This is a genomic window from Acinetobacter marinus, assembly GCF_900096915.1.
Taxonomy (GTDB): Bacteria; Pseudomonadota; Gammaproteobacteria; order Pseudomonadales; family Moraxellaceae; genus Acinetobacter; species Acinetobacter marinus.
This window is the reverse complement of the sequence record NZ_FMYK01000001.1, coordinates 115,344-173,014: the sequence shown is the minus strand read 5'-3', so window position 1 is coordinate 173,014 and position 57,671 is coordinate 115,344. Positions and strand designations below refer to the sequence as shown.

Below are 57,671 nucleotides of genomic sequence, written 5' to 3'. Positions count from 1 at the left end.
CCATTGCTGTGTGGTCACATCAAAACTGCGTAGCATCAATTGCTGACGAGCCAAATCTTGAATGGCAAATAGCACTTGCATCTGTCCTTGTTGATTTTTTCCAGTACGATAATCAATGCGCCCGAACTGCCCCGCCATTTTGCTGATGACTTTACCATCATGATTTAAAATCTGTACGCCGTCAGTTTTGCTACTGAGCATCAGATGCGCATCCGTCCACTGTGGAATATCCAATAACACCGCATCTTCTGCTTTAAAATCGCCTGTATCAATTTCTGCAAATATCACATCGTTCGCAGTATTCGACTGATCCATCTCATTCAAATCAATATATTGAACATCATGATCTTGAACATCGCTATCGTTCGGAACAGTTGCTTGATTGGTCGCCATCGGCTTATTTATCACGTGCGCTTGTTGACAGGCGGTTAAGCCAACAATACATAGACTCAATAGACTGAGTTTAAACGGTAAAAAATTCATAATTCACTCAAAAATGGGAATCGCACAGCCCAAGCACATTTCTTAATTTAGTGCTTGGACTGGCTTTAAAAAAACGAATTCACTGATCGAAATGTTTAAAAATCAAACTGTGTAAAAACCTAAATGTGTAAAACTTAAACATTAAAAGTGACTATAGGTAAGTCCTAGCTTATAACTCGGTGCATATTCTTCGTACTGTGCATTCTTGAGCTTTGCGCCTTGATAGGTGTAATACACTTCATTGCCAAGATTTTGTGCATCGAATTTGAGCTGTAAATTCTTGGTCAAATTGACGTGAGTGCTGAGATCAATGAAGGTTTGCTCATCGGCATAAATATCATTTTCAAGCACATCAATATCACCGAGTTCCAGCAGATATTTCGACTTGTAATTCGCTGAAACACGTACACCAAAACGGTCATTTTCCCAGCCGAGCATGGCATTACCGACGACATTGGATTGATTTGGCAAGCGAATATCACGGCTCAAAGATTCACCATCTTTCATACTGTCAATGGTCGCTTCTGACTTACTCAGTGTGGTATTGAATCCGATCAAGAAACCATTGTTAAACTTCTGCGAATAGGCAAGCTCCATACCGTAAAGTTTTGCACTGTCGCCATTTTTATAAGTAATCGCCTCATCGAAATCTGCCCAAAGTCCTGTGCCTGCAAGATCGGTGCTATAGATAAAGTTATCAATATCTTTGTAGAATGCGCTAAAGCTAATCACACTGGCTTCACCAAGATATTTTTCCACACCAATATCGAAGTTTGAGGATTCCAGTGGATCAAGCTCTGGATTGCCAAACTCGGCAGACTCATCGTCAATGTACAGTCCCGGTGCGCTTTGCCCAAAGGTTGGACGCACCACGCTATTAGTCCATGCCGCACGTAGATAGGCATCATCAGCAAGGCGGTAACGTGCATGCAGACTTGGTAGCCAATGGTCATAATCATGCTGGTATTTGTTCGATGTCACCGTATCGCCATCGACAGTAAAACCTTTGGCTTCGAACTCGGTATTCTCATAACGCAGACCTGCGATCACTTTTAAATGATCAAAATCGACGGTATTCATCAGATACGCAGCTTGAATGTCTTCATTGGATTCAAAGTCATTGACCGTTGACGCATCTAGCACCACATAGTCATCATCATTTAAGCCATTGATTTTATTTTTGATCGCAGTGGCGTTGATGAGTGAACCAAACTTTGCCAAGCTATAAGAACTATTCCCACTAAAATCATTACTTGCACTGGCTAAGTCCTCATACTCCCATTCATTGCTGTCATTTTTCTTTTCGCGTTGACTGATTTTCCCACCAAATTTAAAGACTGCTGCATAGTTGCCGAGCATGTAATCTTTGAGGAAATCTAGTTTGGCATTGAACTCTTGATCTGTGGTTTTCGATAGCTCCCAAGTGACAGAATCTAACGTATAGTTCGATGTATCATAAGCATCTTGATCTGCGCTAATGGTTGGTTTTTTACCCGAGCTGTAACCGACATTACTGAAATCACCAACGAATTTTGCCCCTGAAATCCCACCCGGATTTTCTTCTGAGGCTTCGCTATAGCCCAGTTGCCCATCGACTGTCCATGTGCCAAAACCTTGTTCACCGCCCAAGACGAAGGATTTAATTTCTTGGGTTTCGACCCGACTTTTCAACGAACGGGTCAATTCCGCATCACTGCTCTCACCTGCTTCGATAGCATCGGCAAATTCAGCACTGAACTCTTGACGTTGCTCAGTATCTTTAAAACGACTATATAAGGTGCGCAGATAATATTCACCCGTTGGATTCGGTCGATAGTCTAAGTTTAGCCCCGCACCGATCCGCTCACGCTCGATGTCGTATTGGCGCATTGCGGTTTCTTCCAGCGTATCACCATCCCATGCACCGCCCGTTTCGACATTATCTGAGCCAAATTTACGATTTTGATAACTGAGCGCCAAAGCCGCACCAAAGTTGTCCTCACCCTCGCCAATGCTAAAACGGTCACTGATCGCACCTGAGACTTTCGGGCTATATTCTTCACGTAAATCATCGTAGCTGCCTTCGACTGTCCCTGTGTAGAACAAGCCTTTGTGGTCAAATGCTGACAGACTTTCTACTTGTACCGTACCACCAAGTGAATTGGCATCCATATCAGGTGTTAAGGTTTTTACCACCGCCAAAGACTGCACCAATTCGGTCGGTAGAACATCTAATGCCACGCCACGGCGGTCGCTTTCAGGTGCTGGCACCAGCGTCCCGTTAATGGTCACTGCATTCATATCTGCGCCTAAACCACGCACAGTGACAAAACGCCCTTCGCCTTGATCTCGCTCGGTGGATACCCCTGGGATACGCTGTAATGCTTCAGCGGCATTATCATCGGGAAGCTGACCAATGGCGTCGGCATGCACCACACTACTGATCGAATCAGAACGCTTTTGCTCCTGCAATGCTTGATCCATACTGGCAGCTTGACCCACCACTTTGACATATTCCACCGCATTGGCTTGGACACTGTTTTGTGTATTGCTGTTGGTACTATCGACCGCCGTATCGACATCATTGACATCGGCATGCGCCAAGCTAATCACAGACATGGCAATGACTAAACTTGAGATTTGAAAGCGCAAGGACGTTTTCTTGCGCATTGGTTGGTTTGCTGATTTTGGAAAATTCATTGTGCTTCGCCCCATAAAATTAACCATAAAAATGAAAAGTCACGAACTTGATTTGGATGACTGCACAATAAAATCTAAATATGAATCTTCTGTGACAGCAATTTCTTATTTGATTGATTTATTGAGATTTTTAGAAGGATTATTGATGTTTTGAGCTAATTTGACTTTGGCACTGATGCGCCATCAAGCCCAGCATTGCTAGGCAAAATGCCTGTTCAGCATCTATTTCGATGTATCCAACAACTTCGCTGATCCATCAAAAACAGCACATACGGCGCATTTTTAAAATAATGCTTGAGCTGATATGACTGTCACATTGCCATCAAGTTGTCATCAAATTTTGTTTTTCTAGTTATTCAATTCATCGGACATGTCACTGACAAACATCACACTTCACACCATGTGTCGTTGAATGTGCAACACATGCATGTCATTTTTTTATTTTTAAATGCGGTAGTTATTGAGCATGAAGCGACTTCGACAACATCCATTTTCGATCATCATCGGCGTACTGATGCTGTGCTGTGTGCTCAGCATCGCCTTATTTTTACAGTTTGGTGATGTCAAAGCATTTCAAACATGGAAATGGATCGATATTTTAGGCGAAGGCGGAGCGGCTGCGTTTGCGCTGTTATGGCTAGTGCTGGTGCTGAAAAGTCGTATTCATGGGCAAGTCACCACACTTTTTGTCTATGGGCTGTGTTTTACTTTTTTTCATCTGTGGATGGATGTGTTGGATGAATTTATTAAGATTCCAGCGCAGATTCAATGGGATACGTGGCTTGAGTCAGTACCATTTCCGATAGGTTTAACTTTGCTGACTTTGGCGGTGTATTTTTGGCATCAAGAACAGCTTGCCATCAACAAGCAAATGCAAAAGCGAGAACGTATTTTCCGTGATCATCGTCTATTCGATGCGCTGACGCCACTTGCCGATGCCAATTATTTTAAATCTGAGCTCAATCATATGATTGAAAAAAATCCATCAGATACACACAGTGTAATTTTATTGGATATGGTTAATTTTAATCAGATTAATCAAGACTATGGCTATGATGAAGGCTCGCAAATATTGCAGCATATCTCGCAATTGATCAGTTTGAATCTACGCCAGACGGATTTGCTGTGTCGTTATGCGGGTGATCGCTTTACGATTTTGATGTGCAATACTGACCATCAGCAGGCACAAGCCATGTGCATCGCTTTGGAAAAACTGATTAGCCATAGTCAATATTTCCACCGTCAGTCCAACCAACTGATTCCGTTACACGCTCGCACGACTTACTGTGAAGTGATCGATCGCTCGGCACAAACTGTACTCAAACGCCTCAACCAACAATTAATTCATCTCAAATCGACAGAACTTGCTTCTAAGCAACGTCGACCAGTTGCTCAGCCCAATCCATTTGCAACAACATCGGAGGCGACGCAATGAGCAAGTTTCAGCATGCTTTCGAGTGTGACTATCGCTATATTCCAGCGCATCATCAGCTGTCGATCTTGATGGACATTTGTCACAGTCATGACATCTCACACGATTTGGTATTGCGTGGTAGTGGGATTTTTCTTGAGGATATTTTATCTGCAAAAAAACGAATCTCTGTCGAGCAAATACGACAGGTGTTAAAGAATATCAGTACATTTTCCAATCAACATGATATTCATTTTTTATTCGGTCAGCGCACGTTGATTACGCCATTTCACGAGGCACAGCATAGCTTGCTCTATGCCAATAGCATTGCAGAAGCGCTACAGCGTTATGTCACATTTTCTAGCCTGCTCTGCCCTTGGCTGACCCCTCAATTATTTGAAAGTCAGCAACATCTCTACCTATATTGGCTCGATGAAAATAACCCTGACAGTCAACATCTGATCGAAAGTGCCATGTCGGCAATCCAAGCGCTGACTCGACAGCTCTATGGGCAAAAACTACCGTGGCACTATGAATTTCATGGCGAAGAACCCGAGTATATCGAACAATATTGGGTGCATCTTGGGGATCATGTCGAGTTTAATCGCCCAATGAATATGATGATTTTGGATCGTCAATATCTGTATACGCCGCTACCGAATGCCTCAAGTATCTTGGCGCAAACCAGCCACAAACAGGCGCTAAGCCATTTTGAAATGATGGGCATCGAACAGTCATTTTTAACGTTGCTGTATCACTATTTGATGCAAAACATTCAACATAATATTCAGCTTGAACATACAGCAGAATACTTTGCAATGAGTCCTGCAACATTGAAACGTAAATTGAAAAAGCACCATACCCATTTTCAAGCACAAGTTGATCAATGTCGTCTACATACTGCGATCAAGCTATATCGGATTTATGGTTATAAGACCGAACAAGTGTCTGAATATCTACAAATCAATGATGCCAACAATTTTAGGCGTGCATTTAAGCGCTGGTCTGGGATCTCACCACAAGCCATTTAAGGCATAAATAAGACAAGACGTACTCTATTCGTTTATTCTGACGCCGCTGCGGGTGCCCAGATTGGCCATGCACCTTTGACCCCTTGGCAAATATTTTGACCACCGTTCAACGCATCAAAAGAAGGATAATTGATTTTTGGCATGTCTTGACGGAACGTTGCTTGACCCTGCTGAGATTGACAGCTCAAGGCTTGATCATTGGCTTTATCCAGCAGGCGCTGTGCCGCCAAGAACTTTTCTCGAGAATGACGCCAACCCAATTCGCATTGCTCTGCGGCTGCCCAGACCAACATCACTTCGGCTTGGGCAACTTGCGATTGGGCACAACTAAACCCTGTTTGATATTTTAACCATTCCGCATTGCTCCAGAGATCACGGCGCATTACTTCTGAGCCTTTAGGCACTGTCGTGGTTAGACTCAGCTGATCGGCTTGACCCTGCTCTAACGCACTGATGATACGCTCTGCTTCCGCCAATGCCGTTTTACGCATGGTTTTCTTTGGCGCACGTTCACTGCCCTCATGTGCAGCATAACTGAGCCATGTGGCTGCTTTTTTTGCATGATAATACTGCACAGCGTCTTTATCCGCATAAAATGGCAATAAGTGTGCTTGCAGTGCAGCAACGTCTTTATCTTTCGGATTGGCAATATAGGTTGACTCATCAATCGGTGGCAGTGATGGGCTTGGTGTGCGTTCCTTTTCAGCGGTGATGTCAGCTGCAGATGATGTAACTGCGTTTTCTACACTGACTGGACTTGTGTTAAGCATAGGCTCAGTTGCAGTGTTCGTGACATTCTCTGCAGTAACCATATTATTTTCAACAGCGACGACATCATTTTCAACAGCGAACACGACGGTCGAATGTAAGCCAACCACAGCAAACGACATTGCTGCGATCAGTGCTGAGTATTGAACGCCCTGCTTCATTATTGCCGACTTTTTCAAATTTTTCGTCATTGCTTGTTTATTCACAGCTTTTTGATTCATCGCTGGTTTATTCATCACTATGGCTCCATCGACGCATTGACTGTAGCATTTTTGCGTTTAAATAGATTTTCATCAAACTTGAAGCGCATGCGCAAATATGGTCCTTGCACCGTGGTATCGCTATCGACTAGATCTTCATCTTCGTAACCAGAGAAGTTATAACCACCTGATACCCAAAGATTTGCCGCAACCAAATAGCCAACCTCACCACCAATCAATAAGCGTTTGCCGTCGCTGACATCAGACCATAATAATCCACTGTGTACACCCGCATCCCAACGCTCATTAATGTCATACATGGCACGACCACTGAGCATGTGCGTGATGCCATCAGACTGCAATCCAGAATAGGTGGTGTCAACTTTTTTCAGCGCATATTGTCCAGATAGCGTCAGCGCACGTGTCGGATGATAATTGATATGATTGGATAAGATATAGACGTGTTTCAAATAGGTATTGTCTAAGTCAGTCTCGTTCTTATCATAACGATATTCAATCTTGCTCAGCGCATCAAAGCGATTGGTCGCTGTATCACGATATGCCAAGCCAAGCTGGAAACGATTGACAAAACGATTGCCACTATTTTCACTTTGATTATCAATAAAGCTCAATACGTTTTTGGCAAGCAAGGTCACATCATCAGAGTATTTATACGCCACACCGAGATTATTCAAAATGGTGTCAGACTGCTCCGCCCAACGTGCTTCAATACGCCCAACTGCTTTCCAATTTTCAGGCGCCAAATATTCAACCCCTAAGCTGGCTGCGGTATTATCTGCACTTTGATCATTTTTACCTGAAACAGCTTTGACTTGCTCAAAGCCAGCATTGACATAAAAGCCTTTTTCAAGTTCCCAACGGTTACGCAAACCAATCGCTGCTTCTGCCTCACGTGCGCTGATGCCATCACGAACACGATATTCACTGAACGCCGTGGCATCATTGTTATAGCGACTTTCCAAACCAAATACAGTCACGTTACGGCGCTGAGTATCATTGAGCTCATACAATCCACTAATACTCGATACCAACTCATGACGACCATAAGCGCGCAGTTTTGAATTGATTTGATAATTTGCACCAACAGCAAACACCTTACGATCCGATTCTTCGATGTCTTGTTCGTACTCGACAAAAGCGTTAGAACCTTCCCAAGGCAATTGACTGGTCAGTTTGGCACGAACTGTGGTGCCACTATATGGCGTGATTTGATCGGTGTTTTCAGTGGCAGCATCTTCGGTTTCATCATAATAACGCAAGCCGAGTTCGATCGATAGAATCTTGTTAATCGCACGTTGTACACTCGCTGACACACCTTGGTTTACGCCATTATCCAAATCTTCAGTACGGACAAACTCGATATTAAACAAACCGATTTTATCGACATTCATACGGGCCTTGATGCCACTTTCACTGCGTCCAGATGAAACTGGTGATGAAGTATTGTAGAAGCCTTCATCGGCACGGTTGTGATAAGCTCTAAAGTCCATGTTTTTATAAGCATAATCCAGCTCGATACGATAGGCATCGCCTGTGATTTCACCTGTTTCTGATGGATCAACATTGATTTGTGTCAATTGGTTCAGGTCGCTGACATTGACATCTGAGCGTGCATATTCAGCAACCAACTTACCTGTTTTGGCAAAGTTAATCACGGTGTTGGCACTGCTGAGTTTTTCTTTATTCAGTGGGTTGTCACTTTGTACGTGCGAAGCGCCGACTTTGACACGATCGGTGATTTTATACGATCCAGACACACCGCCAACGATATACTCGTCACCACCTTGATCGGATTCAACCGTGATTCGCAAATACACTGGGTTGAGATTGGCATCGACACTCGATACTGGCTCTTTAAGATAGATACTGTTGGTAAATGTATCCACTTCATAGTCGGTAAAGCGAGTTAGCGTTTCTGAGGAAATAATTAAGCCTGGATTGTTACGATCACGAATGATGATTTCGACTTTTTCGCTATTTTCCAGCATATCATCGACATCAACATTACCCAGACTATATGGCCCAGAAATCCCCAGTGCTCGTTGTTCAGTCACGACTTGTTCGGTGTTGGTTTCCGCTGCAAAGGCAGTGACTTTATATTTGTCGCCTTCAACCACGCCACGCACACCTGTCAATGAACGGCTATATTGCCCAAGTGATAAGCCTTCATCATTGTCGGTGCGGGTCACATAGTCGCCGTACATGATATGCGAACGCCCTTTATCGACACGAATATAGAGTTTGCTGGTCGACTGTGCATCAAAGCCTTTCGCTGCAGAATCGCCGTACACTGGATAATATTCATCGGGACGAATGTCACGGAACAGGCGTTGGTTTTTATCCTTGTCTGAATCATACGCCAAAGTCAGCAAATATTCGCCTTTGACTTTGCCTTTGAGGAACATGGCTGCACGACCCGTGACTTTGCTCTTGCCATTATTCGAGTCGGCAATTTCATTCAGTTCTTCTTCAAAACCATCATTCGAATCGACTTTGTTTAACTCGCTCGGATCAAAATCTTTAAAAGAAATCGCACCTTCGATAATCCCCGTTGCGATGATCGGACGAAGATTCGGCAAGAAGCGTACAGGGGTACTGCTATGGAAAATACCACTTTCCACAGACAAAATGCCTTCGCCCGCTTCATTTGGCGATTGAATCGGTACGATTAACGTACCACCTTCAACAAAGACTTGAATGCCCGGTTCTTTTTTATCCAAATCTTCCAGTTCAACCGTACCAATATTGGATTGGATGGTGAGCGGTGTACGACTCGACACCACCGTGCCAAAACGATCGACAATTTTTAATTCGACATTTAAGCGGTCAACACCATTGGCTTGTGGCGCTTGCGCTGAAGCATTCAGGACGATTTTGTCTAATTGATCTGGGGCGATGACTTCGATTTTATCCGACTCACGGACATTACCCATCATATCGAGCTGGCGTGCTTCGATGGTATTTTTACCCGGCTTTAATTCCACCCCGATAAAGTCCAGACCAGACACTTGGAAGTCAGGCAAAACGGCACGTTTACCAATGCGTTTTTCAGGCACTTGTTCGCCGTTGACCCAAAGCTGTTGATTGGTGCCCGCAGTCCCTTTCATCTGCACGGTAGCTTGCGGATAAGGCAACACTTGACCATCACGTAAGTTTAAGATTTGTAGTTTATTGTCTGTGGCATTTTCCAGCGCTTTTTCCAAATTGATGGTCATGTCAGCTTTTTTCGGCTCAAACTGCACCGCTTTCATGTCTGAAAGTTGCTCTTTGGAATAATCCACTGCGCAGTTGGCACTAATGCCTTGCGCAGAAATACAGCCACTGGCAGGTTGTCCACGCACATCAGATACGCTGTAATCCAGTGGATCAATGGTCAAATCGGTGCGTAAGATTTGTTCAAGTTTACTGTTGTTGGCTTCGATGCTTTCTTTACGTTTTAGAATTTGATTGATCAATGATTCAGAGCAAGTGCCGTCTGCACCACTTGAAATGGCAAAATCAGCCCGATGCAATTCGCCACGCTTTAAATCAACAAAACGGCTATTCGGATCACCTGCTTGACGGTTACTAATCAGTAGCAACTCTGCCTCTGCTGGCAAAGTGATGCGATCGACTTTGAGCACGTGCGTTTTGGCAGAAATCCCGTAAAAGTCGTATTTGCCTTCGCTATCGGTGACCGCATAGCTACCATCTTCAAGATAAACACGCACCCCAGGCACACCGATTTCACCAACATCCTGTACACCGTTACGATTACAATCGGTGAAAATTTTCCCGAGAATAAACCCATCAGAAATCATCGGGCCTGGATTGACATCGACTTTTGCAGAGGCTTCATTGGATTCAAGACCTGATGCATCTTTGGCACGAACACGGTTAATCCCGTCACCATTTAAGGCATTCGGTCCGATATAGACACGGTACTGGACTTTTACTTCTTCATTGGCATTCAGTGTACCCAAGCCCAGCGTCAAGTAAGGGCCTTTACCACCTAATGGATCATCGACCTTAGTGCCATCGACACGCATCGAACCTTGCACGTAGATAAAGCCACGTGGCAATGTGTCTTTGATCGACACATCTGTGGCATCTGTTGTGCCTCGGTTGGCAACGGTGACGGTATATTCTTCGAACTCACCAACTTCTGCATCGTTGTCGGTCGCTACTTTTTTGACAAATAAGTTGGAGCGACTTTCTTCTGAAAGTGGATCAATTGGAATATCAATATTCAGTGCCGCTTCACCTTGTCCAAGGTTAAACTGACCTGCATAAGACCATGATGTATTGACGATTTTATCTGATGAGAAGCTTGGATAAACTGTCTTATCACTGACGAATTGATACTTGGTATTGCCCGCAATGGTACTGGTATCAACACTGATGCTATACGTGCCTGCGCTGACATATGGATAATAAAACTCACCGTCAGCATTGGTCACTTGGGTCGCAGCGATAGAAATCAGTGCGCCTGTTTGTGGATCAATACGAAATGCCACATTATCACCAATCGGCTGACCCGACTGATCAAGCAATGTGACCGTCGCACCCGCTACAGGCAGCCCCGTTTTGGCATCAAATACTGTGCCGACGTTGTCCATCAAGACTTGTGTATTGACATCATCAAAACTTTGCGTGGATTGATTATTGGCATCCAAGCAATCGGTCAGGTTAATCGCAACTTCATCACGCTTAACCGTTTGTAATACATCATCAAAGTTGATCGCTGTACTGGTGCGTAAAGTCGCCAACTGATAACGGAACACACCTGAGTTGACATCGGTCTCAGTCGCAATCACATCTTCTAAATCGCCAGTCTTGCTAGATTGCACACGAATTTTGACACGATCTACACTGTAACGATCGGCATTACACATTGCACTACGAGATTCGATATATAGCGGACGCTCTGTACTACCTGTACCGATGACAGTATTAAAATCACTGGTTTTATTATAGATTTTAGCGCGACCTGTGACCGCAGTGGAGACTGTATTAGATGGTTCAACTTTATTGCCACCTGTGGTCGCATAAGAGACATTAAAGGTATTATTGACTGTGGTTTGTGCAATATTGCTGTTCATGGTGACCACGAAATCAACTTGTTCAGTCGTGTTGGCAGCAATATTTGGAAAACCCATCACCAATTGATCAATAGTACTAAGATCAGTTGGCGCAGTGGTGCTAAAGCTATTATTCCCTGTTTTATACAATACTTTTGCTTGGGTATTTAATGCACGAGCAGATTTGAATGTGGTATTGGCAGGAATGTCATCGACCAATAATACCATTTTTTGGTTTTGCCCATCGATCATCACCTCAATTGGCTGTGCTGCACGGGCACTTTTATTACTGACTTGTAAGGTATAGTCCAAGTCATAATCGGTGGAATTGTCAGGATCAAAAGATTGTTGCTGTACCGCTTTGGTCGCCACAAGCTGAGGAATCATGACAAACGCACTATCTACCGCCTCGTCAGTTACATCAAGATCTTCGAGTACAACCGCTTTAATCGGTAAATCGAGCTTTTGCCCATCACTTAATGATGAACTTGCTGTAGCAACCACCCACAGATTGATACTTTCACCAACATTCAGTGAAATGTTCTGGGTAAATTCTTGATCGCTAGAGTCAAATTGACCATCGTTATTTGAATCAATATAAATTTTTACATTGCTTAAACCCGTGGTATCAATGGTATTTAATGCAATGGTGGCACGTGTATTACTGTTATTGGTTAACGTGTTTGACCAAATCACCAACTGATTCGGTTCAATTTCTTGCGCAATTGGCGTGGTTAAATTAATCGCATACAGTGCAGAAACAGAAATTTCCACAGTATTTGATAAGGTCTTTTTCTCTGTACCATCTGGCAAAGTATAGTTTGCATAGGCAATATTTTGAATCGCCGTCCCCGCAGCAGGCACATCGGCATGACCATATTGCACCAACAACATCGACAGTGTTAGTGAAGACAACATAAACGTCGCTTTAGTGCAGGCATTCATTTTTGTCATATTCAGCACAGTGCTAACCTTATGAAACGTTGATAAATATTGGGTGAAAATGGGTGCCTAGCGCCAATTTAAGCGTAAGCACCCACACTACTCGGCTAAAATTAGCCGAATAGTTGGCTCTACTGAGGATTAGTTATTTACTTTCACCACAAACTCAAGCACTGCATTGGTATTTGGCGCCAATGGTGTTTGTGTTGCGGTAACTTGCCCTGTCCCGTTATTTGTAGGCTGTGTACCAATAGTCGCATTAGTCACGACTGGTGACTGACCTGAAATCACTTGGAACGTGGTGTAGGCAGGTGTGGTATCACTAATCACCACATTGGTTACTGCCACATTACCTTCGTTGGTTGCTGTGATGCGATATTTCACACACTCACCTGGTTTTGCAGAAATGTTATTGATGGTAAATCCAGTTGTTTCCGTACCATCACAGTTTGCATCCAGTACTTGCTGTTTAACCAGACGAACTTGACCATCAGTGACCGTGGTTACATCGGTATTTGCCAACGGACTTAATGCATCACCACCAATTGTAGTCGGTGAAATTGTAAGCACTGCTGTGCTTTGCGTACCATAAGTTGCATTGGCTGGTGCCTCAACCTTAACGATTAAGCGTACTGACTGACCTTGTTCAAGACCAAGAGTTGTATTGCCATCTGGATTATATTGACTAATAAGCGCAGCTAAATCATTACCTGTTACAAGCTCATTTTCATCTGCTACACCATCACCATCAAGGTCGACATAGACTGAAGTCGGCCAATCTGTTTGGTTATTCGTTAAGCTAAATGGCAGTTCGCCTGCTGCATTACCTTCAACAATGTTACCGTTGTTAGTTAGGGTGTGGGTATAGGTTACCGAACCACCAGGTGCCACATTACCTGTATTATCTGCTTGCAGCGCAAGGCTACGATTTTCATCAACTGTTAACTGATCGTTCATCGTGTCCGACAAACCAGTTGTAGGTGAAGTCACGGTGAATGTGACATCTTGTGGTGTCGTTGTCGCAGGCGCATTTGCTGGTGGTGTAACGACTGCAACTAGGTTAACACTACCACCCGCTGGGATACTACCTGTATTGGTAATTGCCGAACCTGTTGGATTTTTATTGCTATCAGCAACATAGTATTCAACAGTCCAGCCAGAAGGTAGATTGTTATTACTTAAGTTAAAGTTATCAGGGCTAGAACCATTGTTATCAATAGTCAATGGGAAGTTATGTGACTGACCTGGTTCTACAGTCGCTTCATCAACAACAGTTGCCGTATCTTTACCTGAACCAACACTACCAGTCTCGTCTGTACCATCACCATTGTGTAAGTCGACCGTTGCCGCTGTGATATTATCGATCACAAGTACCAAGGTGTCATTCGCAGATGCATCTGGATTGTTGACTGGATCAATTGTCAAAATGGTATTGGTAGTATCAGCACCAGTCTCACTTTCGTTCGATGGTAAGGTCACTTTAGTCACGATCTGAACTTGCTCACCTGCAGCTACAGGACCAGTATCCACGATACCATCACCATTGGTATCAGTTAATGGTGTCACGCCATCCGCTTTGAACAATTGAACAATGCTACCCGCAGGTAAATCATCTTTATTCACTGTGACGTTATAAACTTCTTCAGCATTACCTGTATTGTGAATAACGATCGCATCTGGACCAGTTCCAGTAGCGCCAGTGTCATTACCAAAGATTACTGGTGTACCTTGGGTGCCAACTTTAACGATTTGGTTATCTTTAGCGACATCACCAGAAACTATTCCATTATCATCATAGCTGTCCGCAATATTTTCGTTGATTGATCCAGTATAGGTCTTGGTGCGTTCAACAACAGTTTCATTTGACTCTGTTGGTGTTACAGGTTTTGTATTGCTAGGATCAGCATCGTTATCATCATAGATCGTTGCACTGTTGGTAATCTTTTCAGAGTTTGCCGCCTTTGCAGTGACTTTGAACTTAATTGTTCCTGTGGTGTTGACAGGTACATTAGCAAGAACAATAGTGATTTTACCATTTGAGTCAACGACATAATCAATACCTGTAGCCGGCTCTACATCATCCTCATCTGTAAGCGCAGTCGCAGAACCGCTCCATACACCAGAATCTTCAACATAGTCGACTTTGCTTAAATCTAAAGCATCTTCAATTACTACGTTATCAGCAGCAGCATTACCCGTATTACGATAAGTTAAGGTATAGGTAATTTCGCCATTATCAGACACAGAAGATACGCTAGCTGCTTTTTGGATTTGCATCACAGCGCCACTGATGACATTAACTGTATCGGTATCAGTTTCAATATCACTAGTATCATATTTACTAGTTGCTGTTAAGGTATATTGTGCGCTTGTCTTTGGTGTCGCATTAACAGGTACTGTAGAGACTACAACCAAGCCGACTGACTCTCCAGCATTCAATGTGACAGTTGTAACTGGCGTATTGTTGTCAGCAACACCATCTTGGTTGGCATCGATATAGACTCGTAGATTATTTAAGTCGAAAGTACCTTCATCTAAATTCTCAAGTGTTAGAGTATAGCTATCTGTACCGTTCCCTGTATTAGTCAAAGTATGCGATAACGTCACTTGACCATTTGGGTTTGCAGTCGTTGTACGATCATCAACCAAAGTAAAACTAGACACTTGGAGTACTGTTGTCTTTACTTCATTCGATGTCACTTGTTTGTTCGTACCCGTTGCATCGGTATATGTTGCAGATGCAATGTTACTAATATTTGTTCCTGCAGCTGGAGCAGCGGCTTGTGCAGCTGTTACAAACGCAGAACCGCCTGCCACAATTGCAATCGACGCTGCAAGCTGTGTTAAGCGAGGTAGTTTGATTTGAGACATATTTTCCTTCCTCTAAAAAGCATTTCTCAATTTTTTAGTTATTAACAGCTGTACTATTAATACGGGTTTGTGCAGACACAGCGATTGACTTACCCGCAGGTAACTCCGCAATCGTCCAGCGTAATGCACGGTAATCAGCCAACGGTACGTTTACCGTCTGATTACCAACTTTTTTCTTCAGTGGCATCGGCGCAAAATTCACACCATCAGTGCTTGCTAGCGCTTTACTTGGCGCTGATTTTGCTAAAAACTGTGTCTCAGCAGGAATCGGTAATGTTGCCACCAAATTCTTAATTGCACCTGCAGTGTTATTGGTATATACCGCACGATACTCGACCACTTGCTCAGGTTTTACTTCAGAGACCAATTTTTCAGTCACTTTGCCTTCAGCATTTTGTGCAATCAAATAGGTGTTCAGTTGCACAGATACAGGTTCTTTAGCAGCATCTGAGTTTGCAGAAGCTGATTGTAACGATGTTACGAATAACGATGTAATAGCTACACTTCGTAACAGTTGATTTACATTCACCATTACCTTTCCTCACAGACAATAACAATCAAAAAACAGACGCTGATAATATACAACACTTTGGATACATAAATGCAACACCCATCACAATTTATTTATCAAAAAGTAAACTTTTTTGTAACTTATCATCCTAAAAAAGGAAAACTTAACAGTTCAATTAAGTTATTCTTATTTTTGCACCTATTTATACATTAGAATTACTAAAATTTTATTAAATATTAGATATATATTACGCACTCAATTATCTCAACATGATATTTTTACACACAAAAAACCGAGCAAAATTGCTCGGTTCTGTGTTTAAGTCATTAATATGCTTTTAAACGATTTAATCATCCATATGTTTGATAATCGCTTGTCCAAATTCTGAACAGCGTAGCAATGTTGCGTCTGTCATCAATCGCTCAAAATCATAGGTCACCGTCTTGGCGGCAATTGCACCTGAAATGCCTTTGATGATCAAATCTGCAGCTTCGATCCATTCCATATCACGCAGCATCATTTCTGCTGAGAGGATAATCGAGCCTGGATTGACCTTATCTTGCCCTGCATATTTTGGTGCGGTGCCGTGAGTGGCTTCATACACGGCAATCGCACCGCCGATATTGGCACCAGGCGCAATGCCAATCCCACCGACTTCCGCAGCTAGCGCATCAGAGATATAGTCGCCATTGAGATTAAGCGTGGCGATCACAGAATAATCCGCAGGACGCATTAAAATTTGTTGTAAGAACGCATCGGCGATCACATCTTTGATGATAATGTCTTTACCTGTTTTGGGATTTTTGATTTTTACCCAAGGACCGCCATCAAGTAGTTCACCACCAAAACGCTCCATGGCAAGCTCATAGCCCCATTGTTTAAATGCGCCTTCGGTATATTTCATGATGTTGCCTTTGTGGACTAAGGTCACCGATGGCTTATCATTGTCGATGGCAAACTGGATTGCCTTACGCACCAAGCGCTGTGTGCCTTCTTTAGATACAGGTTTGATACCAATACCACAACCTTCTTCAAAACGAATCTTGGTCACACCCATTTCTTCTTTGAGAAATTTAATCACCTTCTTGGCTTCTTCTGAATCCGCCTGCCACTCGATCCCCGCATAAATATCTTCTGAGTTTTCACGGAAAATCACCATATCGGTCAACTCTGGACGTTGCACAGGCGACGGTACACCCTCAAACCAGCGTACTGGACGCACGCAAACATACAGATCGAGCTCTTGACGCAGTGCTACATTCAATGAACGAATACCACCGCCAACTGGCGTGGTTAAAGGCCCTTTAATCGACACGATAAATTCACGTAATGCGTCAAAGGTTTCTTCTGGTAAATAACTGCCATAAATTTTATCGGCTTTTTCACCGCAATACACTTCCATCCACTCGATCGAACGCTTGCCACCGTAGGCTTTCAGCACTGCAGCATCGACTACGGTTTTCATTACGGGGGTAATATCGACACCAATCCCATCACCTTCAATAAATGGAATAATCGGACGGTTGGGGACATTCATGGACAGATCTGCGTTTACAGTGATTTTGTCGCCATCAGTCGGTACCACGATCTTTTGATAAGCCATTATTCAAATGCTCCTTTTTCTCTCTGGCGGTTGAGCCAAGCTGTCTTGCATGACATGCTTCATTTTCTTAGACTTTACTAGCCTAAAGTATGTAAAATAGATTTGTGATTTATCTCATAAATAGCAATATTTCTCAGTATGATAATCGCATCATTTCCACTCGCTTGATAACACTCAGTAGAATTTTATGGTGAAAATTGTTGCTTTAAATAAGCCATTTAACGTGCATTCACAATTTCGTTCAGAAGATCAACAGATCACTTTATCTGAATTTATTGCCGATCCGAATTTAAGGATTGCTGGCAGATTAGATCGTGACTCAGAAGGTTTGATCTTGCTCACTGACGATGGACAGCTCAATCAACAGATTACCCATCCAAAGCACAAGCAATATAAAAGTTATGTGGTGCAAGTCGAAGGTGAAATTTCTGATCAAGCCATAGCGCAATTACAACAAGGCATTCATCTCAAAGATGGTCTGACTTTGCCAGCCAAAGCGAGCAAAATTGAGCAACCCGCTTGGCTTTGGCAACGTGACCCACCGATTCGGCATCGTGCCAATATCCCAACATCGTGGCTAGAAATTCAAATTTGTGAAGGTCGCAATCGCCAAGTACGCCGTATGACAGCGGCTGTAGGATTCCCGACATTGCGTTTGATTCGCACGCAAATCGGTTCGGTAAACTTGATTGATTTAGGCTTAGGTTTGGGTGAATCCACCACACTTGAAGCCTTATTTTATGATGAGTTTCGCCATCTCTTGCAAAAAAGCAAGACCATGAAAAATGCTTATGAGAAAAATCCATCGGCACGCACAGCGAAAACATCATCTAAACATTCACGTGCAAAAACAACTAGCGCCAAAACAACTGATTCTAAAACGAAACATCAGCCCAACAAAAAAGGCAATCCCTCTGCGGGACGTCGTGGTGTTGATGAAGGTCGGCAGGAACGCCATGCCAATCGTCGTGGCAAAAATGATACTGGACAAAGCCCGTCAACCGAACGTACTGGTTCACGCAAACCCGACAAAGCACAAAAACCTTCGAAAAAAACAGCATGATGATTTCCTTAGATCAGATTCTTGCATTACGTCGTCAAGTGCGCAAACAGCGACGTCAGCTGAGTTTTCACCAACAACTGTTTGCTGAACGTGCTGTGATCCAGCGTTTGCTTCGGCTAGCAGAAATCCAGCATGCCCAGAAAATTGGACTGTATTTGAGTGATTTTGGTGAGATTTCGACGCAAAAGTTGATCTATGCCTTGCGTAAACGTCAGAAAAAAATCTATATCCCGATGATTTGTAATATGAATCAACAGCTTGTTTGGACAGAGTTGACATTACATCATTTACGATCACAGCGCTTGGCACGGCATCGTCTCGGTATGCAACAGATCATGGCGAGTCGGGCGAAAGACATCTCCATGCTGGATGTGGTGATCATGCCATTGGTATTATTTGATGGTCTAGGTCATCGTGCAGGTATGGGCGGTGGTTTTTATGATCGGACGCTTTCAAGACATCCGCATCGCCCTATTCGTCTTGGTTTAGCCCATGATTTTCAGCAAGTGGATGGCATTTTAGCCACACAAGCGTGGGATCAAAGTCTTGATTTGGTTTGTACGCCAACGACCCTGTTTCGATTTTAAATGGTCTCACACCGATTAATCATAGAGCTTATAGGTGCCCGCAAAGCGTTTGCAGTTGTCTTGATCTGACGTTAGTTTCAAGATGGAAAATTGTCGTTCAATCTTATACTGACAACGACTATCCAAATCGGTAATTTCCTGCAAAGCATCGGCAGTGGTATAAGAGCGCAAATGCGCATAACGTGTTGCGTCTTGATTATTCGGATTGCGGTATTGGGTAGCTTCGATTTTAATGCGATTACGATCCAACTGCTGCAGTTGTAACATGGTACTTTGCGGATCGACCTGCCCATCAATATAACGCACAAAATGCTGGGTTAAACTCTGATTCATACTGGTCAGATAGACCAAATCTGCAATGCGTTGATCATATTGCTGAGCCACACAGGATTTATTTTTGCATTTGTTTACAAAGCCTTCCCATTGCTGTTGTGACAAGGTCAGTAATTTGAGCGGTGCATTGGACATGAGCTGTGCTTGCAGATATTGCGCCTTCATCTCGTCATTTTTTTGCTGCAGCGATTCATTGTGACAGACGTATTTACGCAATAGTTTCGATTCAGATTTTGCGGGCGACTTTGCACTACAATCAGGCAATTGTGAAACCGTATTGGCATGTGCAGGCGTCACTAGGCTCATCGCAGACCATGCGACCACACCATACAAAGTGTGTGCCAATAAACCATGTGAAGCAATGTGCTGAGATTTCATAGATGATGTTTCAAATTTCTGGATTGAACGATAATATTTCAAAATGACTGTGATGAATGGATACAGATTAATCCGCAACACCTGCATTATACGTTCAAAAATGAAGTTCAACAAAATGGCGAAAGAAAACAGCCAGATGATCAATGTAATATAGTCAAACTATACGTGGCAAACCCTTTTGCAGACAAGCATTAATTTTAACAAATTTGCAAACCGATTATGTCAAGCACAGCACGCAACGGGTTAAACTCATACAGGTCGTCAAAACTTACAGAAAACAATATCGTAAAAAAGGAATTCATCATGAAACTGTATTGTCATCCGCAATCTCGCAGCAATACGATTTTACCGTTACTCAAAGAACTCGATATCGAAGATCAAGTCGAGTTGATCGAGCTTGAATACGGCACAACGATGCGAAGTACTGAATATCTTGCGCTGAATCCTTTAGGTAAAGTGCCTTGTCTAGTCGATGATGACGCAGTAATTAGCGAAACACCTGCGATTTTTGCCTATCTCGCTGATAAATATGCCGAAAAGGGCTTTGCGCCTGCTCTACATGATCCGAAACGTGGCGAATATTATAAGTGGTTATTCTTCGGGCATGGGCCTGTGACTGAGTTTATGAATATCAAGGCGTTGAATATTCCACCTGAAACACTTGCCAAACAACGTGGCAGTATTAGCTTTGGTGATGAAGAAGCAATGATGAATTTCTTGCGTCAAGGACTGAGTCACGCCAAGCCATATTTATTGGGTGAGCAAATCACTGTGGCGGATTTATACCTTGCCTATTGGTTGGCTTTTGGCATTAGCTTTAAGATTATCCCCTATGATGACGCCTTTAAGCCATTCCTCAATACGATTAAACAACGGGATGCGGTAAAAGATGTGTCTTGGTTTCAAGCCATTTAAATGCTTTAATAAATACATCGTAGACAGTTGAAAAAATAGAGCATTTTATGATTCGTATCGGTCAAGGCTTAGACGTGCATGCTTTTGAAGCAGGCGATTTTGTGACCCTTGCAGGCGTAAAAATTCCACACACCCACGGCTTAAAAGCCCATTCTGATGGTGATGTGATTTTACATGCTTTGTCCGATGCTTTGCTTGGTGCGCTGGCACTGGGGGATATTGGTCAGCACTTTCCCGATACCGATCCTGAGTTTAAAGGCGCAGACAGTCGTGTGCTCCTGCGCCATGTCTATACCTTGATTCAAGATCGTGGCTATGAACTGCAAAATGCGGATATTACCGTAGCGTGTGAACGTCCTAAACTTGCGCCGCACAATCTCGCCATGCGTCAACATATTGCTGATGATCTGGATGTTGAATTGACGCAAGTCAGTGTGAAAGCCACCACTACGGAAAAGCTCGGCTTCACAGGTCGCCAAGAAGGTATTTTTGCTTCAGCGGTGGTGCTTTTGTCAAAGAAAGAGGGTTAAAGCGCATTAATCTGTGATTGATACGGTTGAAATTCGACAGCTTGAATCGTTAAAAATCAGTTCAAGTCTTTGTTTTTATATTTGATTTTTCCTTATTACAAAAAAACTGATGCTTTTACATTGTTTTTATAAAGGATATCAATAAAAGAAATTGGTACTTTTGACTTTTTTTCCTTAGAATAGGCGCAATTTTTAAGATTTGAGCAAAAGGTAGCTGTCGCCATGACCTTCGTTGTCACTGAAAACTGTATTAAATGTAAATATCAAGACTGCGTTGAAGTATGTCCTGTTGATTGCTTTTACGAAGGTCCAAACTTCTTGGTCATCAATCCTGATGAGTGCATCGACTGTGCGCTATGTGAGCCTGAATGCCCTGCCAATGCGATTTTCTCAGAGGATGAATTGCCTGAAGGTCAAGAGCAGTTTATTGAAATTAATGCAGAGCTTTCTGAAAAATGGGCGGACAACAATATCACGCAAATCGGTGATCAACCTGAAGACCGTGAAGAATGGAATGGCAAGCCTGATAAGTTGCAATACCTAGAGCGTTAAGCATCTATATTTTCTAAGTTTTTGTTAAAACACAGAAATTTAGAGAATAACGAATCAATGCAAAGAGCTGACAAGATGTCGGCTTTTTTGTACTTGTCACCAATCCTCTACAAATTATTGCAAAGTCGTTTTTGTTGTCATTCCCGACAAATGTTAGAATATAACATATGAATGTCCAAAAAAATCTCTACATGCGTCGTACTTCGCAATGCTTCCTCCTGCTCGCATCGCTCCCGTTTATTTTATCGGGTTGTACCACCACGCAACAAACCACAACCTACAAATTGCCCAAGCCCCAAGCTCGGCAAGTGATTCTCAATCCACAGCAAGCGCCCAATACGCCATCACGTCGTATTTGGGTGCAACAGCCACCTGCGGACTATGTGGTGTGGTTAAATCAGTATGGCAATAAGCAACGTGTTCAGCAATACGAGCAATATCTAAAAAATAATCGGGTCAATACTGCTGTACCGACCTATCAATTGCTCAAAAGTGCCCGAGATTGGCAGAAGTGTGGTCGTACTTCACCTTATGCTGTGCCAAGTCCTGAGCTGTGGGGCAATGCCATTCCGACCTTAAAGATTATTCAATATTTAGTCGATACCAATGTGCTTCGTGATTTTGAAGTCACCTCTGTCTATCGAGATTATTCATTGAATATCTGTGCTGGAGGTGCAGCTGGTTCTAAGCATGTTTATAATTCGGCAATTGATTTTCGACTTGGTCCTGAATATGGCACCAGTCCACAAGATATGATTCTGATTGAAGATACCAAAATCAAGCTGTGTAATTTCTGGATGCAACATGGACAAAGCCTGAATATGGGACTTGGTGTTTATGCTTCGGGGCAGATTCATATTGATACGCAAGGCTATCGCACATGGGGGCCAGATCACACCCATGCGACGTCGATTTGTCAGTACTAGTCCTCATTAATACGTTACGTTTTCTATTAAGTGTTTAGTAAAAATTAAATGTTGTATAGAACATAGTATTGATTAATCTTAGATGGATATTAAAAACCCCGAAGCTGCGAGCAACTTCGGGGTTTTTTATCTTTATTCAGAACAACTTTTTTGATCAGAACTAAATCAAGTTAGTCGCCTTGATAACCTTTTAACTTCAAGCGTGCCGCATGCAATAATGGCTCTGTATAGCCAGATGGTTGCTCTGCGCCTTTGAAGATCAAGTCAGATGCTGCTTGGAACGCAATCCCGTCAAAGTTTGGCCCCATAGGCGTATATAGCGGATCATTGGCATTTTGCTCATCAACGATCTTCGCCATGCGCTTCAATACTTCTTCCACTTGCGCTTGGCTTACCACACCGTGACGCAACCAGTTAGCAACGTGTTGAGATGAAATACGCAATGTTGCACGATCTTCCATCAAGCCAACATTGTTGATGTCAGGTACTTTTGAGCAACCTACACCCAAGTCAACCCAACGTACTACATAACCCAAAATCCCTTGACAGTTATTTTCAAGTTCGTTGTTGATCTCATCCGCAGACCAGTTGGTGTCTGGTGCAAATGGTGGTGTCAATAGATCGTCTAAAGACAACATTTGTTCAGTTTTCAATTGATCTTGACGTGCTTTGACGTTGATTTGATGATAATGCATCGCATGAAGTGCAGCACCAGTCGGTGAAGGCACCCATGCACAGCTTGCACCTGCATTTGGATGTGCAGTTTTGGTTGCCAACATGTCTTTCATGCTGTCAGGTTTTGGCCACATGCCTTTCCCGATTTGTGCTTTACCTTGCAGACCAGTCGCTAGACCAATTGCGACGTTACGGTTTTCGTAAGCAGCATTCCATTTCTGGGTTTTCACAGCTTCTTTACGCACCACTGGTGCTGCTTCCATCGAGGTATGGATTTCATCACCTGTACGATCCATAAAGCCTGTGTTAATGAAAATGGTACGATCTTTTGCTTCGGCGATACAGTTTTTCAAGTTCACAGAAGTACGACGTTCTTCGTCCATGATGCCGACTTTCAAACATTTAGCAGGTAGACCAAGTGCTTGCTCAACACGACCGAACAATTCAACAGTGAAAGCAACTTCTTCTGGACCATGCATTTTCGGTTTTACGATATACATTGAACCTTTACGAGAGTTCTTGAGTTCGTTTTGACCTTTGATGTCCGCAACGGTAAGCAACGGCGTAATCAATGCATCCATGATACCTTCATAGATTTCCTGACTATCCACCAAGATCGCAGGATTGGTCATCAAGTGACCGACGTTACGAAGCAACATCAATGAACGACCGTGAAGCGTGGTTTCGCCGCCGATCAAGTTTTTGCAAGTACGATCTTTGTTCAACGTACGGGTAATGACTTGATCACCTTTGGCAATCGATTCTTGAAGCGTACCACGCATCAAACCTAACCAGTTGCGATAGCCTTCAACTTTCTCTTCTGCATCAACCGCAGCAACCGAATCTTCCAAATCTTGGATGGTGGTAATCGCCGCTTCCATAACCAGATCTTTTACGCCTGCCGAGTCGGCTTGACCGATTGGGCTAGACGCATCAATCTCGATAATCACGTGCAGACCATTGTTGAGCAGTACGATTTCTGTCGGTGCAGATGCTTCGCCATTGAAACCAACGAATTGCGCTTCATTTTTCAACGTGGTAGTTGAACCGTCTTTCAGCGTAACAACAAGCGCATTCGATTCCACAGCATATTTGCTCACGTCATCGTGTGAACCTTGTGCTAATGGGAATGTTTCATTTAAGAAATTTTTGGCAAATGCGATGACTTTGGCACCACGAGCAGGATTGTAGCCTTTACCTTTTTCTGCGCCACCTTCATCAGAGATCACGTCGAAGCCGTACAATGCATCGTACAATGAACCCCAACGTGCATTGGCAGCGTTCAAGCTGTAACGTGCATTACGTACAGGTACAACCAACTGCGCACCAGCAAGCAATGCGATTTCTTCATCGACATTCTCAGTAGTGATTTGGAAATCTTCAACTTCTGGTAGTAAATAACCGATTTCAGTTAAAAATGCTTTATAGGCTTCTAGCTCAAATGTGTTGTTGCGATGCCATTCGTCAATTTGCTTTTGCAAAGCATCACGTTTTTCTAATAGTGCTTTGTTTTTTGGGCTCAGGTCGACAACAACTTGTTCAAAGTTTTTCCAGTAAGTCGCACTATCGACGCCACTACCTGGGAGTGCTTCATTTTCAATAAAATCGTAAAGTTCTTTGGCAATCGCAAGTTTGCCTTGTTGAATACGTTCAGTCATTGTACTTCCTAACTTTGGCTATTTTGAATTCATCATAAATTCAATTAACGTCTAGTATACTGATGAAAATTCATCTGCATACCTCTATTACCCTGTAAAATAATAAACATGTTTTAAGAAAATAATAGTCTTTTCTCAAAACCGAAACGCTTCAATACAAAATAATAAATACGTTGCCAGCAAGGTGGACAAAACTAAGCGCTGTAGACATTTCAGCCATGCATTGCGTTATCCGCTTGATGATTTATACAGAAACGTACTGCTAGATCAATTCACGCTGTGTGGCATTGGTACTTTCATTCAAGCGATGTTCGGTGTTGAGATAATCCTCAGACTGCATTTCGAGCAATCGTGAGCGTGTCCGTTCGATCTCAAATGCCAGTTTTTCACCTTTATAGAGCTGGATAATCGAATCTTCCGAGGTCAGGATCAATTTGACTCGGCGGTCATAAAACTCATCGACCAAATAGATAAAACGCCGTGTGCCATCTGCCAAATGATCATTCAGGTGCGGTACATGACTGACCAGCACGGTGTTATAAGTATTGGCGATTTCGATAAAATCCGATGGGCTACGTGGCTTTAAACACAGCTCAGAAAAATCACACCACAACACATCTTCGGTGTGGATGCGCGTCACCACCACCCGATTATTCACCAAAATCGGCTCTTGAGATTTCACCTGATTGGTGGTCAGACTGTTAAATCGTTCCTCAATCCACGCCTCATGTTCACGATTTAATGGATATTTAAACAGTTGAGATTGTTTCAGTACACGCAGACGATAATCCACACCTGAGTCGACATTGAGCACCGCACAATGCTTTTTAACGAGCTCAATGGTCGGCAAGAAACGATCGCGATGGATGCCGTTTTTATACAATCCGTCTGGCGCAATATTTGACGTTGCTACCAAGGTCACGCCACGACTAAATAATTTTTGGAATAAATCACCCAAAATCATCGCATCAGTGACATTCGATACAAAAAATTCATCGAAGCAGATCACCACCGCATCACGATAAATCTGATCCGCCACGGTATCAAGGGGATTGCGTTGACCCGAAAGTTTATTCAGCTCATGGTGAACATGCTGCATAAAATGATGAAAATGCATGCGCAACTTACGACGAAACGGCACAGCATCATAAAACTGATCCATCAACCACGTCTTGCCACGCCCTACACCGCCCCACATATACACGCCATTCGGTGAACTTTGACGGCGAAAGCGTCCAAAAGCACGCTTGGACGACTTGTAACGCTGAATCAGCTCCTGCCAAACACGTTCTAGATTTTCCACTGCTTTCGCCTGCTCGACATCTGGGCTGAACTGTCCAGAATCTAAAGCATTTTGGTATCGGGTTGCAGGTGAAAGCACTTCGGCAGCTTGGAACGTATTCATAGGAGATTAGATATTTATACAACTGTGAAAAAATAGTATAACAGACGAGGACAAATTAACATCCAACTTTAGTGAAAACTGAATCTTAGCGTATTCACTCCCGCTCAAATGGACAGTGAACCACGCAGATTCAATTCGTCAAAACACTCAATTGATACAACTGGACGAATACAACTTAGAAATCTTAAGCAGTCGCCGCCAATTTCTTTTTGATTTCATCTTCAACGATCGAGATTTCAAGATCACTGAATCGACGAATTTCACCTTCAGCATGCTTCTCTAACATCCCACCGATGAGTGGTACTTTGACTTTAACGATCCAATTCAGTTTAAAATTGACTTGATTGGCATCGCCAGTGACCGTGCGTGAACTGGTGGCTTGCAGTGGTAAATTCGCACCAAGTTCGACCGTTGAAGTCAGTTGATCAACATTGGTCACATCACTACGTTTCAGACGAAAAGCATCTTTGAGTAATTTTTTGGCGATATCAGGAATATTCACATCCAAGTTATATTCACGGCGCAAGGTGTAAATATCGCCATTGAGATTGGATTCGAGAATTTCGAGATTATCCCCAGGAATACGACGACACACTGCTTCATGCAGATCGGTATCTTTGATTAATTGTTTAAATTGCTCAAGTGAAACGCCTGAGATGCTTGCATCAACGGTAAACTGATGTGCCATAAAGAATATCCGTGCTATGGTTTTTATTGGAACGCTTATTTAACTGGAATTCGTGCATTTTGTAAAATAGATTCTACACCGAGGGCAAAACAATGATCGCTTAACCTTTCGATAAGGTGCGTAGCGCTCTTTTGACTATATACTGTGTTGCTTTTTTCACATGTTTAGGATTCGATTGCGCTTGCTGTAACCACTGATCACATAAAGTCTGTACAAACTCAGGTTTGGTCTTACTGGCATCATTCAGCCAATTTGCCACGCTATCTTGTACATATTTTTCTGGATCTTGAGATAGTGGCTCGAGTAATGACAATGCCATTTCAGGATTTTCTTTTAACTCTTCAATATGCGCACACCATACACCACGAGGACGAGTAGCTTCTGTGGCAAAACGACGAACAAAGGCATTTTCACTCTGCACCCAACGTTGTAAAATCTCAATGCTTTGCTCAAGCTGTAAAATAATATACGGACGCATCGCCATCCAAGCAACTTCACGCACGCCAAAATGTGAATCTTGCGCAAAGGGCTGAATTGCCTGAAATCGCTCAATCAAAGTCATTTCAGGATCCAGCACTACCGCATAACACGCCCAACAACGTACCATATCCGATGGGTGAGTACTGATTTTCGATAATAATTTTGCTGAATTTGCAGATAAACTAAGCTGATAGAGCAAGCTACCGATACAGGCATTACGACTATTTACGGTTGGCTTTTTCAGGCTTTCAATCTGTTTCTGCATATTGGAGAAATGTGCAGATAAACCCAGTTCAGCCAAAAGACTTTTTAGCAATTCAATTTGATCAACAGCCAACCATTCCACCAAATTCGCCGATTCGATTTCGCCACGATTGAGCTGTTCTAAAATGCTTTGTGGAATATCTTTGGTGCTTCGTGCACCTTTGCGTATTGTGTTCATCAGTTCTCTGGGTGAGTGTTGATTTGAATGGAAATAATCATACTAACTAAGCCCCTAAGCATTTTGGAAGGACTCACACCACACCGAATAATATTGCCCTGCATATTTTTTCATCTGTGGAAAATACCATTTGGCGACACTGTCCACCAAATTAAAGCCACGTTCATCATCAATGACCTCATAGTCGGGGTGATTGAGCATGGCATGTTGATAGCAAGCGCACAATAAAAACTGCGGGATATTATCCGCCACCGTGTCCCCATAATCCCAACTGCCCGTGCCATGAACACGCATTTCTACTTGGGTCGTGCCACTTTTTAAATCAATAAAATAAGGATCGCCCGCTTCATTGGCAAGCATAAAATAGTGCGCTGGCCAGCCATCAATATCTTCTTTGAGCACTGGATTATAGTTATATCCATCCTGAATAAATTTCAGCTCATATAACGGCAGTAAAATTACTGGATTACCCACAGTATCTAACACCACACCCTCTTGATCGCAGACGTGGACGATATAGTCTTGCAACTCGCTTGGCAACGGATCAGCAAACTCCGATTGAATCCGTTTCAGTTCTTCGCTGTTATCGTGCTTGCCTTGCAAGGTAAATTCTTGAAAAACCCCTTCATACCATTCATGCCCGACCAGTTTGGGATCGGGTTCTGGCCAAAATTTTTCAATCTCGAGTAATACACTTTGTAAATTCGTCATTTTTATTCTCCTGAATTGTTCTGTATCGCCATCTGTTGTAACTTTTTCAACGATGTTCGTCGTCCATAAGCATAACGATACTCCCGATCAAAGGCATAACCTCGCTCATCAATCACTTTGAAATGAAACACATCAAGGCTTTTACTCTTAATCACTTTAACCTGTTTGGCAATTGTGTCGATATAGTAGGCAAAGTTGCGATCCTTGGCATAGTAAGTATGATCTTGCTCTAGATAATAGTCGGAATCAAAGCACGCCGTTAATAATTCAAAGCTCGCCACATCCACGCCTTCAACGATTTGATCCCGAAAATAAAGATGATGTTGATCCTTAGCGAGATTGGCATGTTTAAGCTGAGTAAACACTTGAAAACTGTCTAAATCGGCTTCAAGCATCGGCTTATCAAAACTAAAATAGACTTGATCTTTGACCTGATAATATAAGCCTGCTAATGGCTTTAAATCGTCAAAATCATAGGGCAGTTTTTCTGCAAAATAATAATTCTGACCGCCTGAACTCACCAAACCCTTTTCAATGTCAACGATTTTAAAATCCTGCGGCTTGGCATCAGGTAAGATTGCAAAGGGACACATATAACTGTCGACATAGAGCTGATCTTTATCCCGAAAATAGATAGTGCGATCGGCGTCATCTGCCACAATCTCAAAACTGGCAAAATCAATCTGCGGATAAAACTTGCGAAAGCGTTCAGCGTCGTATTGTAAAATCATTTTGTTATCCATGACTTTAAAGCCACAACCTAATTCACGCATCGACATGGTCACGTTCCTCAAATGCAAAAGCGCTTTAATGCAAAACTCTATAATTCAAAAGCCCTAAAATCTGATCCACTAACTACTCTCGATACAGGCAAATATCCGACGAAAATCACATTGGAGTAGATCACTTTTATGCATCACAAAAAATAAATCACCTGCATCGCTCCACTGAAAATCGCCACGAGATGCAACTTTCAACACAATCAGCCAATCTTCAGGCTCTCCGCCATAGACAGTTGCCGCTTGCAATTCTGGTGATTGATGCTGGGTAAAGCCATAGACATTGATACCATGATCATGAGTGCTCAGTTGTTCAATCGGCGCTTCGATCTGCTCATAAAACGCATCTGCATGATCTTTAAGCGCCTTTTTTAGCGTCGCTGGGGATGATTTCAGCAAATAGTCATTGTAATCCAGCGCATAAAACGAAGGAAAACTGACACCTAAACTTACTTCAGCATCAAAACGCTGGTATTGATCGGTGATCGCATCAAAATAATCTTCGGCAGCCAGCTTAAACCGTGCTGATGATGCAAGTTGCTGATTATCTTTGACATAAATCACCTGTGTACTATCCAGCTCGCCGACGTGATGCAGGCTTTTGATAAAGAAGAATAAAGTCCCTGTCCTTGGTAAAAACTGCTGTAAATTAGCCAGCGCCTCACAGTTAATCTGCGCCAAAAACTCATAATTCAATGACACCATCGCCCCATCACGCTGTGCCTGAAATGTCGGATAATGCATTGACAAAGGTAAATCTGGCATCCCACCAAAGTGCGTCCGCCCTGTTTCTATCAAGGTATTTTCATAAATTTTGTTTTCTGAAATTGTATTTTCTGCAGCTGTGCACTGATGAAATAAGATGCTACGCTTCAATAAATCAAGTATTGGCTTTTGCAATGGTTTGAATTGAGATTGCTCAATAATATTTTGAATTTGCATTAAATCATCGAAATCATTTTCACTTTGCAAATCCACTTGAAATAATTTATCGTCCCAATCAATGACCCCACAACCATCTACACCCATATAGGAAAAATCAAATAATGCTTTCTTTTCCTCAAAATCCAGTTGTAAAGGCTGAAAATATTTAAACGCATTATCCAAATACTCAAAGGGATTTCCTCTGGCATATAAATTGATAAGTTCAGGCATTTTAGAAAGTGCAATCGGTAGTGTTTTTAACTGATTATACTCCACATTTAAACTGCGTAAATTTGGTAAATTCAAGGATTCAGGAATATCAGAGATGTGATTACCACTTAAAAATAAAAACTTCAGCGCAGGTAATTGCCAAAATGTTTCGGGTAGTGATTTTAATCGACATAAACTGAAGTTCACCGTATTTAATGCACGGAGCTGTACGATTTCATCAGGGAGCTGTTCAATCAACGCATTATTGATGCTAATCGACTCGAGCTGTGTCAACGCTGCAATACGAGGTGAAATGTGTTTTAACGCTAAAGGTTGTTGCTGAAATGGTTTTTGTTTAGGGTTTGTACGATGGCATTGTATGGTTAAATGTTTTAAATGACGAAAACTATAAACATCATCAGGTAATGTATCAAACTCAGGATTTCGAATAATCAACGCAGTCACATGCTCAGGTTGCGCCGTATTTACTTCGCTATAATCAAAGCGATAATTTGACCAATCCAAATCTTGCACACTGAGCTGAAAAGCAAGATTCACAGAAAATATCGGATCAGGCATATAACTGGATTTAAATACGCCATCCAATATTATCCAGCCTTGATGAATGAAAAGCTCACCATAAAATTGCAGTGCATATTCCAAACCATCAACTTGTATATAGAATTGATTAGTCGTGCATTTATTTTCTTCAAAATACAGCTGTGCAATCGGTTCGCCATCTTGGAAGATAGAAAACAGAGATAGTTTAAATTCCAGTTGACCATAGCTATATTCTGTAGTGAGCTTTTGATCAACTGCCTGTTGCTGATTTTCAAGCTGCACATCAAACTGAATCAGCAATTCATTGCTAAATGCAGAAATCGACCATTTGGCATTTTCAATCGTACTTTTTAATTCACTTTGATTGCGGTTATTGGTGATTTTACTGATTGTTTTAATTGTATTCGTTGCGTCAGTTTTATCCAAAATAGCTTCTGCATGACGCTGAAAAAATTCAGCCAGATGTTGTGCCAAATCTTGTTGCGCTTGTGCTGAAAATGGCACCGATTTTGATTGGCTTTGTGCTGTATGCTGTCTTCCTTTTGTCATAAATCTAAACGCATCTTTGCTTGTTATGACTTCAGATTAGCACACTCAAGCTGAGATTGAATATTACCGTAGCGCAGAAAAATGAGGTGCTTATGTAATTCTCGTTTTCCCGAATCATCAAAACTTATTCAAGTAATTGCTGTTCGATTCTCCCCAAACGCTTGCTTAATCGCCAATTCAGCAGGTAGAAAAATACCAGCAATAGCGCACATATCACGATCCCCACGGTGAGGATTCGTTGTGTATTTGCCACGATGTTGTTCGCTTCATTGGCTTTTTTATCAATATCTTGGGCAAATCCTGTCATGGTCTTGCCAAAGATTTGATTTTGCATCATCCATATTTGTTCAGGCTTAAAACCGTAGGTTGCCATTTGCTGTGGATTGGCTTCTTCAAAATTGGCTAGCTTGGTTAAATATGCCTTTGCTACATCACGATCCATCGGACGATGTAAGATCGCTGTCTGCGCCAAGAGATAATCGGCAACAGGTTCATCGATTTGGCTGTCTTGGATATATCGATAGACGTCACTTTGCTGAATATTGGTTTTATACTCAACAGCTTCTATATACTGCTCTTGCTGACGATCACCACCAACCCATTCATGCTGAGCATAACTCAACCCTGCCCACAGCAGAATAAAACTAATCAGAAATGCCAAGCTGGTTTGCACAAAGCCTTTGAGTTTTTGTTGTAGATAGCGCCATTTTTTTGCAAAAAATACAATAAAAATCGCCCCGACAAAAGATACACTGAGCTTGAGTCCAAGCCATAAAATCCACTGAATCAAATGGCTAAAATAATCGTTTTGCCCACCGATACGATCTTGCACCGCTTGCGCACTAAACGGTACATGGAGCTGTTGCAAGGTCGGTGAAATCTCAAAAAAAGCATAGATCAGTTGTTGATTAAAATACAGCGCCACCACCGCCATGATGCCCAGCAGTAAAGACAACATCATCGAGGCGCGCATTTTGTTGCGCCGTGCTTTGAGTTGGACTAAGCCTTGCTCAAACTCAACCTGTTGTTGAACAGATAAGTGTACCGAAGATGTATCTTTTAATTTGCTCATATTCCGTTTTGCTCAAAATTGAATAAGCCGAGGTTAAGATTTTTTCATCTCAGATTGACTGCCTTCGATCACCAATTGATTGAGATTCGATTGTAAAGATTTCAACTTTTCAGTGGCTTGGACACGTTGTTGCATGCCCTCTTTTTGAATCTGAATGACATCATTAACGGTTTTGATCAAAGTATTTTGCACATGCTCTAAGGTTTCTACATCAATCACCGCACGTTGATTCGCCTTTGCAGTTTTTACCGAATTGTCATGTAAAAGTTCGGCATTACGACGCAGTAATTCATTGGTGGCGTCATCAATGGTATTTGCCAATTCCACGCTATTTTTCTGCTCATTTAAGGATAGTGCCAAGCTAATCTGATTTTTCCATGCAGGTAAGGTGATGTTTTTAATGGCATAAAACTTATCGACCAGCATCAGATTATTGGATTGAATAATGCGAATCATCGGTAAAGTTTGCAGTGCAGATTGCTGTAGTGTGCGCAGATCATGCACTCGTTTTTCCAAATTATTAGCATGATGATTCAGGTCATAAATTTGACTGACGATCTGTTGATTGCTTTGATGATTGCCTTGATCATTGTTTTGACTGCTTAATTCACTGATTTGATTGGCAATCTGTTTCTGTTTAAGCTGCCCAGAGGCAACATAGATGCCAAGCTGACGATACTCATCTTGAATCGCACCATGCATTTTATCCAGCATATCCACACGCTGCTTGAGCCCGCCTTGTGTGGTTTCAATCTCTTTGACTAAGGTATCGATTTGTGCCTTACTATCATTAAAGCGCAGTTGAAAACTTTGCTTTGCGCCGTTGAATTTCGACAAAATCGAAACGATCAGCCCTTTCTTTTTATTCTCAGCAAGCACATTGTCACTGTTCAGTTGCTGTGCAACTTGTACTACTTGGTTGAGCTTCTGCCCTGTTTCATCCAAGTCTTTGCTTTGCACCATTTGCAACAGCTCATCGGTATAGCTAGAAGTCGCCGATGCGATATTTTTGCCATATTCCGCCACGCTATGCTGACCCAATTCGTCGAGTTCATGACTGACTTCTTGTACTTGTGCAAAATCTTGCTCGGTTAAACCCAAAGACTGTAAATCGAGTTGCTCAAATTCGGATTGGCTGATTTTATTTTCCGTCCGAATGACTGGGTTTTGCGAGTCAGAAGAAGATGGATTTGAATTGCTCATGATTGTTTTCCTCAAGATCGTTTTTCTCAGAATTTATTTGATGTTGGTTGCATTTGGGCTTTGCTGTGCTTGTGTTGACTGGGACTGAGAGTGTTCAATATCTAAAGTCCGAATCAGTTGTTCACGCAGTCGATTGAGTTTTTCCAGTTCCGCAGGACTTTGCCCTGCATGGCTCGCCCGAATCTGTTGATACCACAGTGGAATCAATACATTTTTCGCCTCATTAAAGCGATCTAAAATGCTCATCGCCACATTTTGATTGAGCTGAATCTGCGCCATGGCGAGATCGGTGGCATGTTGCGAAGTCATGAGCATATTGATTTTTTTGTCTAATCGTATGGAGAATGACTCATATTGTGCGCTTGATGCAAACTGTTTTGATTGCTGTAAAAATTGCTCCGCAGCTTGAATATGCTGTGACATGTCCACACGTTTCGCTTCTAAGAGTTGAAAGTTTTGCTGCGATTGCATGATCTCACCATAAACACATTGGCTTAAAACAGTCGCTTGCTCAATGCTTTTTTCAAGACTTTTTAAGAAGTTAATCGAACCTGCCTGATGCTCTAAATCGACACCAAACCAACGATGTAGGAAATGATATTTCTTGGCACTAAAGAGTTTTTTTGATTGGTTCAGTTGGGCAATGATATTTTGAATCAGTCGCCCAAGTTCAGCAGAATGTGCAATATTTGCTTGTGCCAAAAGGCGTTGTTGATCTTGAATAATCGCATCTGCGTAATGGCTGAGTTTGGACGGATCATTGAGTATTGGCGTGAGAATATCTCGTTGAATGGCGATGATCGCTGATTGTTCGTACTTAGCTTGGTCAGATTTAGATTGATCAACGCCACCCTCATGATTTGATGAATTGAAATCATGTGTGCTTTTTTCATCGGACTGTTTGTCTGTTCGACTTGATCGCTTAAACGAGATACCCAAATGTGCTCAACCCTCAGAATATGTAAATCATTGTATTAAATTGCATAGTTATATTGATGGTCTTTTTCATCGTCATTTCAATATTAATTCTTTAAAAATTACAAATTCGCTACGTTGATTTTTCACTCATTTAATGCCTAAATTTAAAAGCCGTCTGAATTTCTCAACCCAGTGAAATCTCTTTGATTCTGTTATACTTCTTTTCTATTTTTTTGAATTTCCCGCACCTAACGTTTATGCCCAAAGCCATTCCCAGTATCGACCTACAGCTTCGAAACGATCCGATTGCACTCAAGGCATGGATCAAAGCCGAGGCGCAAGACTTAGGTTTTGCCGACTGTGTGGTGGCTCGTCCCGATACAGAGGATCAAATCCCACATCTGCAAGCCTATTTGGACAAAGGCTATCATGCCGATATGCACTATTTGGCGGAAAATCTCGATAAACGTGCCAATCCCAAACTTTTGGTTGAAGGTACAGCATGTATTCTGTGCGTCAGACTGAACTATCTACAAGAAAAACCGCAAGGTCGTTATGTGCCAGAACAGCCTGATGTCGGCATCATTGCACGCTATGCGCGCGGGCGGGATTATCACAAGATCATGCGTGGACGACTGAAACAGCTTGCACAGCGTATCGAAGCCAAAGTCGGACAATTTTCCAATCGACCATTTAGCGACTCTGCTCCGATCTTTGAAAAAGCCCTTGCGGAAAATGCAGGGATGGGCTGGACAGGTAAACACACTTTACTCATCAATCGAGATTCAGGTTCATTTTTTGTATTGGGCGAGTTGTTTTGTGGCTTGCCCTTGCCTTTTGATGAGCCAACCACGGCGCACTGTGGCAGTTGCTCCGCCTGTATTGATATTTGTCCGACCCAAGCCATCGTTGCGCCGTATCAGCTTGATGCACGTAAATGTATCGCTTATCTGACCATCGAATACAAAGGCAGTATTCCGCTCGAACTGCGTCCTCAGATCGGCAATCGGATTTTCGGCTGTGATGATTGTCAGCTGGTTTGTCCGTGGAATCGTTATGCGAAAATTACCAGCATTGATGATTTCTTGCCTCGGCATGGATTAGATCACACGTCGTTATTGGAATTTTGGCAATGGGATGAAGCGACTTTTTTACATAAAACCGAAGGCAGTCCAATCCGCCGAACAGGTTTTCAGAGTTTTAAACGCAATGTTGCCATCGCTTTGGGTAATGCCTCGCACTCTAAAGACATTATTCAACAACTTTCTGAACAAAATACCGAGCAACATCAAGATATTGTGCTTGAACATCAACACTGGGCACTGCAACAGCAATTAGCGATGCAATCATAAATAGCAAGTGCTTTGGCAACAGCATCGATGCAAGGCGCTGTCGCACTCCCCTAATCGCCTCGTATTTTGCTACACTGACGCAGAATCTCCAGTAACAGACTCAAAGCATGCAATCTAAAGCACAGCAACTCCTTGATGCACAAGTTGATTTTATCCAGCAACTTCTCAATGATGACGCTATGATTCATCAAGAATTTATGGATTTTTTTGCGTGGTTTACGCAGCAAAACATTGGCGATGTTTGGCAACCCCAGCACATCAATGCGCTATTACAACAACAGATTCTAAATACCCCTGTTTCAAGTCATCTGATTGAGCTGATTGAACAACATATTGCTTTTGCACTTGCACATCCAGATAATGCCCAAACGCAAATCGACGCAGTACTCGACGTACATACGATTGATCAGATTGCCCAATATATCGCATCAAAAACGGATCATCGTCAGGCGCTGGTCAAGCAACTGGTGAATAATTCTGCCTATGTCGAGCTGATGACCAATATCGTGCAGCAAAGCATCAAAGATTTTATCGATAATGGTGTGCTCAGCAAAAAAGTACCTGGCATGGGCTCCCTGATGAAAGTGGGAAAATCGGTACTTGAACGTGCCTCTGACAATACTTTGGACGAGAATCTTCGACATTATTTACATAAGAATTTTTCAAAAATTAGTAGTTTGAGTGAACGACTGATTAATCAGTACTTGGATGATGATAAGGTCTACCACCTACAAGCGCAGTTTTGGCATAGCATCAAAGATGCACCTTTAAGCACCGTCAAAAACTATATATTAATCGAGGATTTACCACACACGGTTGGACTAGGACAGCAGATTTGGGAACATCTACGCCAAACCGAATATCTACAACAACAAGTAGCTGATGGCGTAGCGCATTGGTTTGACCTACATCAACATGACACCTTTTCAAAAGTGCTTGCCGATATTCATATTGATGAAAACTTACTGCGTAATGAACTGGCGGATTTATGCTTACCGATTATTCAAAAATTGATTGCTGATGGCTATCTGGCTGAACGGATTGGTTTTTATTTAAGCCAATTTTATGCATCAGATGCGGTAAAACAGATATTAGCCGAATAATGTAGGGTCTGTTGACATTTCACAGATGCTTGCGACAATGGATGGTTGAAATGTCAACAGACCCTAATCTTTAACACATCTGCAATCCAGGAAATAAAATCACCGATATACTGACATATCGGCGATCTGAGATGGAAATGCAACGCTGTTTTTAGCTGGTTTTTTCAACCAAAGGCGCATTGGTTTTATAGTACAACTTGGTCAAGACCATGATACCAAGTGCTGCAATCACGAAGATGAACAGATAAAAACCATATAAGCTCAGCGGTAATACGCCTTGATCAAGAAAGTAGCCAGCGATAATCGGTGAAGAAATCCCTCCAAAACGCCCAAGCCCTGTAGCAAAACCAACACCCGTAGAACGTACATCAGATTCATAGACCAACGCTGAAATGGTATAGATACCCGCCATACAGCCGTTTAAGAAGAAGCCTAACACGATTGCTGTGAGTGTCAGCAAATTCAACTGTGCGGTGAGATTGACGAAGACAAAGATGGTTAATGCCACACAGAGTAAGAATACGGTTTGAATATGAAAGATTTTAAATTTGGTAGTCAGTAAGCCTAAAGTCATCGAGCCAAGAATACCGCCTAAACTCACCCACATGCCGATCTGAACACCAGACTGCGGTGATAAACCTGCTTGCGCCAAGATTTTTGGTGTCCAGCCCATGACAAAATAAAAGCCATAGAGCAAGAAGAACATCGCAATCCATAGACAAATAGTTTGCGCAAAATAGCGTGGACTAAACAGTTGCTTCACGGTGCTTTGGTTTTGTACAGTTGACTCAACCACTGGCAAGGTCGCAATCGGCTCACGATGCAACTTTTTCAATACAGCATTGAGTTTTTCCAAGGCTTTTTTCGGTTGCTTAAATAGCAGGTAATCCACCGACTCTGGGATATAGACATACGCCGCAGCATATAGAATAAGTGTCGCTACACCACCAAACATAAAGACATGGCGCCAGCTATGTGACTCAATCAAAATTGCTGCCAAAATCCCGCCAATCGTTGCGCCCAAGCCATAACCTGCGGAGAGCAAAGCCAAATTAAAACCACGTACTTTTTTGGCTGAGAACTCTGCGGTGAGCACCATACAGCTGATTTGAATACCGCCGATACCAATGCCTGTAATAAACCGTGCAAAGGCAAGCTGACTAAAACTTTGTGCAAAGGTCGCAGCGACCATACTCACACCGCAAATCAATGCGCTAATCAGCACCAGATTGCGACGTCCAATCTTATCACCAAGTGGCGCTACAAACAGCGAGCCGACAGTCATCCCAATAATGCCTGCACTAATCAAGGTACCGATCGACGTACCACTTAAGGCAAATTCTGCAGAGACTGAACTTGCCACATACGCCATTACCATAAAATCATAGCCATCAACAATGTATAATAATAAACAAATGCTAATGACCATCCACTGAAACCGAGTCATCGGTAAATCATCTATATCTTTCTTAATTGGATGTGCAAACATAAAAATTTCCCTATTTTATGCGACCACATGGTATTTTGACTATGCAAAACACATGATGAGATCTGGTTAAAACTGCAATAGCTTAAAATGCATATCATCTGAGCACGGCACCTGAGCGATGCCGATACACTTATAAAACTAAAAATGCTGAACTACATTTGGCAATGCGCTTGTCATCCTGCCAGACTTCACTTTCCATACTCAGGACACGACTGCCTTGCTTGATAAACCATGCTTTGGCAGTGACCTCACCGACTTGGCATGGCTTAAAAAAGTCGATGTGCATATTGATGGTTGCCGCAGGTTTTGAACCCTGATGAAATACCGACAAGATGCCCATCACATCATCCAAAATGGCGCACAGCATGCCACCTTCCACACTGCCTCGTGGGTTGGTAAAACTGTCTTTGGTCACATATTTAATCTGCAAAATGCCCTGTGTATCATCCCAAGCAATATCATGACCACCGAGATGATGATGGATTGGGGGAAGCTGATCTGGATTAATCATCGCCACACTCCTGTGTAAATCTGTGATTCACTGTGATCGCTGTTTTACTTAGACCGCTTAAATAAAGCATTGCTGATTTATTTAAACTTCCATGTGTAATCAATATTGATACGAGTCTCTTTGGTCGGTTTGATCTGTGCGCTCGAGGTCATATTGTTGTCCGAGATGGCATAACGCGCCCGCAATCCAAGATTTTTGAATGTGCCTTCAGGTACACGATATTGCACATCGAAGTCGAGTTCGCTTTCATGCAGATTATCTCCGCCGAGTAAGTCTTGATTGCCACCAGGTAGGCTTTGGTTGCCTGTGGTGTGAATGTTGTTACCGTAGGTGTAGCGGGTCATAAACTTCAGCCCTGGCAAAACTTCTTTGGCATCATAGTCATAGCGAATACTGTAGGTATGCTCTTTGGCGTTCCAAAATTCATTTGGCCATGTGTCGAGAAACACCCCCACTTCACTGTTGTAAAGATATGGAAATGCCGTTTCGCCGCTATTGATAATGGTGCCCAGTGACAGCTTGTGTGCACCACGTTGGAAGCCAAAGTTCGCCATGTACATATCATTGTCAACATTACCGCCATTGGCATCGCCAATATCTCGGCTACGGTAATATTTCACATCAGTCAGCAGATTGACTTCATCGGTCAGAGCTGTGGTATTTTCCACGCCACCTTCGATTTGGTCGTAAATGTCATCTACATTCAGATAAAAAAGATGGGCTTTGGTTTTTGGTGAAAACTTGTAATAGCCCCCGCCAAAATACACCGCATCAGTTTCCGCTTGTTGTTTAAAGCGCCAGTTGGTATTGGCAAGAGTGATTTTTTCCCAGTCGGTGGAATCACGATGATTGACTTGATTGACATAGGCAGCGGTCAATTCTAGATTATCAAACTCTTTAGAATTGATCGAACCGCCACGGAAAATCTGTGGCAACAACCGTGCTGGCGAAGTAATGAATACAGGATTCATGATGCTAATTGCACCAACTTTCAGCTCAGTCTGACTGACTTTGGCTTTGCCTGTGACAGCGATATCGCCCCAGCTGGTAGTGTCGTCGTTGGGCACCATATACACACCACGGCTGGTATTGTCCGAGTTGATATTGAGACCCAAAGTTGCCAAGAGATCGACACCGAACTGGACTTTACCTGGGGTGTAGCCTGACTTGGCATCAAAGATAAAACCTTGTGCCCACGACACCGCAGAGGGTTGGTTGACGGTATTGTTGTAGAAATTTTTATTCATATAAAAATTTCGAGCAGTTAAGCTGACACTACTGTCATCGATAAATCCTTCAGCATAGAGCTGGGTTGAGACCGATACAGCCATTAACGTGGGTAATATGAGTGCTTTTTTCATCATTTTCTTCCTGAAAATTAAATAAGGCATCTCTCGTGAGACAACATCGAGCGATGTCTAAGAGATGGCTTCACTGCCTTGCATTCCTGCTAAAAACAAATCTTAAAAAAAACGTGTTACGAATAAGGTCAGACTACAATGTCCTTACAAACGAATAATGAGTGGATGATTCAGCTCAGATTGATATAAATCTTCAATCAATGGCTGACGGCGTTTAATGATATTGCCTTGGTTTAGATTGCCCTTATCGGTGACTTCGCTGGCATCGAGCTGAGGTGGCTCGGTCATCAAATACAGCTTGTCTACACGATTTGAGCTGCCTGTGGCACCTTGATTGTATTGCTGCAAAAATTGCTGAAACCAATCACGTACCTTGTCATGACTCAAGATGTGTTCGGCACTGTGCTCAGATAGACTGAGCCCAGCCAGTTCGGCGCAGGCATCGAGTTTTGGGAAAATTAAAAATCCGATTGAATCCAAATTACTGCCTGTGATGGCAAGGTCTTGAATCAGTTGATTGCCACTCAATAAGGCTTTGTTGCGTAAAGTACCGACATTGACAAAGGTGCCTGTATTCAGTTTGAAATCTTCCGCTAAACGTCCGTCATACATCAGTCCTTGTTGCGGGTCTTCTGGATCGACCAAGCGCACCGCATCACCTGTGTGGTAAAAGCCTTCGTCATCAAACACCTTAGACTGCTGGTCCTCATTGAGACGCCAGTAGCCTTTCATGACATGATCGCCTTTGGCACAAAATTCCAGCTTGTCGCCAGTACGTTCTAGCTTGATGGTACAACCTGGTGCAGGATAGCCAATAAAGCCAGCCATCACCTGTGGTCCCGTGGTAAAAGCGCAAGACGGTGCAGTCTCGGTCATGCCCAAACCACTCATAATGCGAATACTTTCCCCGCAATGTTTTTGTGCAATTCGATCTAAGCGATCCCATGCTGCATTGGACAAGGCTGCCCCAGCGAAGAATAAAATTTTGACTTTGGCATAGAAGCTATCCCGCAGTGCTTTATCATTTTCCAAGGCAATGGTGAGTTCTTCCCAACCTTTTGGTACATTGAAATACACCGTTGGCGAGATTTCTTTGAGGTTGCGAATGGTTTCATCAAACTTGCCCGCAACAGGCTTGCCATCATCGATATAAATCGTGCCAGCGTTATACAACACGATGCCGACATTGTGACTGCCACCAAAGGTATGATGCCAAGACAACCAATCCAACAGCACAGGTGGCTCATCAGCAAACTCTGGAAAAGTCTGCAAAAGCATTTGCTGATTGACACACAACATCAGATGCGTAGTCGGCACGGCTTTTGGCATTTTGGTTGAGCCAGAGGTGAATAAAAACTTGGCAATGGTATGTTCATCAAGCGATGCATAATGCGCTTTGACATCATCAATAGGCGTTGCCAGTAAGTCCTCAAAAGCAGTACAGCGTTGCTCACCGACCAAGCCAGAATTGGTCACCACTTCAATCTGATCATCAACACAGCTTTGAATCGCTTTGGCAAAAAGTTGTCCATCGGCGGCATAGACTAGACCTGGGGTTAATACCTCGATGACATGACGTAACTTGCCGAAATCTTGAGAAACTAAAGAATACGCAGGAGAAATCGCTGAAAATGGCACCCCTGCAAACATCGCTGCCATCGACAGCACCAAATGCTCAAGATCATTGCCAGACAAGATAATGATCGGACGTTCAGCAGACAAATCACGCTGGTGTAGTGCTTGCGCAATATGCCAAGCACGGCGTTCCACTTCCGCATAACTCAGGCGAATCCACTCACCATCTGCACCACGTTTTGCGACAAAAGTCCGCTCTGGAAATTGCTGTGCATTTTCGATCAAACGATCGGTCAGTTTTTGCGGATACTGCTGTAATTGTTCTTTGGGATAAATATAAAGTGTGTCACCCTGATACTCAAAATCGATTTCATGGCTACCAAGACGCACTTCACGCTCTGGATAATTTGACGAAATCACTTTTGCCTGTGCCATACCACTTACTCCATGTTTTTGATGATCTGCATCATCGCTGTCGCATCATGCGATATTTTCATGCAATGTCTTGCATTGTGTTCTTACAATATATTCGGCTGGCGTACGCAAGTCGGTGCGCACTGACCACTGATTTAAAATTTATTCAGATGCTGCTTTGATCCTGCTTTGATCTTGCATAAAGCCTGCGCTGATCCTGAGCTAAACGCACAGCAATCTAGCGTTAAATTGGATAATGTTTTGATTCGGTTTGAATGGTAATCCAGCGCAAATCGGTAAATTCAGCCACGGAGGCTTTGCTACCAAAACGCCCATAACCACTTTGCTTCACACCACCAAATGGCATTGGCGCTTCATCATGCACGGTTGCGGCATTGATATGACAAATGCCTGATTCAATGCGCTTGGCAATCGACAGTGCGCTGGCAAGATTTTGACTAAATACCGCCGCAGATAGACCATAGTCACTGTCATTGGCAAGATTCACCGCCTCATCAATACTGTCAAAGCGCTGTACCGTACACACTGGCGCAAACGACTCCTCAGCATAGAGTTTCATCGCTTTGGTCACATCGACAATAATGCTTGGCTGAACCACTGTGCCTTCGACATGAATGCCAAGTGGCAAAGTTGCACCGTGATCCAAAGCATCTTGTAGCAAGTGTTGAATGCGTTCGGCAGCCTTCATGCTTTCCATCGTGCCTAGAGCAAAACCTTCTTGACGAGGATCACCCGCTTTGAGCGATTTCGCTTTGGCGACTAATTTCTCAATGAATTGATCTGCAATCTCACGTTGCACAAGTACACGCTCGGTAGACATACAGATTTGTCCTTGATTAAAGAATGCCCCGAAAGCTACCGCATTGACGGCTTCATCGAGATCAGCATCATTTAAAATCACGACTGGCGCTTTACCACCGAGTTCGAGCAGTACAGGTTTGAAATATTTGGCAGCAGTTTCAGCAATGATTCGACCGACACGGGTAGAACCTGTAAAGTTAATCCGCTTGGTCAAGGGATGACTCACCAAACGCTCAACGATTTGCGGGGCATCTTCGGCACGGTGGGTAATTACATTGACCACACCATCACCCAAACCTGCTTCTGCCAAGACTTCACCAATTAAGCGCTGGGTCGCAGGACACGATTCAGAGGCTTTGAGCACCACGGTGTTGCCACATGCCAACGGCATCGCCAAAGCACGAGTCGCCAAGATAATCGGTGCATTCCAAGGTGCCATACCCACGATCACACCGCATGGCACACGCACCCCCATCGCCAAACTGCCTGGGATATCAGAAGGAATCAAACTGCCATCGATTTGTGTGGTCATCGCCGCCGCTTCACGTAGCATATTGGCTGCAAGATGGACATTGAAGCCGTACCAAGTTGCCGAAGATCCGAGCTCTTTGACTGCCACATCACAAAATTGTTGCGCTTTTTGATTCATTAAATCTGCCGCTTTGAGCAAGCGCATACGACGCTCAGTCGGTGACAATGCAGACCATGTTGCAAAGGCTTGGTGTGCTGATTCAATCGCTGCATCAATATCAGCAACGGTGGCAGCCGCAGCGACACTGGCAACTGAGCCGTCAATTGGGCTGATACGCTCAAAGGTCTGAGCATTGCTGGCGTCTTGTGACTGACCATGAATTAAAAGTTGAACATTTTGCATGACCGTTTGCTTCCTTTACGTCTGACTTTCCTTGCATTTTGATGATCGAGAATACTGTGCTTCACGGGCAGATTGGCTTCACTTCAGCACCTATTCTCGATTTTCTAAACCTAGATTTTCTAAACCTCGATTTCCAAATCTTGATTTTTTAAACTCAGCAAAATACTGAATTAATCACGTTTTTGACGTTTATAGGTCTGTAGACCCGGCTTGATGGTTTTATCATCCAAAAATTGTTTCAAACCTTCAGCACGTCCACCTTCGGTATCACGATGGCTACACTGATCAATTTTTGCATAGAGGTAATCTTCGTTTTGATCCCAAGTCAGCTCACGGCAACGCTTAAAGCCATTTTTGGCATAGCGCAACACGATTGGATTTTTTTCCAGTAAGACTTCACAAAGTTCGGTCACTTCTTGCTTTAACTGCGCAAGCGGGACACTTTTGTTCACCAAGCCCATTTGCTCAGCTTCTTTTCCTGAGAATGGCTTGCCTGTCATGATGTAATACAGCGAAGTACGATGTCCTACGGTATCTGCCATGGCTTTGCTCACCAAGTTGCCCGGTGGAATGCCCCAGTTCACCTCTGATAAGCCAAAAGTCGCTTCATCGGCACAAATCGCCAAATCACATGCCACCAATGGTGAGAAACCACCACCGAAACACCAGCCATTAACCATTGCAATGGTCGGCTTTGAATACATACGCAGAAGTTGCCACTGCCAGCGACATGAGTCACGGCGAATACGCTCTTGGATATAATCCGATCTGGCATCGGTCTCACGGAAATATTCTTTCAAATCCATGCCCGCAGTCCATGAGTCGCCCGCACCTGTTAACACCAACACTTGCGCTTCATCATCGAGCTCAAGGGTCTCAAGTACATCAATCATTTCTCGATTCAGCGTTGGGCTCATCGCATTGCGCTTTTCAGGACGATTTAAAGTAATCCAAGCAATATTGTTTTCAACTTGAACATCCACTGTTTCCCATTTGTTTTGATACGTCATGTGTAACTCCTCAATTGACGATAATTGGTGCCGATGGATCCAATATAATGCAAGCCTAGCTTATATTCAATAGTTTTTTATAATTTTTTATTTCTAATAAATATCAACTAGTTATTTAAAAATGAATTTTTTAAATTTTATAAGTTATTCTTACTTAACTATTTTTTTAATGGGGCTGATCGCTGTGTGCAATAGAATTTTTACTTTTTCCGCATTTGTGCTTTAATTTCAACATGCAATCACCATTTCAAAAATAAAAGGTAATTCCCTTCGATGAATGACAGCGAACTCACCACCCAAGAGCACACCACGCTCAGCTATGCTTTGGCACGTACCGATCGGTTGATCAATCAAATCTTGAACGAAGAACTGAAAAAAATTGAAATTACCCTGCCACAGCTCACCATGCTGTCGGTGATTCAGCGTAAGCCCGGGGTCTCTAATGCCAAACTGGCTGAGTTGGCATTTATCAAACCACAGTCCACCACCAAGGTGATTCAAGAGCTGGAAAACCGAGAGTGGATCACCAAAACTGCCGATCCAGAACATGGTCGTCGGATTTTGATTAAACTCTCGGAGCTGGGTGAGGAGAAAGTGCGTGCCTGTCGAGCGATTGTCAGTCAAGTCGAGACATTGATGCTCAAAGGCATTGATAAAAATTTAGCGCTGCTAATTAAAAGTCAGCTCGAAATCATGGTGAATAATCTCAAACAGGCAAAGTAAATGTCTAAATGAGCGATTCAAAAATATTTTTAAATCACTTAACTTTACATCACTTAATTTAAGTCATAACGAATCTGTTGGGCGGCTTGTCTAATCAATGGCAAAATCCGCTCCTGTAAAGTGGTCGCATCGCTTTGTAACACAGTGGATATACAATTTAACGCTGCTACAGCGTGTCCTTTTTGCGACAAAATCGGCACGGCGATGGCGATGACACCAAGCTCATGTTCCTGTTCAGATAGACAAAAATCGTGCTGGCGAATACTGGCAATGCGTGCTTTGAATTGCGCATCATCAGTGATGCTATATGGTGTTAAACGTGGTAAGCCATATTGATCAATCCAATCTTCTAAGTCTGCTGAGCTCAAATATGATAATAATAACTTTCCAGTCGACGTGGCATGTGCAGGCAAACGATTACCTAAGTGAATACCATAAGGAATCATCTTTTGTCGGTCGTGTTGCATAAAACTATGCGCAATCGGCACCACTTCATGCCCATCTAAGACAGCGACAGAAAAACTCAAATTCGTCAGTTGATTCAGTTGATTTAAATGTGGCTGTGCCAACTTCGGTAGCAAACTCGAACTGAGATAGGCACTGGAAAATCGTAGCACCTTATGCGTAATCCAAAAATGCGTGCCATCGCTCGAAAGATAGCCCAAATCGGCAAAGGTCAGCAAATAACGCCTTACCGCTGTGCGACTAATCTGCGTTTTTTGTGCCACTTGACTGACATTTAAACGTTGTCGTTCTGTGCCAAAGGCTTCTAAGACTTGCATGCCTTTGCCGAGACTGGCAATAAATTGAGATTTTTCCATCTCTTGTTCTGACATTATGCATGCCCTCACGTCCGCTGTTACCTATCACTTGCCTTAAATCACAATATTCTGATTGGATCCATAGGCAAAAGCATAGCTCGCTTCTTCGATTTTCACCATATATTTGTCCGCTATACGGACATTTTTATCTATTTTCGGACAATAGTAGATTTCGCTTGCTACTTTTTCCAAGCCAAAGTGTCTACATTAAATCAACGACGATATTAATTTCTTGGCATAACGCTGAGCTATACATCAGGACAATGGAAAATGGACATTTTAGACACACAAGTTGCAATCATTGGCTCAGGACCTGCGGGTTTGTTACTTGGGCAATTGCTTTATAAAGCAGGAATTGAACATATCATCATTGAGCGTCAAAGCGCCGAATATGTTGCGTCACGCATTCGAGCAGGGATTCTTGAGCAGATTACCGTGGATTTGTTGCATAAAGCAGGTGTCGCTGACAATCTGGACAAATATGGTCTACCACATGATGGCGTAGAGATTTTAACCAACAATCAAAGACATCGCATCGATCTCAGTCAACTGACAGGTGGTAAGCAAGTTGTGGTGTATGGTCAAACTGAAGTGACCAAAGACTTGATGGAAGCACGACAGCAGGCAAATTTACGCTCATTTTATCAAGCTGAAGATGTGCAAATCCACGATTATGAAAGTTCGCCTTATGTCACACTGGTACAAAATGGTCACAGCTATCGGATCAATTGTCAGTTTATCGCTGGCTGTGATGGCTTTCACGGGGTTTGTCGTGCCAGCATTCCAGAAGACAAAATGCAGACGTTTGAAAAGGTCTATCCTTTTGGCTGGCTCGGTGTGCTTGCTGATGTGCCGCCCGTTGCGCCTGAGCTGATTTATGTGCAATCCGAACGTGGTTTCGCCCTGTGCAGTATGCGCTCCAATACCCGTAGCCGTTATTATTTACAAGTGCCGATTACAGATACTGTTGAACAATGGAGTGATGAGGCATTTTGGGAAGAATTAAAAAATCGTCTGGATGATGACAGCAAAGCCAACTTGGTCACTGGTCCTTCGATCGAAAAAAGTATTGCGCCACTTCGCAGCTTCATCACTGAGCCGATGCGTTTTGGCAAATTGTTTTTAGCGGGTGATGCAGCGCACATTGTCCCGCCGACAGGTGCTAAAGGCTTAAACCTAGCAACCTCAGACATTGGTTTTTTATCGGACGCATTGATTGAATATTTCCAGAATGGTTCAAATGAAGGTATCGATCAATATTCTGCACGTTGCTTGGCTCGAGTATGGAAGGCGGAACGCTTTTCTTGGTGGTTGACTCACCTACTCCATCGCTTCGATACCGAAACAGAGTTTGACCATCGTATGAAGCAAGCAGAGTTAAATTATGTCTTGGAGTCTGTTGCGGGACAAACCACTTTGGCGGAAAATTATGTCGGCTTGCCGTTTAAAGTCGATCGCTCTGATCTTAAGTCGCACGTTCTTGCCAGTGATAAGACTGAATCGATACACCTGACTTCAAGCTCGTAATCAAAGACATTTCTCGTCTATCAATGGACATAAAAAAGGTCAGTTATGAACCTCTTTCTCGCTCAAACTGACCTTTTTCATTCCAATGATTTTAGTCCATCAAAACCACATCATCCTTAAATCATTATGCTTATTTCCCAATCTTAAGCATTTGCTTGTTCCTGCTTCGAGACATCCCGGTTGAGCAATAGGATTAGAACAATCGCAATGATAAACACTACGCCGTAATAGGCATACAAGGTAGCAGGTGCAACCTGTTGATCGAGAAAAATGCCCGCCACCATTGGTGATAGAATCGCACCCAGACGACCGAAACCAATCGCATAGCCCACACCACGATTTCGCACTTCGGCAGCATAGATCGTCGGTGAAATAGAATACAAACCAGCCACACAGCCGTTAATCAGCAAACCAAGCAACACGCCAACGGCGAAGGCGACACTGACATTCGACGACACACTGACAAATAAGAATACGCACAGTGCAGTCAATCCAAGAAATAAGCTGAGCGCATAAAATATACGGATTTTTGATGCCAATAAACCAATAATCGCCGCCCCAAAAATTCCACCAATACTGATTAGAATCCCTGTACTGACACCTTGCTCAGGTGACATACCCATACTGATCAAAATCTTTGGCGTCCAACTCATGACAAAATAAAAGCCAAACATCACCAAGAAGAATGCACACCACAGATACATGGTCTGTTTTGCCTTGCCCGCTTCAAACAAGCCCGATGCCGTTGAAGTTTGTTGTTGTTCACGTTGATTGATCTCTGGTAATTGCGTCAGTGTGGCAATATTCATTTTGCTTAAGGTCTGGTTGATTTTATGCAGTGCATTGTTTGGGCGCTTGGCAAATAAATAATCTAAAGATTCAGGCAATAACCAGAAACTCAGCACGAGCATCACCACTGTGGTGATCCCGCCAGCCAAAAACACCGAACGCCATCCCAAATCACCTATCATTAGTAATGATAAAATGCCGCCCAGTGTTGCACCGATACCATAACCTGTCGACATCAGACTCACTGCAAGACTGCGCCAACGGGTATTGGCATATTCACTGGCAAGCACATTACTACTGGCAAGAATTCCGCCCACACCCAGCCCAGTGATAAATCGAAAGACAGCCAACATCAGATGAGACTGCGCAGCAGCCGAAGCCAACATACTCACAGCAGAAATCGCCAAACAGGTCAAAATCAACTTACGGCGACCAAATTTATCTGCCAATGGCGCAAGAAAAATAGAACCACCCGCCATCCCAAATAATCCTGAGCTGAGCAATAAGCCAATTTGTTTGGCGCTCAGTTGCCACTCGTTGGACACGGACGGTGCAGTAAATGCCATCACCATGACATCAAAACCATCAATAATATTTAGACAAATACAGATCAAAATCACAAACCATTGATAACGGCTGACGGGATTTTGATTGATCGTCTCTAAAACGGGATTTGCGCTCGACATCCATGCTCTCCTGTACTGGACTGGAGACACATCAACTGCATATCTTGATACTTTGCCTTATCTCGTTACCTGATCTACTGTGATGTACTTGATCAACTTGGGTAACGTTGCATGATCTTGATATATTGGGTGATTATGTCTTTCCATATCCATAATTGCCTAATGACGTTCTTTTCAACTGTATTGAAATCCATTCTATTTTCAGGGATTGATGTCCCTGTTTAAAATTTAATTTAATGGATCCATTCTGTCAATTTATTTTGTAAAAATTTATCAGTCTAGCGAATACTTTCTTTTCAGTTTAATTTAGCAATAAAAACAAATAAATAACCCCACAAAGTCTATTGATTAGATGAATACACCTGCGATTTACTGATTTTTAATTGTAGGTAATTTAGAAAATTCACTTGACCACAAAAATAAACTTATCTTATATTGGATCCAATAATTGACAAGGAGTCATGCTCATGTTTATCAAAAATGCTTGGTACGTCGCCTGCCGCCCCGAAGAAGTACAAGATAAACCGTTTGGACGTAAGATCTGCGGTGAAAGCATCGTATTTTATCGAGGTCTTGAACAACAGGTCTATGCCGTAGAGGATTTCTGCCCACATCGTGGTGCACCGCTATCTTTGGGCTATGTCGAAAATGGCGAATTGGTCTGTGGCTATCACGGTTTAGTCATGGGCTGTGATGGCAAGACCCAATCCATGCCAGGACAGCGTGTTGCAGGATTTCCATGCAACAAATCTTTTGCCGTCGTTGAGAAATATGGATTTATTTGGGTTTGGCCAGGTGAAAAGGACTTAGCGGATCCAAAATTACTGCCAACTTTAGAATGGGCTGAAAGTCCAGAATGGGGCTATGGCGGCGGCTTATTTCATATCCAATGCGATTATAAGCTGATGATAGACAATCTCATGGATCTCACCCATGAGACCTATGTGCACGCCAGCAGTATCGGTCAAAAAGAAATTGACGAAGCGGCACCAGCCACCAAAGTTGATGGCAATCATGTGATTACCGAGCGCTATATGGAAAATATTTTTGCACCGCCATTTTGGCAAATGGCACTGCGTGGCAATCACCTTCCTGATGATCAATTGATCGATCGGTGGCAGCGTTGTCATTTCCATGCACCGAGCAATGTACATATCGAAGTTGGTGTCGCCCTTGCAGGTCATGGTGGCTACAATGCGCCAAAAGATAAAAAAGTCTCTTCCATCGTAGTGGATTTCATCACCCCTGAGACCGAAACTTCACATTGGTACTTCTGGGGTATGGCACGTAATTTCCAAGCAGATAATGCCGAACTCACCGACTCCATCCGTGAAGGTCAAGGCAAGATTTTCACCGAGGATTTGGAAATGTTGGAACGCCAACAGCTCAATATTTTAAAACATCCTGATCGTAAACTGCTCATGCTGAATATCGATGCAGGCGGTGTGCAATCCCGCAAAATTATCGATCGTCTACTCGATACTGAAAAGCCCAAAGCGCCAACCACACCACAGCAGCGTCAATTTCCGAATATTCGGGTGATCTAAAGGAAGCAACAACATGGATGTTAAAATCGATAAAATTCACCAACTTACACCGAGTATTCGTGCGTTTGAGTTGATCGCTCAATCAGGAGAGATGCTGCCAGCATTTTCGGCTGGCTCGCATATTGATGTCAGCCTAAAAAATGGCTTAACTCGACAATACTCTCTCTCCAATAGCTGTATTGAAAGCCATCGCTATGTGATTGGTGTATTACATGATCCCAATTCACGAGGTGGCTCGGCGTGCCTGCATGAGCAATATCATGAAGGCGATCTGCTCAGTATTAGTGCACCACGCAATTTATTTGAAATCGATCCGCAAACCGAAACGGCGATCTTATTTGCTGGCGGTATTGGCATCACGCCAATCTTATCGATGGCATATCAACTGCAACAGCAGAATATTGCTTTTGAATTACACTATTTTGTGCGTAGCCGTGAGCAGATTGCATTTTATGGCAACTTAACCAAACACATGACGGGACAGATTCATTTCCATATCAATGATGAAGCGGATACCAGTTGTGATATGGAACAATTATTATCAACACACAGTACGACGCATCATCTCTATGTTTGTGGACCAAATGGCTTTATGGACTATGTAATCGACACTGCACAGCACATGGGCTGGAACGATGCACAAATCCACAAAGAACACTTTGTCGCACCGCAGCTGGATATTCTCAATGATCATGCCTTTACCATCGAAGTCAAAGGCTATGACCGACCGATCGAAGTCTCTGCACATGAGACGGTGGCAACCGCCTTACAAGCACACGGTTTCGACATTCCACTGTCTTGTGAGCAAGGCATCTGTGGCACCTGTATGCTGAAAGTCGTCGACGGTATCCCTGAGCATCGTGATGTCTTTATGACTGATGAGGAACATGCGGAAAATAATATGTTCACGCCATGCTGTTCACGGGCGAAATCTGAGAAATTAGTAATTGAAATCTAAACTGTTTCAGCACCCGAAAAACCGAATGCATATCATCATAGCAGTACGATCATAGTGGCTTCGATAATGCCACTTTGATTTTACGGTTTTAGGTTAAACAAAGAATCTTGGCACTTAAGGCTGAAGTATATTTTGCACCGTGCTGGCAAACACCACTACACTGCTATGCTCTCGCATTAAGGTTTCGGCTCGACCTGCCTGACGATTGACTAAGGCATCATAGATCGAGCAATGCTGTAAATGGGCAAAATGCAGACGCTGATATTCTGACAAGCTATGCTTTGAGTCATACGCTAATGCTTTTGCGGATGCCATCGGCAGTTGATTATTTTTGGTCAGTGCCTGCATGAGTGCAATATTTTCAGCACCTTGAATGATAGTATCATGAAAAATATTATTATAATGATAATACTGCTCCAAGCCATCCTCAGCAAACTGTCCTGTTGCAAACAGCTTGTCGCAGGCTTGAATACAATCGAGCAAAGTATTGTGCTGATCCGTCGTCATGCCTTTTTCTGCAAGGGTTTTCGCAGCAAGCCCTTCCAATACACCACGGACTTCCAGTGCCTGCTTGACCAAGTCACTGGAAATCTCTCGCACTCGATAGCCACGTGTTGGATTTTTGATTAACAAGCCTTCTTGCGCAAGCAACTGAAATGCAATGCGCACTGGCTGTCTGGACACACCGAGCATTTCTGCGGTGGGGATTTCTGCGATACGCTGACAGCCTTCAAACTCACCTGAAATAATCATTTCTCGGAGTTTTAACAGGACTTGTTGCCCAGAAAGCTGCTGTTTACTCATGATTTAGAAATTCACTCATGACTTAAGGATACACTCATGATGTAGAACGCTTCATCTTGCCACGCATTGTTGCGATATGCACGTCAGTCAAAAACTCTGCTATGCCGATGCAAGCGCTTTTTCAATATCCGCTTCTAGGCTTTCAGGCTTAGTGGTTGGCGCATAGCGTCCAAGGATTTGCCCATCACGACCAATCAAAAACTTGGTAAAATTCCATTTGATATTGCGGTTGATAAAGCCTTTGGTTTCTCGGGTCAGATAACGAAAAATCGCATGTGATTCAGGGCCTTTGACATCGACTTTGGCAAACATCGGAAAACTTACGCCATAGTTACGCTGACAAAATGCACCGATCTCCTCATTCGTCCCAGGATCTTGTCCACCAAACTGATTGCAAGGAAAACCAAGCACCACTAAACCTTGATCTTTATACTTTTCATACACCGCTTCTAGACCATGAAACTGCGGGGTAAATCCACATTTACTGGCGGTATTGACGATCAAAATCACTTTGCCTTGATATTCAGAAAGACTCTGCGTACCGCCTTCTAAGAGTTCAGCTTCAAATTGATAAATATTGCTCATGGGTAATTGTCCTCATCGACATTTTGTTGTGTTTGTAATTTGAGTGATGCGGAGTTGATGCAGTAGCGCAAACCCGTCGGCTGTGGCCCATCTTCAAAGACATGTCCAAGGTGTGCATCACAGACATGACAAGTGATCTCGGTACGTGTCATGCCGTGGCTTTGGTCACTATGCTCATCAATATTGCTTTGATCGATCGGGCGAAAAAAGCTTGGCCAGCCTGAACCCGAGTCGTACTTGGTGTCAGAGGAAAATAATGGCGTACCACAACAACGGCATTTATACACGCCATCGGCTTTACTGTTCCAATATTGTCCTGTGAATGCAGGTTCGGTACCTTTTTGACGTGTAATACGAAACTCTTCAGGACTTAGCTCACGTTGCCATTCACGGTCTGTTTTATTGACTTTTCCCATTGCCCGCTCCTTTCATTCTTGTGTTGAAAATGTCATGATTGCACCTCTTACTTTTACGCTACTGAAATCAAAATTGCTAGTGTATTATGTAGTTAATTTCAAAAGTTTTTTAGACTTTTGTTGTTCATCTCACTGGAATATTACTGGAATAAGTCATGTCCACTCAAAGTCGTCTTACACGGGAAATTAAAAAATCAGCTAAATTGGAGCATGTTTGCTACGATATTCGCGGACCTGTGTTACGAGCCGCCAATGAGATGGAAGAACAAGGTCATCGAATTATCAAGCTGAATATCGGCAATCCTGCCCCATTTGGCTTTGAAGCACCACAAGAGATCATCAACGATGTGGCGCTCAATCTCCCCAATGCAATTGGTTATTCAGATTCAAAAGGTATTTTCCCTGCACGTAAAGCGGTGTGCCAGTATTATCAGCAAAAAGGCATTTTGGATTTGCACGTCAATGATGTCTATATCGGCAATGGTGTCTCTGAGCTGATCGTCATGTCCATGCAAGGCTTGCTCAATGATGGCGATGAAATGCTCATCCCAATGCCTGACTATCCACTATGGACTGCTGCGGTGAATCTATCAGGCGGTACAGCAATTCACTATAAATGTGATGAAGAAAATAGCTGGTATCCTGACATCGCCGATATGGAATCCAAAATCACAGCGAATACCCGTGGTATTGTGGTGATCAACCCGAACAATCCTACAGGTTCAGTCTATCCACGTCATGTCTTAGAGCAAATCGTGGCATTGGCACGTAAGCATGACTTGATTTTGTTCGCTGATGAAATCTACGACAAGATCGTCTATGACGGCATCGAGCATGTGTCAGTTGCATCGATTGCCAAAGATTTGCTGACCATTTCCTTTAATGGTTTGTCCAAAGCCTACCGTATCGCAGGTTTTCGTGCAGGCTGGATGGCAATCTCTGGTGACAAATCCAAAGCACGTGACTTTATCGAAGGTCTAGACATGCTCGCTTCAATGCGTTTGTGTGCCAATGTGCAAGCCCAATATGCGATACAGACAGCGCTTGGTGGTTATCAATCGATTAATGATTTGATCCGCCCAGGTGGTCGTCTGTACGAACAACGCAATATTGCATGGGAAATGCTCAATGAAATTCCTGGCGTGAGCTGTGCCAAGCCTGAGGGTGCAATGTACTGCTTCCCGAAACTTGATCCGAATATCTATCCGATCGAAGATGATGAACAGCTAATGCTCAACTTGCTTCGTGCAGAAAAAGTGTTACTGGTTCAAGGTACAGGCTTTAACTGGCCAACACCTGATCACTTCCGTGTGGTGTTCTTACCTGCGCCAACAGAATTACGTGAAGCGATTAATCGTATTGGGCGTTATTTTGCTGCATTACGTGCATAACCATTTAATAATGCGCTCAATTTCAATGCATTAAACATTTAGCGCATCAAAACTTAAACATAAAAAAGAAGCACGCTGTTCGACAACGTGCTTCTTTTTTGCTTAGTTTATCAGTAAATTATTGAAAGTGTTCCAATAAAGCACGTTGTACAAAATAAGGTTCTGCGCCTTTTTTCGGGGTCACAGCGATCCATTGTCCATCTGGCTGAAGTTCCCATGCTTGTTGATTATCTTCTAAATAATTCAATAAACCTTGCTCGATAATGCGTTTGCGAAGCACAGGATCTTCGACAGGGAAACACGCTTCTACACGACTGAACAAGTTGCGATCCATCCAATCGGCACTTGAGCAATACACTCTCGGATTACCCTCATTTTCAAAGTAATACACCCGAGTATGTTCCAAGAAGCGCCCAACGATCGAACGCACATGGATATTTTCCGACAAGCCTTTCAGTTGTGGACGAAGACAGCAAATCGAACGGATAATCAGATCAATTTTCACCCCAGCTTGTGATGCTTCGTAGAGTTTATCAATCAACTGCTGTTCGGTGAGCGCATTGACTTTAACGATAATGCGGGCTTTTTTACCTGCAATGGCATTGGCAATTTCATGGTCAATAAAGTTCATCAACTGCTGATGCAAAGTAAATGGCGCATGCAATAGCTTTTTCAATTTGACGGTTTTTCCCATCCCTGTCAGTTCTTGGAAGACCCGATGCACATCTTCTGATAGTTCTTTATTGGTGGTGAGCAAACCATAATCAGTATAAATCCGTGCGTTGCCTGCATGATAGTTACCCGTACCGAGATGGACATAACGCATGAGTTGATTGTCTTCACGACGCACGATTAGGATCATTTTGGCATGGGTTTTATAACCCACAATACCGTATACAACGACTGCGCCCGCTTCTTGCAAAATATTCGCCACAGCAATATTCGATTCTTCATCAAATCGAGCACGCAGTTCAATCACCGCAGTAACTTCTTTGCCATTACGAGCCGCTTCAGCCAATACTTGTACGATTTCTGAGTTTGGACCGCTACGATACAGCGTTTGCTTAATCGCTAATACCTTTGGATCACGTGCCGCTTCACGCAACAGATTGATCACAGGCGCAAAAGACTCAAAGGGATGATGCAGTAAAATATCTTGTTTTTTCATCGCTGAAAAAATACTTTCTGACTTTTTCAGCGCTTTAGGAATCACTGGTGTATGCGAGCCATAGCGCAGATGCGGACGTTTAAAGTTTGAAATCAATCGGGTTAAGTTGACGGGACCATTCACTTTATACATATCGCTCAGCTCAAGATCAAACTCATCCAGCAGATATTCATAGATATGTTGCGGGCAGTTTTCCGTCACCTCTAAGCGTACCGCTCGACCAAAACGACGAGAGCTGAGTTCGCCTTTTAAGGCAATCGCCAAATCTTCGACATCTTCATTGAGCGCCAAATCGGCATTTCGAGTGACACGGAATTGATAACATCCCGTTGCCGTCATGCCTGGGAATAAATCGGATACATGCTCATGAATAATGGCAGACAGCATCACATGATATTCTTTACCACCTGTCAACTCATCAGGCAAGCGCACGACACGTGGCAAGGAACGTGGCGCAGGCACTACAGCAAGCTCGATCTGACGACCAAAGGCATCTTTACCCTCTAAGGTGACGATAAAGTTCAGGCTTTTGTTGACCAAGCGAGGAAATGGATGCGCAGGATCCAAACTAATTGGCGTGAGTACAGGCGCTACTTGTTCTTGGAA

Annotated in this window: 45 protein-coding genes (2 of these 45 cut by a window edge); 15 read left to right on the top strand and 30 right to left on the bottom strand. The window is 43.1% G+C overall.

The window, feature by feature from the left end; genetic code table 11:
- Together BLQ60_RS00800 and BLQ60_RS00795 are read right to left on the bottom strand one after the other, a co-directional pair.
- Positions 1-483, bottom strand: the 5' end (the start) of a protein-coding gene (locus tag BLQ60_RS00800; RefSeq protein ID WP_092614608.1) for a phytase. 1,590 nt of this gene lie to the left of the window's left edge; the window shows 483 of its 2,073 coding nt (coding positions 1-483); the start codon lies at positions 481-483; its stop codon lies beyond the left edge, outside the window.
- Positions 484-624: 141 nt separating this feature from the next.
- Positions 625-3,162, bottom strand: coding sequence for a TonB-dependent receptor (locus BLQ60_RS00795; protein WP_244515923.1), 2,538 nt, complete (start codon positions 3,160-3,162; stop codon positions 625-627).
- 466 nt (positions 3,163-3,628) lie between these two features.
- Between BLQ60_RS00795 and BLQ60_RS00790 the strand changes: the two genes are divergently transcribed.
- Positions 3,629-4,597 carry a GGDEF domain-containing protein gene (locus tag BLQ60_RS00790; protein WP_244515922.1) on the top strand — a complete coding sequence of 323 codons (969 nt, stop codon included), beginning with the start codon at positions 3,629-3,631 and terminating at the stop codon, positions 4,595-4,597.
- On the top strand, positions 4,594-5,604 hold the full coding sequence (locus tag BLQ60_RS00785) for an AraC family transcriptional regulator ligand-binding domain-containing protein (protein ID WP_092614605.1): 1,011 nt from the start codon (positions 4,594-4,596) through the stop codon (positions 5,602-5,604). The genes BLQ60_RS00790 and BLQ60_RS00785 overlap by 4 nt, the downstream gene beginning before the upstream one ends.
- A gap of 32 nt (positions 5,605-5,636) precedes the next feature.
- On the opposite strand, the gene BLQ60_RS00780 is transcribed toward BLQ60_RS00785, so the two are convergent.
- The 5 genes from BLQ60_RS00780 to icd all read right to left on the bottom strand — a co-directional run bounded on the left by BLQ60_RS00780 (position 5,637) and on the right by icd (position 17,580).
- Positions 5,637-6,608 carry a hypothetical protein gene (locus BLQ60_RS00780; RefSeq protein ID WP_092614602.1) on the bottom strand — a complete coding sequence of 324 codons (972 nt, stop codon included), beginning with the start codon at positions 6,606-6,608 and terminating at the stop codon, positions 5,637-5,639.
- A 2-nt stretch (positions 6,609-6,610) separates the two neighbouring features.
- Positions 6,611-12,616, bottom strand: coding sequence for an SdrD B-like domain-containing protein (locus tag BLQ60_RS00775; protein WP_378235127.1), 6,006 nt, complete (start codon positions 12,614-12,616; stop codon positions 6,611-6,613).
- A gap of 120 nt (positions 12,617-12,736) precedes the next feature.
- Positions 12,737-15,466 (bottom strand): beta strand repeat-containing protein, encoded by a 2,730-nt coding sequence (locus BLQ60_RS00770; RefSeq protein ID WP_092614600.1) that lies wholly within the window; start codon positions 15,464-15,466, stop codon positions 12,737-12,739.
- A gap of 34 nt (positions 15,467-15,500) precedes the next feature.
- Positions 15,501-15,998: a hypothetical protein gene (locus tag BLQ60_RS00765; protein WP_092614597.1), complete on the bottom strand. Its 498-nt coding sequence runs from the start codon at positions 15,996-15,998 to the stop codon at positions 15,501-15,503.
- 325 nt (positions 15,999-16,323) lie between these two features.
- Positions 16,324-17,580: an NADP-dependent isocitrate dehydrogenase gene (icd, locus tag BLQ60_RS00760; RefSeq protein WP_092614594.1), complete on the bottom strand. Its 1,257-nt coding sequence runs from the start codon at positions 17,578-17,580 to the stop codon at positions 16,324-16,326.
- A 190-nt stretch (positions 17,581-17,770) separates the two neighbouring features.
- On the opposite strand from icd, the gene BLQ60_RS00755 reads away from it, so the two are divergent.
- Both BLQ60_RS00755 and BLQ60_RS00750 read left to right on the top strand, forming a co-directional pair.
- Positions 17,771-18,643 carry a pseudouridine synthase gene (locus BLQ60_RS00755; RefSeq protein ID WP_092615928.1) on the top strand — a complete coding sequence of 291 codons (873 nt, stop codon included), beginning with the start codon at positions 17,771-17,773 and terminating at the stop codon, positions 18,641-18,643.
- Positions 18,640-19,230, top strand: coding sequence for a 5-formyltetrahydrofolate cyclo-ligase (locus tag BLQ60_RS00750; RefSeq protein WP_092614591.1), 591 nt, complete (start codon positions 18,640-18,642; stop codon positions 19,228-19,230). The genes BLQ60_RS00755 and BLQ60_RS00750 overlap by 4 nt, the downstream gene beginning before the upstream one ends.
- 15 nt (positions 19,231-19,245) lie before the next feature.
- On the opposite strand, the gene BLQ60_RS00745 is transcribed toward BLQ60_RS00750, so the two are convergent.
- Complete coding sequence (locus tag BLQ60_RS00745; RefSeq protein ID WP_143005162.1) at positions 19,246-19,941, bottom strand: A1S_1983 family putative colistin resistance protein; 696 nt, start codon at positions 19,939-19,941, stop codon at positions 19,246-19,248.
- 303 nt (positions 19,942-20,244) lie between these two features.
- Between BLQ60_RS00745 and BLQ60_RS00740 the strand changes: the two genes are divergently transcribed.
- The 4 genes from BLQ60_RS00740 to BLQ60_RS00725 all read left to right on the top strand — a co-directional run bounded on the left by BLQ60_RS00740 (position 20,245) and on the right by BLQ60_RS00725 (position 22,864).
- On the top strand, positions 20,245-20,856 hold the full coding sequence (locus BLQ60_RS00740; RefSeq protein WP_092614586.1) for a glutathione S-transferase family protein: 612 nt from the start codon (positions 20,245-20,247) through the stop codon (positions 20,854-20,856).
- Between the two features lie 47 nt (positions 20,857-20,903).
- A complete protein-coding gene (gene ispF / locus BLQ60_RS00735; protein WP_092614583.1) occupies positions 20,904-21,386 on the top strand; it encodes a 2-C-methyl-D-erythritol 2,4-cyclodiphosphate synthase in 483 nt (160 codons plus the stop codon).
- Between the two features lie 222 nt (positions 21,387-21,608).
- Entirely contained in the window at positions 21,609-21,938 is a 330-nt protein-coding gene (gene fdxA, locus BLQ60_RS00730) for a ferredoxin FdxA (RefSeq protein ID WP_092614580.1), read from the top strand.
- Positions 21,939-22,129: 191 nt separating this feature from the next.
- The gene (locus BLQ60_RS00725) at positions 22,130-22,864 is read left to right on the top strand and encodes a D-Ala-D-Ala carboxypeptidase family metallohydrolase (RefSeq protein ID WP_092614577.1); all 735 of its coding nucleotides are present in this window, start codon (positions 22,130-22,132) and stop codon (positions 22,862-22,864) included.
- Between the two features lie 170 nt (positions 22,865-23,034).
- Here the strand turns inward: BLQ60_RS00725 and BLQ60_RS00720 are convergent, their stop codons facing one another.
- The 10 genes from BLQ60_RS00720 to BLQ60_RS00675 form a co-directional block, all read right to left on the bottom strand.
- Positions 23,035-25,197, bottom strand: coding sequence for a malate synthase G (locus tag BLQ60_RS00720; RefSeq protein ID WP_092614574.1), 2,163 nt, complete (start codon positions 25,195-25,197; stop codon positions 23,035-23,037).
- Between the two features lie 262 nt (positions 25,198-25,459).
- Positions 25,460-26,602 (bottom strand): cell division protein ZapE, encoded by a 1,143-nt coding sequence (zapE, locus tag BLQ60_RS00715; protein ID WP_092614571.1) that lies wholly within the window; start codon positions 26,600-26,602, stop codon positions 25,460-25,462.
- A gap of 184 nt (positions 26,603-26,786) precedes the next feature.
- The gene (locus BLQ60_RS00710) at positions 26,787-27,290 is read right to left on the bottom strand and encodes a DUF2505 family protein (RefSeq protein WP_092614568.1); all 504 of its coding nucleotides are present in this window, start codon (positions 27,288-27,290) and stop codon (positions 26,787-26,789) included.
- A 100-nt stretch (positions 27,291-27,390) separates the two neighbouring features.
- Positions 27,391-28,212 carry a DNA alkylation repair protein gene (locus BLQ60_RS00705; protein ID WP_092614565.1) on the bottom strand — a complete coding sequence of 274 codons (822 nt, stop codon included), beginning with the start codon at positions 28,210-28,212 and terminating at the stop codon, positions 27,391-27,393.
- A 54-nt stretch (positions 28,213-28,266) separates the two neighbouring features.
- Positions 28,267-28,923 carry an SMI1/KNR4 family protein gene (locus BLQ60_RS00700; protein WP_092614562.1) on the bottom strand — a complete coding sequence of 219 codons (657 nt, stop codon included), beginning with the start codon at positions 28,921-28,923 and terminating at the stop codon, positions 28,267-28,269.
- A 2-nt stretch (positions 28,924-28,925) separates the two neighbouring features.
- Positions 28,926-29,702, bottom strand: a complete 777-nt coding sequence (locus BLQ60_RS00695) for a DKNYY domain-containing protein (RefSeq protein WP_092614560.1) — start codon at positions 29,700-29,702, stop codon at positions 28,926-28,928.
- 72 nt (positions 29,703-29,774) lie between these two features.
- Positions 29,775-31,946 carry a DUF1963 domain-containing protein gene (locus BLQ60_RS00690; RefSeq protein ID WP_092614557.1) on the bottom strand — a complete coding sequence of 724 codons (2,172 nt, stop codon included), beginning with the start codon at positions 31,944-31,946 and terminating at the stop codon, positions 29,775-29,777.
- A 124-nt stretch (positions 31,947-32,070) separates the two neighbouring features.
- Complete coding sequence (locus tag BLQ60_RS00685; RefSeq protein ID WP_092614554.1) at positions 32,071-33,018, bottom strand: hypothetical protein; 948 nt, start codon at positions 33,016-33,018, stop codon at positions 32,071-32,073.
- Between the two features lie 33 nt (positions 33,019-33,051).
- A complete protein-coding gene (locus BLQ60_RS00680; protein ID WP_092614551.1) occupies positions 33,052-34,221 on the bottom strand; it encodes a toxic anion resistance protein in 1,170 nt (389 codons plus the stop codon).
- Positions 34,222-34,254: 33 nt separating this feature from the next.
- Positions 34,255-35,160: a hypothetical protein gene (locus BLQ60_RS00675; RefSeq protein ID WP_092614548.1), complete on the bottom strand. Its 906-nt coding sequence runs from the start codon at positions 35,158-35,160 to the stop codon at positions 34,255-34,257.
- Between the two features lie 236 nt (positions 35,161-35,396).
- On the opposite strand from BLQ60_RS00675, the gene queG reads away from it, so the two are divergent.
- Positions 35,397-36,491: a tRNA epoxyqueuosine(34) reductase QueG gene (queG, locus tag BLQ60_RS00670; protein ID WP_092614545.1), complete on the top strand. Its 1,095-nt coding sequence runs from the start codon at positions 35,397-35,399 to the stop codon at positions 36,489-36,491.
- Between the two features lie 107 nt (positions 36,492-36,598).
- Complete coding sequence (locus BLQ60_RS00665; protein ID WP_092614542.1) at positions 36,599-37,594, top strand: hypothetical protein; 996 nt, start codon at positions 36,599-36,601, stop codon at positions 37,592-37,594.
- 151 nt (positions 37,595-37,745) lie between these two features.
- Here the strand turns inward: BLQ60_RS00665 and BLQ60_RS00660 are convergent, their stop codons facing one another.
- The 6 genes from BLQ60_RS00660 to BLQ60_RS00635 all read right to left on the bottom strand — a co-directional run bounded on the left by BLQ60_RS00660 (position 37,746) and on the right by BLQ60_RS00635 (position 45,650).
- Complete coding sequence (locus BLQ60_RS00660) at positions 37,746-39,083, bottom strand: MFS transporter (RefSeq protein WP_092614539.1); 1,338 nt, start codon at positions 39,081-39,083, stop codon at positions 37,746-37,748.
- A gap of 130 nt (positions 39,084-39,213) precedes the next feature.
- Positions 39,214-39,594 (bottom strand): PaaI family thioesterase, encoded by a 381-nt coding sequence (locus BLQ60_RS00655; RefSeq protein WP_092614537.1) that lies wholly within the window; start codon positions 39,592-39,594, stop codon positions 39,214-39,216.
- A 77-nt stretch (positions 39,595-39,671) separates the two neighbouring features.
- The gene (locus BLQ60_RS00650; protein ID WP_092614535.1) at positions 39,672-40,955 is read right to left on the bottom strand and encodes an OprD family outer membrane porin; all 1,284 of its coding nucleotides are present in this window, start codon (positions 40,953-40,955) and stop codon (positions 39,672-39,674) included.
- Positions 40,956-41,099: 144 nt separating this feature from the next.
- Complete coding sequence (locus BLQ60_RS00645; protein WP_092614533.1) at positions 41,100-42,965, bottom strand: feruloyl-CoA synthase; 1,866 nt, start codon at positions 42,963-42,965, stop codon at positions 41,100-41,102.
- A gap of 223 nt (positions 42,966-43,188) precedes the next feature.
- Positions 43,189-44,640 (bottom strand): aldehyde dehydrogenase, encoded by a 1,452-nt coding sequence (locus BLQ60_RS00640; protein ID WP_092614531.1) that lies wholly within the window; start codon positions 44,638-44,640, stop codon positions 43,189-43,191.
- A 170-nt stretch (positions 44,641-44,810) separates the two neighbouring features.
- Positions 44,811-45,650: a p-hydroxycinnamoyl CoA hydratase/lyase gene (locus BLQ60_RS00635; RefSeq protein ID WP_092614529.1), complete on the bottom strand. Its 840-nt coding sequence runs from the start codon at positions 45,648-45,650 to the stop codon at positions 44,811-44,813.
- Positions 45,651-45,923: 273 nt separating this feature from the next.
- Here BLQ60_RS00635 and BLQ60_RS00630 point away from each other — a divergent pair, with 273 nt between their 5' ends.
- Entirely contained in the window at positions 45,924-46,373 is a 450-nt protein-coding gene (locus tag BLQ60_RS00630; RefSeq protein WP_092614528.1) for a MarR family winged helix-turn-helix transcriptional regulator, read from the top strand.
- Between the two features lie 53 nt (positions 46,374-46,426).
- Here the strand turns inward: BLQ60_RS00630 and BLQ60_RS00625 are convergent, their stop codons facing one another.
- The gene (locus BLQ60_RS00625; RefSeq protein WP_092614527.1) at positions 46,427-47,209 is read right to left on the bottom strand and encodes an IclR family transcriptional regulator domain-containing protein; all 783 of its coding nucleotides are present in this window, start codon (positions 47,207-47,209) and stop codon (positions 46,427-46,429) included.
- A 255-nt stretch (positions 47,210-47,464) separates the two neighbouring features.
- Here BLQ60_RS00625 and pobA point away from each other — a divergent pair, with 255 nt between their 5' ends.
- Positions 47,465-48,721: a 4-hydroxybenzoate 3-monooxygenase gene (gene pobA, locus BLQ60_RS00620; RefSeq protein WP_092614526.1), complete on the top strand. Its 1,257-nt coding sequence runs from the start codon at positions 47,465-47,467 to the stop codon at positions 48,719-48,721.
- Positions 48,722-48,864: 143 nt separating this feature from the next.
- On the opposite strand, the gene BLQ60_RS00615 is transcribed toward pobA, so the two are convergent.
- Positions 48,865-50,196, bottom strand: a complete 1,332-nt coding sequence (locus tag BLQ60_RS00615) for an MFS transporter (RefSeq protein ID WP_092614524.1) — start codon at positions 50,194-50,196, stop codon at positions 48,865-48,867.
- A gap of 467 nt (positions 50,197-50,663) precedes the next feature.
- Between BLQ60_RS00615 and BLQ60_RS00610 the strand changes: the two genes are divergently transcribed.
- Together BLQ60_RS00610 and BLQ60_RS00605 are read left to right on the top strand one after the other, a co-directional pair.
- Complete coding sequence (locus BLQ60_RS00610; protein ID WP_092614522.1) at positions 50,664-51,743, top strand: aromatic ring-hydroxylating oxygenase subunit alpha; 1,080 nt, start codon at positions 50,664-50,666, stop codon at positions 51,741-51,743.
- 13 nt (positions 51,744-51,756) lie between these two features.
- Positions 51,757-52,701 (top strand): PDR/VanB family oxidoreductase, encoded by a 945-nt coding sequence (locus tag BLQ60_RS00605; protein WP_092614520.1) that lies wholly within the window; start codon positions 51,757-51,759, stop codon positions 52,699-52,701.
- 114 nt (positions 52,702-52,815) lie between these two features.
- Here BLQ60_RS00605 and BLQ60_RS00600 read toward each other — a convergent pair whose 3' ends face one another.
- The 3 genes from BLQ60_RS00600 to msrB all read right to left on the bottom strand — a co-directional run bounded on the left by BLQ60_RS00600 (position 52,816) and on the right by msrB (position 54,506).
- Positions 52,816-53,505, bottom strand: coding sequence for a GntR family transcriptional regulator (locus tag BLQ60_RS00600; protein ID WP_092614517.1), 690 nt, complete (start codon positions 53,503-53,505; stop codon positions 52,816-52,818).
- Positions 53,506-53,604: 99 nt separating this feature from the next.
- A complete protein-coding gene (locus tag BLQ60_RS00595; RefSeq protein ID WP_092614514.1) occupies positions 53,605-54,090 on the bottom strand; it encodes a glutathione peroxidase in 486 nt (161 codons plus the stop codon).
- On the bottom strand, positions 54,087-54,506 hold the full coding sequence (msrB, locus tag BLQ60_RS00590) for a peptide-methionine (R)-S-oxide reductase MsrB (protein ID WP_092614511.1): 420 nt from the start codon (positions 54,504-54,506) through the stop codon (positions 54,087-54,089). The genes BLQ60_RS00595 and msrB overlap by 4 nt, the downstream gene beginning before the upstream one ends.
- Before the next feature lie 155 nt (positions 54,507-54,661).
- Here msrB and BLQ60_RS00585 point away from each other — a divergent pair, with 155 nt between their 5' ends.
- The gene (locus BLQ60_RS00585) at positions 54,662-55,897 is read left to right on the top strand and encodes a pyridoxal phosphate-dependent aminotransferase (protein WP_092614508.1); all 1,236 of its coding nucleotides are present in this window, start codon (positions 54,662-54,664) and stop codon (positions 55,895-55,897) included.
- A gap of 118 nt (positions 55,898-56,015) precedes the next feature.
- Here the strand turns inward: BLQ60_RS00585 and ppk1 are convergent, their stop codons facing one another.
- Positions 56,016-57,671, bottom strand: the 3' portion of a protein-coding gene (gene ppk1, locus BLQ60_RS00580; protein ID WP_092614505.1) for a polyphosphate kinase 1. It continues 447 nt past the right edge of the window; only the last 1,656 of its 2,103 coding nucleotides appear in the window; its start codon lies beyond the right edge, outside the window; the stop codon is at positions 56,016-56,018.

What these genes read in the sequence shown, in the direction of transcription:
- BLQ60_RS00740 (WP_092614586.1), top strand. Translation starts at nt 20,245, where the DNA reads ATGAAACTGTATTGTCATCCGCAATCTCGCAGCAATACGATTTTACCG.
- BLQ60_RS00770 (WP_092614600.1), bottom strand. Translation starts at nt 15,466, where the DNA reads ATGTCTCAAATCAAACTACCTCGCTTAACACAGCTTGCAGCGTCGATT.
- BLQ60_RS00600 (WP_092614517.1), bottom strand. Translation starts at nt 53,505, where the DNA reads ATGAGTAAACAGCAGCTTTCTGGGCAACAAGTCCTGTTAAAACTCCGA.
- BLQ60_RS00585 (WP_092614508.1), top strand. Translation starts at nt 54,662, where the DNA reads ATGTCCACTCAAAGTCGTCTTACACGGGAAATTAAAAAATCAGCTAAA.
- BLQ60_RS00785 (WP_092614605.1), top strand. Translation starts at nt 4,594, where the DNA reads ATGAGCAAGTTTCAGCATGCTTTCGAGTGTGACTATCGCTATATTCCA.
- BLQ60_RS00705 (WP_092614565.1), bottom strand. Translation starts at nt 28,212, where the DNA reads ATGAACACAATACGCAAAGGTGCACGAAGCACCAAAGATATTCCACAA.
- BLQ60_RS00685 (WP_092614554.1), bottom strand. Translation starts at nt 33,018, where the DNA reads ATGAGCAAATTAAAAGATACATCTTCGGTACACTTATCTGTTCAACAA.
- BLQ60_RS00780 (WP_092614602.1), bottom strand. Translation starts at nt 6,608, where the DNA reads ATGAATAAACCAGCGATGAATCAAAAAGCTGTGAATAAACAAGCAATG.
- BLQ60_RS00790 (WP_244515922.1), top strand. Translation starts at nt 3,629, where the DNA reads ATGAAGCGACTTCGACAACATCCATTTTCGATCATCATCGGCGTACTG.
- BLQ60_RS00710 (WP_092614568.1), bottom strand. Translation starts at nt 27,290, where the DNA reads ATGGCACATCAGTTTACCGTTGATGCAAGCATCTCAGGCGTTTCACTT.
- BLQ60_RS00640 (WP_092614531.1), bottom strand. Translation starts at nt 44,640, where the DNA reads ATGCAAAATGTTCAACTTTTAATTCATGGTCAGTCACAAGACGCCAGC.
- BLQ60_RS00630 (WP_092614528.1), top strand. Translation starts at nt 45,924, where the DNA reads ATGAATGACAGCGAACTCACCACCCAAGAGCACACCACGCTCAGCTAT.
- BLQ60_RS00765 (WP_092614597.1), bottom strand. Translation starts at nt 15,998, where the DNA reads ATGGTGAATGTAAATCAACTGTTACGAAGTGTAGCTATTACATCGTTA.
- BLQ60_RS00695 (WP_092614560.1), bottom strand. Translation starts at nt 29,702, where the DNA reads ATGTCGATGCGTGAATTAGGTTGTGGCTTTAAAGTCATGGATAACAAA.
- BLQ60_RS00665 (WP_092614542.1), top strand. Translation starts at nt 36,599, where the DNA reads ATGCAATCTAAAGCACAGCAACTCCTTGATGCACAAGTTGATTTTATC.
- BLQ60_RS00625 (WP_092614527.1), bottom strand. Translation starts at nt 47,209, where the DNA reads ATGTCAGAACAAGAGATGGAAAAATCTCAATTTATTGCCAGTCTCGGC.
- BLQ60_RS00700 (WP_092614562.1), bottom strand. Translation starts at nt 28,923, where the DNA reads ATGACGAATTTACAAAGTGTATTACTCGAGATTGAAAAATTTTGGCCA.
- BLQ60_RS00635 (WP_092614529.1), bottom strand. Translation starts at nt 45,650, where the DNA reads ATGACGTATCAAAACAAATGGGAAACAGTGGATGTTCAAGTTGAAAAC.
- BLQ60_RS00645 (WP_092614533.1), bottom strand. Translation starts at nt 42,965, where the DNA reads ATGGCACAGGCAAAAGTGATTTCGTCAAATTATCCAGAGCGTGAAGTG.
- BLQ60_RS00595 (WP_092614514.1), bottom strand. Translation starts at nt 54,090, where the DNA reads ATGAGCAATATTTATCAATTTGAAGCTGAACTCTTAGAAGGCGGTACG.
- queG (WP_092614545.1), top strand. Translation starts at nt 35,397, where the DNA reads ATGCCCAAAGCCATTCCCAGTATCGACCTACAGCTTCGAAACGATCCG.
- BLQ60_RS00725 (WP_092614577.1), top strand. Translation starts at nt 22,130, where the DNA reads ATGCGTCGTACTTCGCAATGCTTCCTCCTGCTCGCATCGCTCCCGTTT.
- BLQ60_RS00750 (WP_092614591.1), top strand. Translation starts at nt 18,640, where the DNA reads ATGATGATTTCCTTAGATCAGATTCTTGCATTACGTCGTCAAGTGCGC.
- BLQ60_RS00605 (WP_092614520.1), top strand. Translation starts at nt 51,757, where the DNA reads ATGGATGTTAAAATCGATAAAATTCACCAACTTACACCGAGTATTCGT.
- BLQ60_RS00680 (WP_092614551.1), bottom strand. Translation starts at nt 34,221, where the DNA reads ATGAGCAATTCAAATCCATCTTCTTCTGACTCGCAAAACCCAGTCATT.
- BLQ60_RS00615 (WP_092614524.1), bottom strand. Translation starts at nt 50,196, where the DNA reads ATGTCGAGCGCAAATCCCGTTTTAGAGACGATCAATCAAAATCCCGTC.
- zapE (WP_092614571.1), bottom strand. Translation starts at nt 26,602, where the DNA reads ATGAATACGTTCCAAGCTGCCGAAGTGCTTTCACCTGCAACCCGATAC.
- pobA (WP_092614526.1), top strand. Translation starts at nt 47,465, where the DNA reads ATGGACATTTTAGACACACAAGTTGCAATCATTGGCTCAGGACCTGCG.
- msrB (WP_092614511.1), bottom strand. Translation starts at nt 54,506, where the DNA reads ATGGGAAAAGTCAATAAAACAGACCGTGAATGGCAACGTGAGCTAAGT.
- fdxA (WP_092614580.1), top strand. Translation starts at nt 21,609, where the DNA reads ATGACCTTCGTTGTCACTGAAAACTGTATTAAATGTAAATATCAAGAC.
- BLQ60_RS00660 (WP_092614539.1), bottom strand. Translation starts at nt 39,083, where the DNA reads ATGTTTGCACATCCAATTAAGAAAGATATAGATGATTTACCGATGACT.
- BLQ60_RS00610 (WP_092614522.1), top strand. Translation starts at nt 50,664, where the DNA reads ATGTTTATCAAAAATGCTTGGTACGTCGCCTGCCGCCCCGAAGAAGTA.
- BLQ60_RS00690 (WP_092614557.1), bottom strand. Translation starts at nt 31,946, where the DNA reads ATGACAAAAGGAAGACAGCATACAGCACAAAGCCAATCAAAATCGGTG.
- BLQ60_RS00745 (WP_143005162.1), bottom strand. Translation starts at nt 19,941, where the DNA reads ATGAAATCTCAGCACATTGCTTCACATGGTTTATTGGCACACACTTTG.
- BLQ60_RS00650 (WP_092614535.1), bottom strand. Translation starts at nt 40,955, where the DNA reads ATGAAAAAAGCACTCATATTACCCACGTTAATGGCTGTATCGGTCTCA.
- BLQ60_RS00795 (WP_244515923.1), bottom strand. Translation starts at nt 3,162, where the DNA reads ATGAATTTTCCAAAATCAGCAAACCAACCAATGCGCAAGAAAACGTCC.
- icd (WP_092614594.1), bottom strand. Translation starts at nt 17,580, where the DNA reads ATGGCTTATCAAAAGATCGTGGTACCGACTGATGGCGACAAAATCACT.
- BLQ60_RS00720 (WP_092614574.1), bottom strand. Translation starts at nt 25,197, where the DNA reads ATGACTGAACGTATTCAACAAGGCAAACTTGCGATTGCCAAAGAACTT.
- ispF (WP_092614583.1), top strand. Translation starts at nt 20,904, where the DNA reads ATGATTCGTATCGGTCAAGGCTTAGACGTGCATGCTTTTGAAGCAGGC.
- BLQ60_RS00655 (WP_092614537.1), bottom strand. Translation starts at nt 39,594, where the DNA reads ATGATTAATCCAGATCAGCTTCCCCCAATCCATCATCATCTCGGTGGT.